This window comes from Actinoplanes flavus (assembly GCF_017592555.1).
Lineage (GTDB): Bacteria > Actinomycetota > Actinomycetes > Mycobacteriales > Micromonosporaceae > Actinoplanes > Actinoplanes flavus.
Genome location: NZ_JAGFNS010000025.1, coordinates 57,672 through 114,094 on the forward strand (window position 1 = coordinate 57,672; position 56,423 = coordinate 114,094).

53 protein-coding genes and 2 tRNA genes (2 of these 55 cut by a window edge) are annotated in these 56,423 nt (G+C 70.4%); 30 read left to right on the plus strand and 25 right to left on the minus strand.

The window, feature by feature from the left end; genetic code table 11:
- Positions 1-741, plus strand: the 3' portion of a protein-coding gene (locus J5X75_RS31365) for a glutamate-cysteine ligase family protein (RefSeq protein WP_208471151.1). 732 nt of this gene lie to the left of the window's left edge; 741 of the gene's 1,473 nt are visible here — the last part of the coding sequence; its start codon lies beyond the left edge, outside the window; the stop codon is at positions 739-741.
- A 1-nt stretch (position 742) separates the two neighbouring features.
- On the opposite strand, the gene J5X75_RS31370 is transcribed toward J5X75_RS31365, so the two are convergent.
- The gene (locus J5X75_RS31370; protein ID WP_208471152.1) at positions 743-1,927 is read right to left on the minus strand and encodes an A24 family peptidase; all 1,185 of its coding nucleotides are present in this window, start codon (positions 1,925-1,927) and stop codon (positions 743-745) included.
- 158 nt (positions 1,928-2,085) lie between these two features.
- Between J5X75_RS31370 and J5X75_RS31375 the strand changes: the two genes are divergently transcribed.
- Positions 2,086-2,760: a PASTA domain-containing protein gene (locus J5X75_RS31375; RefSeq protein ID WP_208471153.1), complete on the plus strand. Its 675-nt coding sequence runs from the start codon at positions 2,086-2,088 to the stop codon at positions 2,758-2,760.
- A gap of 1 nt (position 2,761) precedes the next feature.
- Here the strand turns inward: J5X75_RS31375 and J5X75_RS31380 are convergent, their stop codons facing one another.
- Positions 2,762-3,064 (minus strand): hypothetical protein, encoded by a 303-nt coding sequence (locus J5X75_RS31380; protein WP_208471155.1) that lies wholly within the window; start codon positions 3,062-3,064, stop codon positions 2,762-2,764.
- Positions 3,065-3,447: 383 nt separating this feature from the next.
- Here J5X75_RS31380 and J5X75_RS31385 point away from each other — a divergent pair, with 383 nt between their 5' ends.
- From J5X75_RS31385 to J5X75_RS31395, 3 genes are all read left to right on the plus strand, one after another.
- A complete protein-coding gene (locus tag J5X75_RS31385) occupies positions 3,448-4,329 on the plus strand; it encodes a helix-turn-helix domain-containing protein (RefSeq protein WP_208471156.1) in 882 nt (293 codons plus the stop codon).
- Positions 4,299-4,517, plus strand: a complete 219-nt coding sequence (locus J5X75_RS31390) for a DUF397 domain-containing protein (protein WP_372441892.1) — start codon at positions 4,299-4,301, stop codon at positions 4,515-4,517. Before J5X75_RS31385 ends, J5X75_RS31390 begins: the two co-directional genes overlap by 31 nt.
- A 162-nt stretch (positions 4,518-4,679) precedes the next feature.
- Positions 4,680-5,123, plus strand: coding sequence for a hypothetical protein (locus J5X75_RS31395; protein ID WP_208471157.1), 444 nt, complete (start codon positions 4,680-4,682; stop codon positions 5,121-5,123).
- 3 nt (positions 5,124-5,126) lie between these two features.
- Here J5X75_RS31395 and J5X75_RS31400 read toward each other — a convergent pair whose 3' ends face one another.
- The 3 genes from J5X75_RS31400 to J5X75_RS31410 form a co-directional block, all read right to left on the minus strand.
- Complete coding sequence (locus J5X75_RS31400) at positions 5,127-5,750, minus strand: hypothetical protein (RefSeq protein ID WP_208471158.1); 624 nt, start codon at positions 5,748-5,750, stop codon at positions 5,127-5,129.
- 143 nt (positions 5,751-5,893) lie between these two features.
- Complete coding sequence (locus J5X75_RS31405; RefSeq protein WP_208471162.1) at positions 5,894-6,718, minus strand: WecB/TagA/CpsF family glycosyltransferase; 825 nt, start codon at positions 6,716-6,718, stop codon at positions 5,894-5,896.
- Positions 6,719-6,928: 210 nt separating this feature from the next.
- Positions 6,929-7,011: transfer RNA gene (locus J5X75_RS31410), tRNA-Leu, on the minus strand.
- 232 nt (positions 7,012-7,243) lie between these two features.
- Here J5X75_RS31410 and J5X75_RS31415 point away from each other — a divergent pair.
- From J5X75_RS31415 to pknB, 7 genes are all read left to right on the plus strand, one after another.
- Complete coding sequence (locus tag J5X75_RS31415; protein WP_183225796.1) at positions 7,244-8,029, plus strand: FHA domain-containing protein; 786 nt, start codon at positions 7,244-7,246, stop codon at positions 8,027-8,029.
- A 5-nt stretch (positions 8,030-8,034) separates the two neighbouring features.
- Entirely contained in the window at positions 8,035-8,517 is a 483-nt protein-coding gene (locus J5X75_RS31420) for an FHA domain-containing protein FhaB/FipA (protein ID WP_208471163.1), read from the plus strand.
- Positions 8,514-9,869: a PP2C family protein-serine/threonine phosphatase gene (locus tag J5X75_RS31425; RefSeq protein ID WP_208471165.1), complete on the plus strand. Its 1,356-nt coding sequence runs from the start codon at positions 8,514-8,516 to the stop codon at positions 9,867-9,869. Before J5X75_RS31420 ends, J5X75_RS31425 begins: the two co-directional genes overlap by 4 nt.
- 77 nt (positions 9,870-9,946) lie before the next feature.
- Entirely contained in the window at positions 9,947-11,401 is a 1,455-nt protein-coding gene (locus J5X75_RS31430) for an FtsW/RodA/SpoVE family cell cycle protein (RefSeq protein WP_208471166.1), read from the plus strand.
- The gene (locus tag J5X75_RS31435) at positions 11,398-12,900 is read left to right on the plus strand and encodes a peptidoglycan D,D-transpeptidase FtsI family protein (RefSeq protein WP_208471168.1); all 1,503 of its coding nucleotides are present in this window, start codon (positions 11,398-11,400) and stop codon (positions 12,898-12,900) included. Before J5X75_RS31430 ends, J5X75_RS31435 begins: the two co-directional genes overlap by 4 nt.
- 1 nt (position 12,901) lies before the next feature.
- The gene (locus J5X75_RS31440; RefSeq protein ID WP_208471169.1) at positions 12,902-14,236 is read left to right on the plus strand and encodes a serine/threonine-protein kinase; all 1,335 of its coding nucleotides are present in this window, start codon (positions 12,902-12,904) and stop codon (positions 14,234-14,236) included.
- Positions 14,233-15,999 carry a Stk1 family PASTA domain-containing Ser/Thr kinase gene (pknB, locus tag J5X75_RS31445; RefSeq protein ID WP_208471170.1) on the plus strand — a complete coding sequence of 589 codons (1,767 nt, stop codon included), beginning with the start codon at positions 14,233-14,235 and terminating at the stop codon, positions 15,997-15,999. The genes J5X75_RS31440 and pknB overlap by 4 nt, the downstream gene beginning before the upstream one ends.
- A gap of 60 nt (positions 16,000-16,059) precedes the next feature.
- On the opposite strand, the gene J5X75_RS31450 is transcribed toward pknB, so the two are convergent.
- From J5X75_RS31450 to J5X75_RS31465, 4 genes are read right to left on the minus strand one after another with little or no spacing between them, the layout of a single operon-like run.
- Entirely contained in the window at positions 16,060-16,710 is a 651-nt protein-coding gene (locus tag J5X75_RS31450; protein WP_208471171.1) for an aminodeoxychorismate/anthranilate synthase component II, read from the minus strand.
- 4 nt (positions 16,711-16,714) lie between these two features.
- Positions 16,715-16,966, minus strand: a complete 252-nt coding sequence (locus tag J5X75_RS31455) for a hypothetical protein (protein ID WP_208471173.1) — start codon at positions 16,964-16,966, stop codon at positions 16,715-16,717.
- Between the two features lie 3 nt (positions 16,967-16,969).
- Positions 16,970-18,460, minus strand: coding sequence for a class E sortase (locus J5X75_RS31460; protein WP_208471174.1), 1,491 nt, complete (start codon positions 18,458-18,460; stop codon positions 16,970-16,972).
- The gene (locus tag J5X75_RS31465) at positions 18,460-19,257 is read right to left on the minus strand and encodes a DUF881 domain-containing protein (protein WP_208471175.1); all 798 of its coding nucleotides are present in this window, start codon (positions 19,255-19,257) and stop codon (positions 18,460-18,462) included. Before J5X75_RS31465 ends, J5X75_RS31460 begins: the two co-directional genes overlap by 1 nt.
- Positions 19,258-19,455: 198 nt before the next feature.
- Between J5X75_RS31465 and J5X75_RS31470 the strand changes: the two genes are divergently transcribed.
- From J5X75_RS31470 to J5X75_RS31490, 5 genes are all read left to right on the plus strand, one after another.
- Positions 19,456-19,719 carry a cell division protein CrgA gene (locus J5X75_RS31470; RefSeq protein ID WP_208471177.1) on the plus strand — a complete coding sequence of 88 codons (264 nt, stop codon included), beginning with the start codon at positions 19,456-19,458 and terminating at the stop codon, positions 19,717-19,719.
- 174 nt (positions 19,720-19,893) lie between these two features.
- Positions 19,894-22,041, plus strand: a complete 2,148-nt coding sequence (locus J5X75_RS31475; protein ID WP_208471179.1) for a (Fe-S)-binding protein — start codon at positions 19,894-19,896, stop codon at positions 22,039-22,041.
- Positions 22,042-22,170: 129 nt separating this feature from the next.
- Complete coding sequence (locus tag J5X75_RS31480) at positions 22,171-23,505, plus strand: hemolysin family protein (protein WP_208471180.1); 1,335 nt, start codon at positions 22,171-22,173, stop codon at positions 23,503-23,505.
- A gap of 69 nt (positions 23,506-23,574) precedes the next feature.
- Positions 23,575-24,615, plus strand: coding sequence for a hemolysin family protein (locus J5X75_RS31485; protein WP_208471182.1), 1,041 nt, complete (start codon positions 23,575-23,577; stop codon positions 24,613-24,615).
- A gap of 123 nt (positions 24,616-24,738) precedes the next feature.
- Positions 24,739-25,617: a LamG domain-containing protein gene (locus tag J5X75_RS31490; protein ID WP_208471183.1), complete on the plus strand. Its 879-nt coding sequence runs from the start codon at positions 24,739-24,741 to the stop codon at positions 25,615-25,617.
- 57 nt (positions 25,618-25,674) lie between these two features.
- Here the strand turns inward: J5X75_RS31490 and J5X75_RS31495 are convergent.
- Both J5X75_RS31495 and J5X75_RS31500 read right to left on the minus strand, forming a co-directional pair.
- Positions 25,675-25,748, minus strand: a tRNA-Gly gene (locus J5X75_RS31495).
- Between the two features lie 53 nt (positions 25,749-25,801).
- The gene (locus tag J5X75_RS31500; protein WP_208471185.1) at positions 25,802-26,308 is read right to left on the minus strand and encodes a pyridoxamine 5'-phosphate oxidase family protein; all 507 of its coding nucleotides are present in this window, start codon (positions 26,306-26,308) and stop codon (positions 25,802-25,804) included.
- A 75-nt stretch (positions 26,309-26,383) separates the two neighbouring features.
- Here J5X75_RS31500 and dcd point away from each other — a divergent pair, with 75 nt between their 5' ends.
- A complete protein-coding gene (gene dcd, locus J5X75_RS31505) occupies positions 26,384-26,962 on the plus strand; it encodes a dCTP deaminase (protein ID WP_208471187.1) in 579 nt (192 codons plus the stop codon).
- Between the two features lie 69 nt (positions 26,963-27,031).
- Positions 27,032-27,316, plus strand: a complete 285-nt coding sequence (locus J5X75_RS31510) for a YciI family protein (protein ID WP_208471283.1) — start codon at positions 27,032-27,034, stop codon at positions 27,314-27,316.
- A gap of 19 nt (positions 27,317-27,335) precedes the next feature.
- Here J5X75_RS31510 and J5X75_RS31515 read toward each other — a convergent pair whose 3' ends face one another.
- Positions 27,336-27,878: a phosphoribosyltransferase gene (locus J5X75_RS31515; protein ID WP_208471189.1), complete on the minus strand. Its 543-nt coding sequence runs from the start codon at positions 27,876-27,878 to the stop codon at positions 27,336-27,338.
- Positions 27,879-28,001: 123 nt separating this feature from the next.
- Here J5X75_RS31515 and J5X75_RS31520 point away from each other — a divergent pair, with 123 nt between their 5' ends.
- Positions 28,002-29,135, plus strand: a complete 1,134-nt coding sequence (locus J5X75_RS31520; protein WP_208471190.1) for a PP2C family protein-serine/threonine phosphatase — start codon at positions 28,002-28,004, stop codon at positions 29,133-29,135.
- A gap of 1 nt (position 29,136) precedes the next feature.
- Here J5X75_RS31520 and J5X75_RS31525 read toward each other — a convergent pair whose 3' ends face one another.
- Positions 29,137-29,292, minus strand: coding sequence for a hypothetical protein (locus J5X75_RS31525; RefSeq protein ID WP_204296618.1), 156 nt, complete (start codon positions 29,290-29,292; stop codon positions 29,137-29,139).
- A 267-nt stretch (positions 29,293-29,559) separates the two neighbouring features.
- Between J5X75_RS31525 and J5X75_RS31530 the strand changes: the two genes are divergently transcribed.
- The gene (locus J5X75_RS31530; protein ID WP_208471192.1) at positions 29,560-31,416 is read left to right on the plus strand and encodes an acyl-CoA dehydrogenase; all 1,857 of its coding nucleotides are present in this window, start codon (positions 29,560-29,562) and stop codon (positions 31,414-31,416) included.
- Positions 31,417-31,582: 166 nt separating this feature from the next.
- A complete protein-coding gene (locus J5X75_RS31535; protein ID WP_208471193.1) occupies positions 31,583-32,080 on the plus strand; it encodes an Ig-like domain-containing protein in 498 nt (165 codons plus the stop codon).
- 4 nt (positions 32,081-32,084) lie between these two features.
- Here the strand turns inward: J5X75_RS31535 and J5X75_RS31540 are convergent, their stop codons facing one another.
- Positions 32,085-32,603 carry a SixA phosphatase family protein gene (locus tag J5X75_RS31540; RefSeq protein ID WP_208471194.1) on the minus strand — a complete coding sequence of 173 codons (519 nt, stop codon included), beginning with the start codon at positions 32,601-32,603 and terminating at the stop codon, positions 32,085-32,087.
- A gap of 114 nt (positions 32,604-32,717) precedes the next feature.
- Here J5X75_RS31540 and J5X75_RS31545 point away from each other — a divergent pair, with 114 nt between their 5' ends.
- Entirely contained in the window at positions 32,718-32,993 is a 276-nt protein-coding gene (locus J5X75_RS31545) for a DUF6458 family protein (protein WP_208471195.1), read from the plus strand.
- A gap of 36 nt (positions 32,994-33,029) precedes the next feature.
- Here J5X75_RS31545 and trhA read toward each other — a convergent pair whose 3' ends face one another.
- A complete protein-coding gene (gene trhA, locus J5X75_RS31550) occupies positions 33,030-33,707 on the minus strand; it encodes a PAQR family membrane homeostasis protein TrhA (protein WP_208471197.1) in 678 nt (225 codons plus the stop codon).
- A 78-nt stretch (positions 33,708-33,785) separates the two neighbouring features.
- On the opposite strand from trhA, the gene J5X75_RS31555 reads away from it, so the two are divergent.
- From J5X75_RS31555 to J5X75_RS31565, 3 genes are read left to right on the plus strand one after another with little or no spacing between them, the layout of a single operon-like run.
- Positions 33,786-34,391, plus strand: a complete 606-nt coding sequence (locus tag J5X75_RS31555) for a 5-oxoprolinase subunit B family protein (RefSeq protein ID WP_208471199.1) — start codon at positions 33,786-33,788, stop codon at positions 34,389-34,391.
- Positions 34,388-35,227 (plus strand): 5-oxoprolinase subunit C family protein, encoded by an 840-nt coding sequence (locus J5X75_RS31560; RefSeq protein WP_208471200.1) that lies wholly within the window; start codon positions 34,388-34,390, stop codon positions 35,225-35,227. The genes J5X75_RS31555 and J5X75_RS31560 overlap by 4 nt, the downstream gene beginning before the upstream one ends.
- On the plus strand, positions 35,223-35,972 hold the full coding sequence (locus J5X75_RS31565) for a LamB/YcsF family protein (RefSeq protein WP_208471284.1): 750 nt from the start codon (positions 35,223-35,225) through the stop codon (positions 35,970-35,972). The genes J5X75_RS31560 and J5X75_RS31565 overlap by 5 nt, the downstream gene beginning before the upstream one ends.
- A 3-nt stretch (positions 35,973-35,975) precedes the next feature.
- Here J5X75_RS31565 and J5X75_RS31570 read toward each other — a convergent pair whose 3' ends face one another.
- The 7 genes from J5X75_RS31570 to pdhA form a co-directional block, all read right to left on the minus strand.
- Positions 35,976-37,769: an NHL domain-containing thioredoxin family protein gene (locus tag J5X75_RS31570; protein WP_208471202.1), complete on the minus strand. Its 1,794-nt coding sequence runs from the start codon at positions 37,767-37,769 to the stop codon at positions 35,976-35,978.
- Between the two features lie 533 nt (positions 37,770-38,302).
- Entirely contained in the window at positions 38,303-38,428 is a 126-nt protein-coding gene (locus tag J5X75_RS45660; protein ID WP_274383718.1) for a hypothetical protein, read from the minus strand.
- Between the two features lie 866 nt (positions 38,429-39,294).
- Positions 39,295-42,795, minus strand: coding sequence for an LppU/SCO3897 family protein (locus J5X75_RS45665; protein WP_208471203.1), 3,501 nt, complete (start codon positions 42,793-42,795; stop codon positions 39,295-39,297).
- 332 nt (positions 42,796-43,127) lie between these two features.
- Entirely contained in the window at positions 43,128-43,268 is a 141-nt protein-coding gene (locus tag J5X75_RS31585) for a hypothetical protein (RefSeq protein ID WP_208471204.1), read from the minus strand.
- Between the two features lie 198 nt (positions 43,269-43,466).
- Positions 43,467-44,906, minus strand: coding sequence for a dihydrolipoamide acetyltransferase family protein (locus J5X75_RS31590; RefSeq protein ID WP_208471205.1), 1,440 nt, complete (start codon positions 44,904-44,906; stop codon positions 43,467-43,469).
- Positions 44,907-44,911: 5 nt separating this feature from the next.
- The gene (locus J5X75_RS31595; protein WP_208471206.1) at positions 44,912-45,889 is read right to left on the minus strand and encodes an alpha-ketoacid dehydrogenase subunit beta; all 978 of its coding nucleotides are present in this window, start codon (positions 45,887-45,889) and stop codon (positions 44,912-44,914) included.
- Positions 45,889-47,028 (minus strand): pyruvate dehydrogenase (acetyl-transferring) E1 component subunit alpha, encoded by a 1,140-nt coding sequence (pdhA, locus tag J5X75_RS31600; protein WP_208471207.1) that lies wholly within the window; start codon positions 47,026-47,028, stop codon positions 45,889-45,891. The genes J5X75_RS31595 and pdhA overlap by 1 nt, the downstream gene beginning before the upstream one ends.
- Before the next feature lie 1,571 nt (positions 47,029-48,599).
- Here pdhA and J5X75_RS31605 point away from each other — a divergent pair.
- A complete protein-coding gene (locus J5X75_RS31605; RefSeq protein ID WP_208471208.1) occupies positions 48,600-48,848 on the plus strand; it encodes a hypothetical protein in 249 nt (82 codons plus the stop codon).
- Positions 48,849-48,858: 10 nt separating this feature from the next.
- On the opposite strand, the gene J5X75_RS31610 is transcribed toward J5X75_RS31605, so the two are convergent.
- From J5X75_RS31610 to J5X75_RS31620, 3 genes are read right to left on the minus strand one after another with little or no spacing between them, the layout of a single operon-like run.
- A complete protein-coding gene (locus J5X75_RS31610; RefSeq protein WP_208471209.1) occupies positions 48,859-50,061 on the minus strand; it encodes a hypothetical protein in 1,203 nt (400 codons plus the stop codon).
- A 32-nt stretch (positions 50,062-50,093) separates the two neighbouring features.
- Positions 50,094-51,755 (minus strand): GTPase, encoded by a 1,662-nt coding sequence (locus tag J5X75_RS31615; RefSeq protein WP_208471214.1) that lies wholly within the window; start codon positions 51,753-51,755, stop codon positions 50,094-50,096.
- The gene (locus tag J5X75_RS31620; RefSeq protein WP_372450989.1) at positions 51,752-53,614 is read right to left on the minus strand and encodes an ABC transporter; all 1,863 of its coding nucleotides are present in this window, start codon (positions 53,612-53,614) and stop codon (positions 51,752-51,754) included. Before J5X75_RS31620 ends, J5X75_RS31615 begins: the two co-directional genes overlap by 4 nt.
- 200 nt (positions 53,615-53,814) lie before the next feature.
- Between J5X75_RS31620 and dnaK the strand changes: the two genes are divergently transcribed.
- The 3 genes from dnaK to dnaJ form a co-directional block, all read left to right on the plus strand.
- The gene (dnaK, locus tag J5X75_RS31625) at positions 53,815-55,656 is read left to right on the plus strand and encodes a molecular chaperone DnaK (protein ID WP_208471223.1); all 1,842 of its coding nucleotides are present in this window, start codon (positions 53,815-53,817) and stop codon (positions 55,654-55,656) included.
- Positions 55,653-56,267 (plus strand): nucleotide exchange factor GrpE, encoded by a 615-nt coding sequence (gene grpE / locus J5X75_RS31630; RefSeq protein ID WP_208471224.1) that lies wholly within the window; start codon positions 55,653-55,655, stop codon positions 56,265-56,267. Before dnaK ends, grpE begins: the two co-directional genes overlap by 4 nt.
- A gap of 72 nt (positions 56,268-56,339) precedes the next feature.
- Positions 56,340-56,423: the start of a molecular chaperone DnaJ gene (gene dnaJ, locus J5X75_RS31635; RefSeq protein WP_208471226.1), read on the plus strand. The gene runs 1,104 nt beyond the window's last position; 84 of the gene's 1,188 nt are visible here — the first part of the coding sequence; the start codon lies at positions 56,340-56,342; its stop codon lies off the right edge, out of view.

Sequence of the window (56,423 nt, forward strand, 5' to 3'; positions counted from 1 at the left end):
GCGCGCCCGGACGAGTTCGCGGCACAGGGCGTACGACCGAGGGTCTGGTTCGGCGACCGCTGGATCGATTCGATCCTGGACCTGTACGAGGAGAACGTCCGGTACTTCCCACCGTTGCTGCCGGAGCTCGGTGACGAGGACCCGGCCGCCGTCCTGGCCGCCGGCGGCATCCCCGAACTGGCCGAACTACGCCTGCACAACGGCACTGTCTACCGCTGGAACCGGCCGGTCTACGACGTCACCGGCGGCCGCCCGCACCTGCGGGTGGAGAACCGGGTCCTGCCGTCCGGCCCCACCGTGGCGGACATGCTCGCCAACGCGGCGTTCTACTTCGGGCTCGTCCGGCAGCTCGCCGAGGAGGATCCGCCACTCTGGGCGTGCCTGGACTTCGCGGCGGCCGAGGCCGGCTTCCGGACCGGAGCGCGCGACGGGATCGAGGCCCGGCTGTTCTGGCCCGGTCGCGGCGAGGTGCCGGTCACCGATCTGGTGCGCGACGTGCTGCTTCCCCGCGCCCATTCCGGTCTGGACCGGTACGGGGTGCACCCGGCGCATCGGGACCGGTTTCTCGGCATCATCGAGGACCGCTGCCGGACCCGGCGCAACGGCGCCGTCTGGCAGAGCGAGACGGTCCGCACCGTGCAGGAGCGCGGGCTGGACCGGGTGGTGGCGCTACGCGAGATGACGCAGCGCTACCTCGAATTCCAGCGCACCAACGAGCCGGTGCACACCTGGCCGATCTGAGCTATTTGCCGGACTTCTTGGGATCGTCCGGGTTGATCCGGGCCACCGTCGGGCTGGCCGGCGGCGGGGTGATCGTGGACCGCGGAGCGGTGTCGCCGTTGCCGTTGCGGCGCTTGGCCGGGGTGCGGCCGCTCGGGCGGGACGCCTCGGCGACCTCCGGGTCGACCGGATCCGGCTTGGTGGGAGTCGCCGCCTTCGCCGGCGCGGACGCGGTCACCCGGCCGGTCGCCTTGGCCGGCTTCGCCGGGGTGCTCTCCGTCTTCGGGACGGAAACGGAGACGGGGGCGGGGGCGGGGGCGGGGACGGGGACGGGAGTCAGCCGACCGCGCCGGCCCGCCACCAGGGCCACGGTGAGCGCGGATCCGCCCAGGCCGGCGAGGACGGCGTACGGCGCGATCAGGTACGCCGACTCCAGCGGCCCCATCGCCTCGGTCAACAGTGGCGCCAGGGTGAGGAACGAGAAGGCGACCAGCAGCGGCCCGACCGCGCCGGAGATCGCCGTGCCCAGCCCCAGCTCGCCCCTCAGCGCCGCCGGACCGGCCGCCACCAGCCCGATGACGAACGCCGCGACCAGGGTCAGCAGGGCGCTCGGCCAGTAGATCCCGCCGTAGCGGACCGGGCTCACCGACTCGGCGAACTGCCAGCTGGTCAGGTAGGTGGCGAAGTCGCGCCCGGTGAGCAGTTCGGCCACCACGCCGGCGATGGCCAGTGTCCACAGCCACAGCGCGGTGCCGATCAGGTTGGCCGCGACCGGGGTGGACGACACCGCCCAGAACGCGACCACCAGGCCGGCCAGCAGGCCGGCGAGCGCGTACCCGCTGGCGACCAGCTGGGGTGACAGGGTGTCGGCGCGGACCGCGGACCGGGCCGGTAGCGCGACCAGGACGACCGACACCAGCGCGCCCACCGCCGAGGCGGTCGCCAGCGCGAAGCGCCAGAGCGCCCGCCACCGGCCGGGGCGTTCGGCTCGCAGCCGGCCGGCGATGACCGCCCCGAGCACCGTGGCGCTCGCGGTGATCCAGGTCGCCCAGCCGAGGCTGCCCAGCCAGACGCTGTCGGCGTCGGCGAGGGTGACCGGCCAGGTGATGACACCCAGGCCGTAGCCCAGACCCAGTTGAGCGGCCCCGGTCCCGGCCGCGATGCCGGCCGCGGTGGCAGCCTGTGTTGTCCAGCCATTCTCGGCCATGCCGGGCACTGTACTGGTCCTCGCCGATGTCTGGGAAATGGTCACCGAGGGTCGGCATTCGACCGCTTTCCGGCTGGTGGAAACCACAACCAGGCCGCAAGATTCGATACCTTGACGCTGCGACTAGCGCGGATGTACGGAGCGGAAGGGGCGCGGTGATGCCCGAGGAGCGCGAACCCGAGCGGGATGACGAGACCCGCCCGCTGTCGTCAGTGGACGAGCAGCCGTCCCCGCAACCGGAGGACCCTGGCGCGGACGTGTGGACCGGCCGGGCCGGTGTCCGGCCCTACGGGGCCTATCGCCGCGAGCAGTTCGACGAGGACGGCGACTGGGCCGACCGCGGGCCCGCCGAGCCGTCCGGCCGCTGGTGGGCGCCGATCGCCATCGGCACCGTCTCGCTGATCCTGCTCGGGTTGCTCGGCTTCGGCATCGTGGTGATCGTGCAGAACGCGGACGGGGAGGTCGAGACGCCGGGCGCCACACCCACCGTGCGCGCCACCACGACCGAGCCGGCCGACCCCGGCATCACGACCCCGCCCACGGTGACCGAGACGATCACCACACCCGCGACGACCGACGCGGCGGAACGCGAGGTGACCGTGCCGGCGCTACGCGGGATGCCGCTGGCCGACGCACAGGCGGCACTGACCCGCTCCCGACTCGGATACCGGGTGATCCGCCGGGAGAGCGACGCCGAGCCGGGAACGGTGATCAACTGCGACCCCCCGGAGGGCCTGCAGGTGCCGTCGGACACACGGGTGACCCTGATCGTGGCCATCGCGCGGACGGACGACCCGTCTCCGGCGACACCGGCGGCCTCCGCCGGAGGCTGAATCAGCGCGGGGTCCGGACCGTCCGCGCGGGCGCCACCCCGGGGCGGGTGGCCGGCTGGCGACTGTTGCGCAGCCGCGGATCGGGCGCCTTCCCCGCCGGGCGAAGACCATTGACCTGTACGAAGATCGAGCGGCGTTCGACCGCGTCACCGGCCGAGTTCAGTTCGTAGCCGTCCAGCCAGACCCACCCCTCGTAGGTCGGCCAGTCGTGGACCCGGATGACCCGGAAGAGCATCGGTGATGCGAATTGGACGCTCGCCGCTCTCGTCACGTGGATGACATCACCGGACCGAGGTAGAACCACGTCATCTCCTGCCCTGAGACCCGTGTAGATGGACTTTGGTGACCTAGGCGCACCAGTTTGCCGGTTTGGTACGCCCTTGCAAGCCTCCGACGGGTTTGACCATCGAAGGAGGTTGCGGAACGTCACTATCGCCGATCACACCTACCCGGTTTCGGGAGAAGGTCCACCATGGACCAGAAGTGGCTCGGCGCCCCGTATCGGACGTCGTCTTGCTGGCATTTGTCGGACTTGCTCGCGTCTTTCAAGAACGTTAAGTGATGCAAGCCATACGGAAAGATTGCACCACCAGTCTCGTCGATGCAAGTTGCATGTCACGCTTCCGTGATTCTCCGTGATCATCCAATGTGCTTGAACGATCATGAGCGGCTCGGGAGACTGGTCCGGTGAATCGACGCCGCAGTCCCACCGTCCGTCGACGCCGCCTCGGGGTGGAGCTGCGCAGGTATCGCGAGGCGGCCGGCGTGACGATTGATGTGGTGGCCGAGCGGCTGGGCTGCTCGACATCCAAGATATCCCGGATCGAAACCGGGCATACCACCGCCAGCCCGCATGACGTGAGCGCCATGTTAGCTATTTATGGTGTCGATCCGGACATTTCAGGAGAGTTAGTTGAAATCTCGCGAGATGCCCGGAAGAAAGGTTGGTGGCACCCCTTCTCCACCGTCCTGAACAGCACGTATGTCGGCTTCGAGGCCGAAGCTAGATCAATTCAGGCGTACGAGCAGCAGGTCATTCCGGGCCTTCTGCAGAGCGAGCAGTACGCAATGGCTCTCATTCGATCCGCCCGATGGGATGACACCGATCAGGAAATCGCGCAACGGGTCCGCGTCCGTATGGAACGGCAGTCGTTACTGATTCAGGACGATCCAATCGATCTCTGGGTGGTGCTCGATGAAGCGGTGGTGAGTCGCCCGGTCGGTGGCGACGCGGTCATGCGCGATCAGTTGCGACATCTGGTCGAGACCGCCGGTCTGCCGAACGTGACCCTCCAGATCCTGCCGTTCGCGGTCGGCGCGCATGCCGCCATGGACGGTGCGTTCGCGATCCTCGACTTCCCCTCGGACGGTGACCCCGCCGTGGTGTTCGCCGAGAACGCGGCCGGCGGGCTCTTTCTGGAGAAGGACGACGAACTCCGCAAGTTCCGCGAGGTGTTCGGCACCATCCGGGCCGCCGCCCTGGATCCGGAGGCGTCCATCGAGATGATCGAGAAGCTGGCAGAGGAGCCATTGTGGAAATCGAGGCGAAGGGCCTCCGAGTCGATCTGAACCAGGCACGCTGGTTCAAGAGCACGCGGAGCGGGCCGAACTGCGACAACTGTGTCGAGGTCGCGTTCGTCGGCGAGGCTATCGCGGTGCGCGACTCGAAGAACCCGTCGGGACCGGCGCTGATCTTCACGACCGCGGAGTGGGACGCGTTCGTGGGTGGAGCCAAGGACGGCGAGTTCGACCTCTGAGGATGCCTGAGCGGCCGGTCCGGTGATCCGTTCACCGGGCCGACCGTTGCTATTTGCCCGATTCGCGTCGCTGTGCGCGACTCGCCTCGTTGAAAGCTCCAGGCGCGGACCGGACCGCGCTGACGGGCCGGGACACACCACCGACGAGGCAAGGCAGTAGAGATGACTATTGGTTCCGAGAACCTCAGCAGCGGTTCGTCGACGGCGCAGGACCGCTTCAGCGGAGGCGTGAGCGCCTACCGGCAGGGCCGGCGGGAAGCTCTCACGGGCGATCACAGCGACGGTGAGCTGGTGTCCCGTACCAGCTCCGGCCTGCCGACCCGGTCGCCCGGGCGTTCCCACAGCATCGAGCCGACCAGCTCGCTCGACCGGGCCGCGAGGCTGCCCTCCCTGGATCTGCAGAACCTGAACGAGCCGGTCTTCCCGTCCGGAACCTGGAGCGACTCGTCGAGCCAGTCGATGGCCGACCACCCGCTGCTCCGTGGACTGCTGCTGGAGCTGCCGGCTCGTGGCACGCTGCCGCCGTCGGAGTGGCTGGACCGCTGGTTCGAGGCGACCCGCTCGATCCTGGAGCTGCTCTACGTCCAGGAAGCCAAGCAGCACTGACGATCAGCGGGCGCCGGCCGGCGCCCGCTCCCGGTCCCGGCGGCCGATCGGGGCCAGCACCAGCGGGGCCAGGCGGCTGTGCCGCAGCGCCGCCCGGATCCCGATGCCGGCGACGGTCACCATGACGACGGTGACGGCGATGCCCAGCATGCCGGTCGCCACGCCGCCGGGCACGTCCACCAGGCCGGCCGCGATCGGGAGGCCCACCAGCGCGGCCACGCCGGTGATCTGCAACGGCGCGGACAGCAGCGGGTGGGCGGCCGCGGCGCGCAGGGCCGGCGGAACCGGCGTCAGCGGCGCGGTGGCGAACGCCCCCGCGCCGCGGCGCACCCAGCCGAGCCGGCGCAGGGTCGCGGTCAGCACGATCAGTGCCGGTACGCCCGGCAGCAGGGCGGCGGCCGGCGCCGCCGAGACGCCCGGCATCAGGGCGGCGACCAGGGGGACCGCGGCGAACACCGCGACGCCCGCGCCGACCAGCGCGGAGAGCAGACCGGCACGGCGGCGCAGCTGACGCGCGGTCACGGCGGCGGGCATCCCGTCGACCAGGAGCCCGGCGGTGAGCCAGACGGCGGCGAGGGTGCCGATCAGGATGACGTCCACGACGGTGTTCACATCGACAGCGTTCACCGTTCGCGTTCGTACCGAAACCGGGATATGCCCGGACCGGGCACCCGTAGGGGTCCCGCGCCACTAGGCGTAGGCGCCCCGGGACGCTCCGTCGAGAACGGACAGTGATCTACAACGCACTGTCCGAGACAGGATCCGGTCGGTCAGACGGCGAACTCGTGGACCCGCTCGGTGGCGGGCGCCGGCGGGGTCGCCTTCCACAGGCCCAGCCGCTGTGCGGCGAGACGGCTCAGGTACGCCGGGTTGAGCAGTACATACCGCTTCCACAGCCGCTTCGGCTCCAGGCCCAGGCGCCACAACCACTCCAGCGCGTACCGCTGCATCCAGGCGGGCGGGTTCTTCAGCAGGCCGGCGTGGTAGTCGAAGGCGGCGCCGACGGCGAGCAGCGGCATGTCCAGCAGCGGGCGCATGGCGTAGGTGAAGATCTCCTGCCGCGGGCAGCCCAGGCCGACCAGCACCACGCGGGCGCCGGACGCCTTGATGCGTTCCGCGATCGCCTCCGCCTCACCGGGCTCGGACTTCCGGAACTTGGACGCCTCGACACCGGCGATCCGCAGCGACGGGAACATCCCCATCAGGGCCGGGACCAGCCGCTCCAGGGTGGGCTCGGTCGACCCGTACAGGTAGACGGGCAGGCCCTCGGCGGCCGCCTGCTCGACGACCCGGAGCGTCAGCTCGGGCCCGTACACCCGGTCGGTCAGTCCGGCCCGGTGCAGCACGTTCAGCGCCCAGCGGACCGGCTGGCCGTCCGGTGTGACCAGATCGAACGAGTTCAGCCGGGCGTTGTGGGCGGGGTCCTCGACGCCGGTCATCACGCCGTGCACCGCGAGCGCCGTCACGGCGAACCCGCGCCGCTCCCTGGCGGCCTCGATGATCTGCGCGGTCGCGGTCGCGTAATCGGTCGCATCCACGAGCACACCGAGCACGTTGCGCTTGCCCTGCCCGACACCCGCACTAGTCGCTGTCACGACCGTCACTCCACCCTGAGAACCGATGAGGCGGCGAGCATAGCGCCCCGTACACCTTCACCCGAAAGTTGACGTGAAATTCCGGCGCTCACCCGTACTCCAAAGGGGTTGATCTTGTAGCCCACCCGAAAGCGCGACTGAATCGCCGAAGCCCGGAAACGACGAAGCGCTCCCGTCCGCAAAGCGGAACGAGAGCGCTTCAACGACTCGTGGGGATGGGGGGAGTTGAACCCCCACGTCCTTTCGGACACACGGACCTGAACCGTGCGCGTCTGCCATTCCGCCACATCCCCATGTGACTTGCCTCGAAGATCATACATCCGACCTTCTCGGCCGAAGCGGGCTGGTCGAACCTGCTTCGTTGTTACTGGTTGCGACAGACTACGCTGTCGCACGTCACCAAGCGAGTAGATACCGCCTCGCGACGCTGGAAACACTAGCACGGCGTCGTAGGCGGTCATACGAGGGTCAGAAGTGCCGGCTGCTCTTGGGCTAAGGATGCGCAAGCGGCCGCCGGATACCATCATGTCCTCGGAACCCGAGGAGGAGCCGGTGAGCGTGCTGCAGCGCTTTGAGAAGCGATTGGAAGGCCTGGTCGAAGGGGCCTTCGCGAAGGTGTTCAAGGGTGTCGTGCACCCTGTGGAGATTCTGAATGCCATGCAGCGGGAGGCCGAGGCGCACAAGGCCATCCTCGCCGGTGGCCGCACCCTCGTGCCCAACCGCTACGTGATCGACCTGTCGCCATACGACCACAGTCGGCTGGCGCCCTATGCCGCCGCGCTGGCCCAGGAGCTGGCGCAGTCCCAGGCCGAGTTCATCGGTGAGCAGGCCTGGACGGTCTACGGCGACGTGATCGTCGAGATCGAGCGTGGCGACGGACTGGACACGGGCATGTTCCGGGTCACCGCGGAGGTGTACACCGGCGGCGAGGTCGCCCCGGTGCAGCAGCCCGCGTACGACGCCGGCCCGCAGTACTCGCCCTACGACCAGCACCAGCAGGGTGGCTACCAGCAGCACCACGGTGGCCCCCGCAGCGTCGGCCTGGTCTCCGGCGACGGCCGGACCTACCCGCTGCAGATGGGCTCGACCGTGATCGGCCGCGGCGACCAGGCGAACCTTCGCCTGCCCGACGTCGGCATCTCGCGGCGCCACGCCCGGCTGGACTACGACGGCAACCAGGTCGTGCTGACCGATCTGGGCTCGACGAACGGCACCATGGTCAACGGCCAGCGGGTGTCCGCCGTCGCGCTCAACCCGGGCGACATGATCCAGCTCGGCACCACCACGCTCACCTTCCGAGTGGACGGCTAGCGACCTTGCCCGAATTCGTCCTCACCGTCGCCCGATTCGGTTTCCTCATCCTTCTGTGGATCTTCGTGTTCACGGTGGTCGGGGTCATCCGGCGGGATCTCTTCGCCGGTGGCCGGTCCAAGAGCATCGTCGCCAGCCCTCGGGGGGTGGGTGGCGCGGTGCTCCAGGGCCGGCCGGCGAAGGCGAAACGCGGTAAGGCGGCGCGGCAGCTCGTCGTGACCGCCGGTCAGCTGGCCGGCACCCGGATCACGCTCGGTGAAGCCCCGATCACGATCGGCCGCGCCGAGGACTCGACGCTCGTCATCACCGATGACTTCGCGTCGGCCCGGCACGCCCGGTTGGTGCCCCGTGACGGCCAATGGTTCGTGGAGGACCTCGGCTCGACCAACGGCACGTACCTTGATCGCGGTAAGGTCTCCGGACCCACTCCAGTCCCCCTTGGCGTTCCGATCCGGATCGGGCGCACTTCTCTCGAGTTACGGCCATGACCCTGACCCTGCGCTATGCCGCTCAGAGCGACCGCGGTCTGATCCGAGACCTGAACCAGGACTCCGTCTACGCCGGGCCGCGACTTCTCGCTGTCGCGGACGGCATGGGCGGCATGGCCGCCGGTGACGTCGCGTCCAACATCGTTATCGCCGCCATGGCGCCACTCGACGACGACGTCCCCGGGGACGCCATGGTCGACGCGCTCCGCCACGCCGTCGGGACCGCCAACCAGCAGTTGCGGGACACCGTCGACGCCAACCCCCAGCTGGAGGGGATGGGGACCACGCTGACCGCGGTCCTCTTCTCCGGCAGCAAGTTCGGCATGGTGCACATCGGGGACTCCCGCGCGTACCTGCTGCGCAAGGGCGAGTTCTCGCAGATCACCAAGGACGACACCTACGTCCAGATGCTGGTCGACGAGGGCCGGGTCAGCCCCGAGGAGGCGAGCAGCCACCCACAGCGGTCGCTGCTCACCCGGGCGCTGGACGGCCGGGACATCGACCCCGAGTACTCCGTCCGCCAGGTGCTCAAGGGCGACCGCTACCTGATCTGCAGCGACGGGCTCTCCGGCGTGGTCAGTGGCGAGACGATCGCGCAGACCATGCGCGAGCTCACCGACCCGAAGGCGTGCGTGGAACGGCTGGTGCAACTGGCCCTCCGCGGTGGCGGGCCGGACAACATCACCGTGATCATCGCCGACGCCATCGACGACATCGTCGAGCAGGCGCCGATCGTGGGCGGCGCGGCCTCCCTCGACCGGGGCAACACCACGGTCGCCGACAGCTCCACCTCGGCCGCCCGGGCCGCGGCGCTCAAGCCGCAGCCGCGCCCGGCGCAACCGGAGCCGGCCACCAACGGCTACGACCGGGACCCGGAGCCCTCCGGCCACCCGGTCCGGACCGCGCTCATGGTGCTGGTGCTGCTCGGGGTGCTCGGCGGTGGCCTGTGGCTGGGCTGGAAGTACACCCAGGACCAGTACTACGTCGGCGCTACCGACGCGGGTCAGCTCGCCATCTTCCAGGGCGTGCCGGGTCAGATCGCCGGGGTCGACCTGTCGACCGTGAGTGAGACCAGCCAGGTCAGCCTGGAAGACCTCACGCCGGTCGCCCAGGAACGCGTCAAGCAGGGCATCCACGCCGACAGTCAGACCGCCGCCCGTTCCACGCTGGCCGGTCTGACCAGCGAGGAGCCGTCGAACCCGAACCTCAAGCCGATCTGCAACGCCGCCGGTGTCGCGCCGTCGGCCTCCGCCTCGGCAACGCCGGCGAAGACCACGCCGGCCCCGTCCGCCGCCGCCTCGGAGAGTGCTCCGCCGAGCGTCGACCCGGTCGGGTGCCGGACCGTCGACTGAACACACGGCCTACACGTCTGGGGAAATTCTTGACCGCGCCCGCCGTACCGGCTCCGACACCCGCCTCCACGGGCGAGATGTCGCGTATCCGGCAATGGAAGACGCGCCGCAACGCCGAGCTCGGACTGCTCGCCTTCGCCATGCTTCTCGTCGCCGCGTTCGGCGCGACGGTGGAGGCGAACCAGTTCGACGAGATCCGGCCGAACTTCTGGGTGCCGGCCGCGCTGATCGGCATCCTGTTCCTCGGCCTGCACGTGGTCGTCCGGTTCACGGCGCCGTTCGCCGACCCGGTGCTGCTGCCGGCGGTGGCGCTGATCAACGGCATCGGGGTGGCGTTCCTGCGCCGCCTCGACATCGCCCGGGCGATCGCCAACGACGAGCCCGTACCCGGGTTCTTCGCCGAGACCGGCGGCCGCCAGCTGGCCTGGACACTGCTGTCGCTGATCCTGGCGGCGGTGCTGCTCCTGCTGCTGCGCGACCACAAGGTGATCTCGCGGTACGCCTACACCCTGGGTCTGGTCGGCATCGTGCTGATGATGATCCCGGCGGTGCTGCCCGGCAGCATCTCCGAGGTCAACGGCGCGAAGCTGTGGATCCGGTTCGGGTCGTTCTCGATCCAGCCGGGTGAGTTCGCCAAGCTCGCCCTGGTCTCCTTCTTCGCGTACTACCTGGTGCGCAAGCGGGAGGTCCTGTCGCTGGCCAGCCACCGGTTCCTCGGCATCGACTTCCCGCGTGGCCGGGACCTGGGCCCGGTCGTCACGGTGTGGCTGTTCAGCCTCCTCGTCCTCGTCTTCGAGAAGGACCTCGGCACCGCGCTGCTGTACTTCGGGCTCTTCGTCGTCACGTTGTACGTGGCCACCGAGCGGTCCAGCTGGCTGATCATCGGCCTGGTCCTGTTCTTCGGCGGCGTCTACGTGGCGTACCTGCTGGGCTCCACGATCGGCGGCCCGTTCGCGAACTTCTACGACCGCGCCGAACTGTGGCTCGACCCGTTCTCCCAGGAGAACTACACCCGCGAGAGCGGCAACAGCTACCAGCTGGTCCAGGGCCTGCTCGGGCTCGGCACCGGCGGCCTGTTCGGCACCGGGCCGGGCGCCGGCTCGCCGGGCAAGGTGCCCGAGGTCCGGACCGACTTCATCTTCGCCGGGCTCGGCGAGGAGGTCGGCCTGTTCGGGCTCTCCGCACTGCTGGTCGTCTACCTGCTGATCGTGGAACGCGGCCTGCACGCGGCGCTGGCGGTCCGTGACTCGTTCGGCAAGCTGGTCGCCGGCGGTCTGGCCTTCACCCTCGGCCTCCAGGTCTTCGTCATCCTCGGCGGCATCACCGGCCTGATCCCGCTGACCGGCCAGACCACCCCGTTCCTCTCCGCCGGTGGCTCGTCGCTGATGGCGAACTGGTTGCTCATCGCGATGCTGTTGCGGATCTCCGATGCCGCGCGCCGGCCGGCGAACAGCCTCGCCGAGCGGACCAGCGGACCGAAGAAGGCACCCACCCAGTTGCACGGCGCCATGACGGAGGTGATCAAGCCGTGAACGCCCCCCTCCGACGCTCCGGCGTCGTCATCCTCGTCCTGTTCGGCCTGATCTTCGCCAACCTCAACTGGATCCAGGCGTACCGGGCCGACGACTACCGCACCGATCCGCGCAACCAGCGGGTCCAGGTCGCGGAGTACGACCGGCCCCGCGGTTCGATCGAGGCGGCCGGCGGTGTCGCCCTCGCCCAGAACACCGAGACCGAGGGCGAGCTGAAGTACCAGCGGGTCTACCCGAAGAAGGAGATCTACGCGCCGATCCTCGGCTACAAGCCGGTGGAGGGCGCCGCGGTCGGCATCGAGGCGGCCGAGAACGACATCCTCTCCGGCGCCAGCGACAAGCTCTTCGCGGACCGGCTCAGTGACATGTTCACCGGTGACAGCACCAGCGGCGGCAACATCGTCCTGTCGATCAACCCGCGTGCGCAGGAGGTCGCCTGGAAGCAGATGACCGACAACGAGCGCGGCGTCACCAAGGGCGCGGCGGTCGCGATCGACCCGGCCACCGGCGCCGTCCAGGCCATGGTGTCGATGCCGAGCTACAACCCGAACCCGCTGGTCAGCCACGACGCGGCGGCGGCCCGGCAGGCCTACGACAAGCTCGAGGCCGACAAGGGCCAGCCGCTGCTGAACCGTGCGGTGGCGAACACCCTGCCGCCCGGCTCCGTGTTCAAGGTGATCGTCTCGGCGGCCGCGCTGGAGCACGACTACAACATCGGCAGCGAGCTTCAGGCGGGCAGCGTCTACCAGGAGGGCGGCGCGACGATCCGCAACTCCGAGGACGAGGTCTGCCCCGGCAGCACGATCACGCTCAAGGAGGCGCTGACCACGAGCTGTAACACCGCGTACTCGCGGCTCGGCGTGAAGCTCGGCCGCGATGTGGTGATCGACACAGCGAAGAAGTGGGGCTTCGAGAACGAGGACCTCGTCGTCGGCGACCTGGAGAGCAAGAAGGGTCTCTCGGTGGCGGCCAGCCGGACCGGCGCCATCGCGAACGAGGACGGCTCCGTGGACAAGGCGGCGCTGGCCCAGTCCTCGCTCGGCCAGCGGGACGTCCGGATGACCCCGCTGCAAGGTGCCATGATCGCCGCGACGGTCGCCAACAACGGCAGTCAGATGCAGCCCTACCTGGTGCAACAGCAGCTCGACTCGGACCGCCGGACCATCTACACGGCCAAGCCGAAGGAGCTGCGCCAGCCGATCGACTCGTCGGTCGCGAAGGACCTCCAGGAGATGATGCAGAGCGTCGTCGAGAACGGCACCGGCAAGAACGCGCGGATCTCCGGGCTCACCGTCGGCGGCAAGACCGGCACCGCCCAGAACGCCGCGGGCGCCGACCCGCACGGGTGGTTCGTCGGCTACGCCCTCGATGAGGACGGCAAACCGGTCTCCGCGGTGTGCGTCATGCTGGAGAACGTGCCCGGCGGGCACGCCAGTGCCGAGGCTGCCCGGATCGCCGGGCTCATCATGAAGGCCGCCGCGGGCCAGGGAGGGAACTGACATGATCCGCCCGGGGGTCACGCTCGGGGGGCGATACCGCTTGGAGGAGCGGATCGCCGGGGGCGGCATGGGCGACGTCTGGCGCGGCACGGATGACGTGCTCGGCCGTACCGTCGCGGTCAAGATCCTGCTGCCCGCCCTGCTCGACGAGCCGGGCTTCGCCGAGCGGTTCCGCGGTGAGGCCCGGACCATGGCGACCATCAACCACCCGGGCGTCGTGGACGTCTACGACTACGGCAGCGACCAGCAGATCGCGTTCCTGGTCATGGAGTACGTCGAGGGTGACGCCCTCTCCCGGACGCTGAGCCGGGTGGGCCGTCTGACGCCGGCCCGGACCATGGCGCTCGTCGCGCAGGCCGCCGACGCGCTCCAGGCCGCACACGGCAACGGCATCGTGCATCGCGACGTCAAACCCGGAAACCTTCTGGTACGCCCGAACGGCACCCTGGTCCTGACCGACTTCGGTATCGCCCGCTCCGCACTCGTGGGCCAGCTCACGGTGGCCGGCGCGGTGCTGGGCACGGCGTCGTACATTTCCCCGGAGCAGGCCGCCGGCGACGTCGCCACCCCGGCCTCCGATGTGTACGCCCTCGGTGTCGTCGCCTACCAGTGCCTCTCCGGCCACCGCCCGTTCGACGGCGCCACCCCGATCGAGATCGCCATGAAGCACGTCCGGGAGACCCCGCGGCCGCTGCCCGGCGACATCCCGCCCGCGGTCCGCGCCATCGTGGAACGCGCCATGGCCAAGGACCCGGCGGCCCGCTGGCCCAGCGCCTCGGCGATGGCCGCGGTGGCCCGGCAGGCGGCGTCCTCGCTGACCACGAACGTGCAGCAGCCGGTCGTTCAGCCGGCCCCGCCGGTCAGCCCGGCGCCGCCGATGAACCGTCCGCAGTCCGGCGGCCCCACCGCGGGAGCGGCCCGGGCCGCGGTGCCCCGGCCGGTCTCCGGCGCCCGGGGAGCGGCGTCGGTGCCGGTCCCGCCGGTGGCGCCACCGATGTCGCCGGCTCCCTACCGGCAGCAGTCGGCTCCGCCGGTCAACGCCTACCATCCTCCGGCCGCCAAGCCGGAGAGCTCCTTCGGACGCCAGGTGCTGGTTGTCCTCGCCGTCGTACTGGCGCTCCTGGTGCTGCTCTGCGCCGGGGTCATCTCTTTCCTGTTACGACATGGCAACGGCACCACCGCCGGGAGCAACACGCTGGGCTATCACAGCAGCTCCCCGGCTATCCTCCGCTCGGGCGTGGTCGCTGACCCTGTGTCGGTGACGTCGTACCGTCTTACGAAAGCCGATGCCCAGCTCGGCTGGATCCGACCGAACGAAGGACGACAGACGTTATGACGGCGCAGGCCCGCCTGCTCGGCGGCAGGTATCAGGTCGGCGAGCTGCTCGGCTACGGCGGCATGGCCGAGGTGCACCGTGGCCGTGACCTCCGGCTCGGGCGCGACGTCGCGATCAAGATGCTGCGTACCGACCTGGCTCGCGACGCCACGTTCCAGGAGAGGTTCCGCCGCGAGGCGCAGAACTCCGCGGCGCTGAACCACCCCGCCATCGTCGCCGTCTACGACACCGGTGAAGAGGTGTCGGCCACCGGCGAGAAGCTCCCGTTCATCGTGATGGAGTTCGTCAACGGACGGACCCTCAAGGAGGTACTCGCCCAGGAGCAGCGCCTCCAGCCACGCCGGGCCCTCGAGATCATCGCCGACATCGACGCCGCCCTGGAGTTCAGCCACCGGCACGGGATCATCCACCGGGACATCAAGCCCGGCAACGTGATGATCACGCAGAACGGCCAGGTCAAGGTGATGGACTTCGGCATCGCCCGGGCGCTGGCCAGCGGCGCCACCACGATGACGCAGACCAGCGCGGTCATCGGCACGGCACAGTACCTCTCCCCGGAGCAGGCGCGCGGCGAGTCCGTCGACGCCCGGTCCGATGTGTACGCCGCCGGTTGCGTCCTCTTCGAGCTGGTCATCGGCCACCCGCCGTTCGTCGGTGACAGCCCGGTGAGCGTGGCGTACCAGCACGTCCGGGAGGACCCGCGGACGCCCAGCTCGATCAACCGGGAGATTCCGCCGGAGATCGACGCGATCGTCCTGAAGGCGCTGGCCAAGAACCCGCTCAACCGCTACCAGAGCGCCCAGGAGATGCGCGCCGACGCGCTGCGTGCCGTCTCCGGCCGCCCGGTGATGGCCACCCCGGTGATGAGCCAGGCCGAGACCGTGGCGATGACCGGCGGCCCGCGCCAGCAGTGGCAGCCGCAGGCCGCCACCACCATGCAGCGGCCGGTCTCGCCGGCGATGGGCCCGCCCCAAAAGCCGGAGAGCCGGTCGTCGTGGGTGATGGCCGCGGTGGCCGGCGTGGCCGTACTGGTCGTGGTGGTTCTCGGTGTGGCCCTGGCGATGGACCGCGACAAGACGCCCACCAACAACGAGCCGCAGTCGGTCCCCATGCCGACGTTGGTGGATCTGACCGTGGACCAGGCGAACGCGGAACTCACCCGGGTGGGGCTGACCAACGTCGTTCCCAAGAAGCCGACGACGCGTGAGGACTGCGACGGCAAGATCGTCGACCAGAACCCGCAGCCCGGCACCACCACGGAGCTCACCCAGCAGGTGAGTTATCAGGTGTGCAACAAGCCTAACGAGGTGCCCGTGCCGACGGGCCTGGTCGGTGGCACCAGCGCCGCGGCCAAGGCGGCCATTGAGGGTGCCGGTCTCGAGGTGGACTTCCGCAGTATCGACAACGTGGCCGAAAAGGGTCAGGTTCTCGATGTCGAGAGCGAGGGCGAGAAGGTTCCGCCCGGCACCACGATCACGGTCAAGGTGTCGAACAACAACCTGGTGATCGTGCCGGACGTGGAGAAGCGGACCCAGGAGGCCGCCGAGGCCCTGCTGGAGGCGAACTTCCTGACCTTCGACGTGGTCTTCGTCCAGGTCGACGGCGAGCCGGGCACCGTGCTCAGCCAGACTCCCGCCGCCGGGAAGAAGGTCAAGAAGAACACGCAGGTCAAGCTGCAGGTGATCGTCGCAGCCGACCCGAACCCGAGCGGCTCCCCGTCGCCCGACCCGACCGGCGCGGGCGCCGGTGAGGAAGTCGACTGAGGCGTAGGACGACGAGAAAGGCCGGGGGAGGAGATCCCCCGGCCTTTTCGTTTCGCCGGATCAGGCGGTGGCGAAGGCGGCGCGGCGGCGGGTCTCCACCTCGGCGGCCAGCGCCGGGGCCTTCTCCAGGGCGGACGGCAGGCCGCAGGAGGCCAGCCAGTTCGCCAGCATGGTGTGACCGCCTTCGGTCAGCACCGACTCCGGGTGGAACTGCACACCCTCGATCGGCAGGTCGCGGTGCCGCATCGCCATCACCACGCCGGACTCGGTCGTGCCGGTCACCTCGATCTCCGCGGGCAGGGTCTCCGGCACGACGGCGAGCGAGTGGTAGCGGGTGGCGGTGAACGGGTCGGGCAGCCCGGCGAGCACACCCACGCCCCGGTGGTGCACATCGGAGGTCTTGCCGTGCAGCAGCTCGGGGGCGCGGGCCACGGTCGCCCCGAACGCGGCACCGATCGCCTGGTGGCCCAGGCAGACACCGAACATCGGGATCTTCCCGGCGTACTCCCGGATGACGTCCATCATGATCCCGGCGCGGGTCGGCTCGCCGGGGCCGGGCGACAGCAGGATGCCGGCCGCGCCGAAGCCGCCCACGTCGGCCACCGAGATCTCGTCGTTGCGCCGCACCTCGCAGTCGGCGCCGAGCTGGCCAAGGTACTGCACCAGGTTGAAGACGAACGAGTCGTAGTTGTCGATCACCAGAATGCGCACGTCATCACCTGCTGGGAGTGGGCTGCGGCTGATTGGAGGTGGTGCTGTACGGAAGCTCGTCGTCCGGAAGTGTCGCGCCACCGGCGTCCTCCCCGGTGCCGGCCTCCACCTGGACGTCGTCGAACGGCAGCAGCGGGGTGGCCCACGGGAACACCACGTACCAGAGCAGCAGCCCGACCACCGACATCAGCGCCAGCGACATGGCCAGCTTGCTCCAGCCGCCGCCGGGCAGCTTGCGCCAGATCCATGCGTACATCCGTCATGCCTTCATCTCGGCCGGCATGCCGGCGTCGGGCAGTGCCTGGTCGCGGGGGACGGTCTGCACCAGTTCGGCGTGGATGACCAGGCGCTGGTAGTTGTTGAACTTCGGGTTGCAGGTGGTCAGCGTGAGCAGCGCCTTGGTGGGTTTCGCCTTGGGCTTGCCCGGGACCGCGGCGACCACCTCGACCTGGTTCGGCTTCACGATCTCCTGGTCGTAGACGCGGTAGACGAACCAGCTCTCCCGGGTCTCGACGCCGATCACGTCGCCGGACTGGAGCTCGTCGAGGCGCCAGAAGATCTTCTTGATCCGGTGGCCGGCGACCGAGAAGTTGCCGATCTTTCCGGGTTTCGCGGTCTCCGGGTAGTGGCCCGGCGCGTACCGGATGTCGTCGGGCTGCACGCCGTCGACGACCACCCACTTCTTGTCGAACTTCGGGATGTAGAGGCGGCCGACCAGGTTGGCGCCGGGCGCCTTGGGGCCCTTGACCGCGGTGCTCGCGGTCGGCGCCACGGTCGGGTCGGCCCAGGCCTGGTCCAGTTCCTCGCCGAGGTTGTCCTGTTCGGCCTGCACCGCCGCGGAGTTGCCGAAGACCTGGTAGCCGGCGAAGAGCAGCACCACCAGACCGAAAGTGATCATTACTTCGCCGGCGGTGCGGATGCCGGTCCGGATGCGGGAGCCGACGGTGGGGCGGGTCAGCTCCGAATAGACGCTCTTGTAACCCTCGTCGGTCTGCTCCGGCCGCAGCCTGACCACCCGCTCGCCCCGCTTCGCCTTGACCGGCTCCGCGGTGTCCGGGTCCGGTGTGCCGGTGCCGGCCGGGTCGCCACCGGCGCCCGTCCCGGTTGCGGCGGTCACCGGTGCGGCTCCGAGCGCGGCGTCCGGCCCGGCCGCCTCCCGGGCGGCATCCGCCGCGCTCTTCGCGGGTTTCGCCGGGACCGTCGGAAGGATGCCGGTCGGAGCATCCACCGTACGGATGACCGTGGTGACGCTCGGATCCCGTGTCGGCCCGGCCGTCCAGGGCTGCGCCGGTGTGCCCGTCGTGGGCAGCCATGCGGTGGTCCCGCCGGGAGTGCCGGGCGCCTCCGGCGGGGGCCAGGCCGGCTCGGTGCGCGACCAGCGGTCACTGGGCTGCCGGCCGGCGGAGGGTACGCCGATGGCCGTCATCGGGTCGGTGGGCGGGCTCAGCGGCTCGCTGGGCGGCGGTATCGCCGGGGCGGGGGTCCAGGTGGGGATGGGCACCCTCGGGTCGCCCAGCTCGTTTGCGGGGGCCTTCGCGGGGAAGGTGCTCTCGCCGGCCCGCGACGCCGTGGGCTCGGGACGCGGGTCGACGTTGCCGCCCGGCCCGATCGGCGGCGCGAGTGGCCCGCCGGGCACCCCGTCGGGCGCCGCATCGGTGATCCGGGGGATGTAGGCGGTCTGCGCGTCGCTGTCCGGTGCGCGGTGGCGGCCCGATCCGGACGGACGTGCCGGGTACTCGGGGGGAACCATCACCGGGCAGCCTGCGCCGATCGGAGGTCGGTCGATCCGTCGTACGCCTGCAAAGTCACGTTCTTCTCCACCTTTTCCTGGTAGCCGAGCCCGAAGTCGGCGACGGCCTCCCGGAACTGCCTGACTCCCTCTGACGACTCCAACGCGCGACTCAGCGCTGTGGGTTCGCCGATCGCCGTGATCTTGAACGGAGGTGAGAAGACCTGGCCGTGAAGGAGCAGCGTGTTGCCGACACAGCGTACCGCGCTCGTGGAGATCACCCGGACGTCCATGATCGTCATAGCCTCGGCCCCACCAGCCCAGAGAGCGTTCACGACGGCCTGCACGTCGCCCTGGTGGACGACCAGAGCGTCGTTGTCCGGAGCGTTGTCGCCGAAGTCGGAATCACGCCTGGGGGAGTCGTCGAGAGTGATGCTCAGGCCCGGGCCGCGCATCTTCGAGAAGCCGGCCGACTGACGCAGGGCGCCGGCCTGATGGAGAGCCGGCCGGCCCAGCTCGGCCAGCCGGGCGGTCTCGGCGTCGACCGACTTCCGCAACTCGGCCGCGCGCTTCTCGCCGGCCGCCAGGCGAGCCCGCTTCTCGGCGATCAGTTGGGTCAGCTGTGGGCGCCGGTCGTCGCGCAGCGCCGTACCGTCGGCGGTGTTGGCGGAGGTGGTGAAGAGCAGACCCGCCGCCAGCGCGATCAGCGGAACCCCCACCGACCAGAGGGAACGGCGCTGGTCGCGCCGTGGCCGGAGGCCGCGGGCGACGCGCCGGAGAACGAGTTTCCAGGAGGCCCCGGCGACGCCGTCGTCCACGTCGCCTCCCACTCGAAAGCCCACCCCGCCCCCCTCAAGAACAGACGCCGAGGTATTTTCCTGCCCCGGCGGGTGCCTCTCGGCACAACGCCTTGACTACGCTAGCTGTCGAACAGTATTCGCCACGGGCAGCATTCGGGACTCCCGGAGCCGCTCAGCGGTGGGTTGTTCACCACTTGTTGCCCTCAGGAGAGCACCGTGCCCAAGTCGCAGGTTCGCAAGAAGAAGGTCTACACCCCGCCGTCGGACATCAGCCCGGCAGTCAAGGGTGCGTCCAACAAGCCGAGTCCGGTGTGGGTTCCGGCCACCGCGGTCGCCCTGATCGTCATCGGCATCGCGTGGCTCGTCGTCTACTACCTGTCCTCCCAGCAGTGGCCGGTGGAGAGCTGGGGCTACTGGAACCTCGCGGTCGGCTTCGGCTGCATGGTGGCCTCCCTGGGCCTGCTCTCGCGCTGGCGCTGAATCTCACACTCCGCCATCGCGCGGTCCCGTGAAAAACTGCAGAAGCAAGCGCACCCCCGCTCGTCGTGGGGTGCGCTTTCGGCGTGGGGGTGCATCGCCTTGACCTGCGGCGCGCGCCCGTCTATTACTCGTGGGTAACATAGGCTGGCGCACCGCCGACCGAGGAGGCACCAGATGGGCATCGCGCAGATAATCGCCACCGTCTTAGCGGGGGCAATCACGGTGGTGGCCGTCTATCTGGCGGTTCGCGCCGTCATGACCATCACCGCGGTGATCCGGCAGGGCCAGCCCGATCCGGCCCGATTCGCCGAGCCGAAGGTCCGGACGAAGACCATGCTGGTGGAGACCGTCGGTCACACCAGGATGCTGAAGTGGTCCGCCATCGGCGCGGCCCACTGGTTCGTGATGGTCTCGTTCGTCATCCTGTCGTCGCTGGTCCTCGAGGCCTACTTCGAGGTCGTCGACCCGCACCTGGGCCTGCCGATCATCGGGCACTGGGTCGTCTTCGGCCTGGTCACCGAGTGGATCGGTATCCTCGGCACGGTCGGCATCCTCTACCTGGTGCTCGTCCGCCAGCGCCAGAAGCCGGGCGCGGTGAAGCGGAGCCGGTTCCTGGGTTCGACCATGTGGCAGGCGTACTTCGTCGAGGCCGTCATCGTCGGGGTGCTGATCTTCGGCTTCCTGATCCGGGGCTTCAAGGTCGCGACCGACCACTTCGAGTACCCGCTGTGGGCCACTCCGCTGAGCCACGCCATCGGCTCGGTGCTCCCGGCCTGGGAGGCCGGCGCCACCTGGGCCGCGCTCGTCAAGATCCTGATCTCGATGACCTGGCTGATCACCATCTCGCTGAACCCGACGATGGGCGTCGCCTGGCACCGCTTCCTGGCGTTCTTCAACATCTACTTCAAGCGCAGCCCGGAGAAGCCGGCCGGTTCCGGCCTGGGCGCCCTGAAGCCGATGATGAGCGAGGGCAAGCCGCTCGACTTCGAGGAGGCCGACCCGGAGAAGGACCTCTTCGGCGTCAACCAGGTCGAGCAGTTCACCTGGAAGGGCCTGCTCGACTTCTCCACCTGCACCGAGTGCGGCCGCTGCCAGTCGCAGTGCCCGGCGTGGAACACGGCCAAGCCGCTGTCGCCGAAGCTGCTCGTGCTCTCGCTGCGCGATCACGCCTACGCCAAGGCGCCCTACCTGCTCGCCGGTGGCGGCAAGGACCTGATGGGCGAGGAGAAGGCCACCGAGGCGCAGCTCGCCCACATGGACGTCCTCGCTCTCGCCGAGGGCAACCGCCCGCTGATCGGCACCGCCGAGGAGCAGGGTGTCATCGACCCGGACGTGCTCTGGTCCTGCACCACCTGCGGCGCCTGCGTCGAGCAGTGCCCGGTCGACATCGAGCACATCGACCACATCGTCGACATGCGCCGCTACCAGGTGCTGATCGAGTCGAGCTTCCCCTCCGAGGCCGGCGTCATGCTGCGCAACCTGGAGAACAAGGGCAACCCGTGGGGCGCCCCGCAGAACACCCGCGAGGACTGGACCAAGGGCCTGGACTTCGAGGTGCCGCGGGTCGGCGAGGTCGAGGACTTCGACTACCTGTTCTGGGTCGGCTGCGCCGGCGCCTTCGAGGACCGGGCCAAGAAGACCACCCGCGCGGTGGCCACGCTGCTCAACGAGGCCGGTGTCAAGTACGCCATCCTCGGCGAGGGCGAGACCTGCACCGGCGACCCGGCCCGCCGGATCGGCAACGAGTTCATCTTCCAGATGCTCGCCCAGCAGAACGTCGAGGTGCTGAACGAGGCGCTCGGCGAGAACACCACCAAGAAGATCGTCGCGACCTGCCCGCACTGCTTCAACACCCTCGGCAACGAGTACGAGCAGCTCGGTCTCAAGGTCGAGGTGGTCCACCACACCCAGCTGCTGGCGCACCTGGTCAAGGAGGGCAAGCTCACCCCGGTCCAGCCGATCGAGGGTGACGTCACCTACCACGACCCCTGCTACCTGGGCCGCCACAACCGGGTCTTCGACGCCCCGCGTGAGGTGCTCGGCGAGACGGCCAACCTGGTCGAGATGCCGCGTAACCAGGAACGCTCCTTCTGCTGCGGCGCCGGCGGCGCCCGGATGTGGATGGAGGAGCGGATCGGCAAGCGGATCAACGTCGAGCGTACCGAGGAGGCCCTGGCCACCGGCGCCAAGACGATCGCCGTGGGCTGCCCGTTCTGCTACACGATGATCGGCGACGGGGTCACCGGCAAGGGCAAGCAGGAAGAGGTCGAGGTGGTCGACGTGGCCACCGTCCTGCTCCGCTCGCTCAAGAAGGACGCCTGACCCGGATGTCTCCTGATGGCCGGTCGCCTCGGCGGCCGGCCATCGGCGTGCAAGGACGGGATGTCACACCCGGCACGGTTAGTGCCGGACGTCCCGGTCCGGCACAATGAGTCCCGAGGTGAAGCGATCATGGACGGCCTGCTCCTGACCGCGGTGCTCCCGCTGGTCGCGTTCGCGCTGCTGACGGGTGGCAACGCGTTCTTCGTGGCAGCCGAGTTCGGGCTGGTGACCGTCGACCGTGCCGAGATCGACGCGCGTGCCCAGGCCGGCGACCGGCGGGCCGCCAAAGTCCGTACCGCCCTGCAGGAACTCTCCTTCCAGCTCTCCGGAGCGCAACTGGGCATCACGCTGACCGCGCTGCTCACCGGTTACCTGGCCGAGCCGGCGCTCTCGGAGATCTTCACCCCCGTGGTGGAACCGTTGGCCGGCCCGTCGACCGAGACCGTCACCCACGTGATCGCCCTGGTCGTGGCCACCCTGATCTCGATGCTCTTCGGCGAGCTGGTGCCGAAGAACGCGGCGCTGGCCCGTCCGATGGGGATCGCGCTGCGCACCACCACCCCGCTGCGCGGCTTCTCGACCCTCTTCAAGTGGCTGATCGCCGCGCTCAACGGCACCGCCAACTGGCTGGTCCGCAGGCTCGGCATCGAGCCGCAGGAGGAGCTGGCCAGCGCCCGCTCGCCGGAGGAACTCGGCCTGCTCGCCGCGATCAGCGCCTCGGCCGGCGCGCTGCCGGCCGAGACCGCCACCCTGATGCGCCGGACCATCCGGTTCGGCGAGAAACGGGCGGCCAAGGCGATGACGCCACGCGTCGACGTGGTCGGTCTCAAGACCACCGCGAGCGCCGCGGATCTGATCACGGTGGCGCGGGAGACCGGCCACACCCGCTTTCCGGTGTACGAGAACACGCTCGACGCCGTGACCGGGGTGGTCGGCGTGAACGAGGCCCTCGGTGTGCCACCCGAGCGCCGGGCCGCCACTCGCGTCTCCACCCTGGCCAGGGAGCCGGTCTACGTACCGGAGAGTCTGAGCCTCGACAAGGTGCTGGAGGCGCTGCGGGCGGCGGGCGCCGACCTGGCCATCGTGGTCGACGAGTACGGCGGCACCGACGGCGTGGTCACCACCGAGGACCTGGTCGAGGAGCTGGTCGGGGAGATCGCCGACGAGTACGACACCGACCTCGCCGAGACCGGAACCCAGGAGCTGACCGCCCCGGGTGGGGAGAAGACGTTCCTGGTCGACGGCCTCCTGCGCGAGGACGAGGTGCATGAGCAGACCGGCTTCCGGTTGCCCGAGGGGCCGTACGAGACGCTGGCCGGCTTCCTGCTCGCCCGGCTCGGCCACATCCCGGTCGCCGGGGAATCGCTGGAGGAAGACGGGTGGGAGTTCACCGTGATGGAGGTCGACCGGCACCGGATCGAGCAGGTCCGGGTGGTCGCGCCGGCGGAGAGCACCGATGAGTGAGCTTGCGAACGAATCAACAGGCGCAGTTTCCCAGTCATGCCGACGCTGGAGCGCAGCGGAGGCGGCGGCATGACCGAGCTTCTGTTCGTGGCGGTCCTGCTGGTCGGTAACGGGTTGTTCGTGGGCGGTGAGTTCGCGCTGATCGCCTCCCGGCGTACCGCGCTGGAACCGCTCGCCGAGACGTCCAAGGCCGCCCGGTGGGCGTTGTCGGCGATGAACCAGATCCCGCTGATGATCGCCGGCGCGCAGCTGGGCATCACGATCTGCACGCTGGTCCTCGGCGCGATCGCCGAACCCACCGTGGCGCATCTGCTGGAGGGCCCGTTCTCCCGGGTGGGTCTGCCGGACAACGCGGTGCACCCGATCGCCTTCGTGCTGGCGCTGATGATCGTGACGTTCCTGCACACGGTGGTCGGCGAGATGGTGCCGAAGAACATCACCCTGGCCGGCCCGGAGCGCTCGGCGCTCATCCTGGGCCCGTTCATGCTCGCCTTCTGCACCGCCACCAAGCCCCTGCTCAACGCGATGCGCTGGGCGGCCAAGGTGATCCTGAGGATCTGGAAGATCGAGACCACCGACGCGGTGAAGACCGTCTTCACCGCCGAGGAGCTGGCCGGCATGGTCACCCAGGCGCGCAGCGAGGGCCTGCTCGGCTCGGAACAGTACGCCCGGATCCACGCCGCCCTGGGTCTCAACAACCGCACCGCCGGCGACACGCTGCTGCCCTGGTCCCGGGTCACCACGGTGGCGGCCGACGTGTCACCGGCCACCCTGGAGTCGGTGGCCACCCGCAGCGGCCGGTCGCGCTTTCCGGTGGTCCAGCGTGAGACCCGGCGGGTGCTGGGCTTCGTTCATGTCAAAGACGTTCTCGGGTACGCCGCCACGCAACGCCGGCTACCCATCCCGCCCGAGGTGATCCGCCCGCTGGCCGTGGTTCCGCCGGACCGGGGCCTGGCCGACCTGCTGCTCACCATGCGCCGGGACCGGCTGCACATCGTCCTGGTCAGTGACGGGCGGCGCCCCCTCGGCGTGATCACGCTGGACGACGTGCTGCACGCCGTGATCGGAGAACCGGCCGGCGCCGCGCACCCGGCGGCCCGGGCGCGATGACCCGCGTCAGCCAAGATCGGTGTCGGCGGTTCGGTTGACCACGTTCGAGGGAACTTCCGCGGAACCGCTTGCGTCACGGAGTTTCGGTTAGCGATAGAAGCAGCAATCCGGACAATAGCCCTCATGCTTCACTCCTGTCGGCGTGCCCTGCCGATCGGCACCCTGTCCGTGGCCCTGGTCCTGGCCTGGGTACTTTCCCTCTCGCAGTGCACGGCCTCCGAAGCCGGCGTGGCCGACACGACACCGACGCCCTCGGGCCCGGCCGCTTCGACCGCCGTCCGGCCGGCGCCGGGCTACCTCGACAACGTCGGCGCCTTCTCGGCGCCCGTGGTGCCCGGCCGGATCCGTACCGCCGGTGGACCGCTCATCGTCCACTACGACTTCGACGACGGCGTCGACCACCCGATCGCCGACGCCACCGGTGGTCACGAGCTACGGCCGCTGGGCCAGAACGGCGGGGTGCTGCGCCTCGTACCCCAGGGGTCCGGTCTTGCCGTCGCCTACCCGGACCGATGCACCCTGCTGAGGGAACGCGACTGCCCCCGGGCGATCCTGGAGGGCGCGCGCGACGACAGCCTCAACCCCGGACAACGTCTGCTGCGCTACGGGGCGTCCATCCTGATGACCCACGCCGACCTCGCCGACGGCGCCAACGTCCTCCAGAAGGGCTACTCGGTCGGCGGCGTCAGCCAGTACAAGCTCCAGGTCGACCACCGGCAGGGCCACCCCAGTTGCGTCATCGCCGGCCAGCGGGCCCGGATCTACCGCGCCGAACCGTGGATCGACGTGGCCGACGGCGCCTGGCACGACCTCGAATGCCGCCGCACCGTCGACCGGCTCATCATGTTCGTCGACGGCGCGCCCCGCGCCTCCGTCCCCGTCCCCCCGCAGGTGTCGATCGCCAACGCCGAACCGCTGCGCGTCGGCGGCAAGGGCCCGGGCCAGGGCAACGACCAGTTCGCCGGCGAGATCGACGACGTCTTCGTCCACATCGGCACCTGAGCCGGAGAACACGGAAGCCCTGGCGGACCAGTAGGTCCTGACCAGGGCTTCCGTTTGTGGAGCGGGTGACGGGAATCGAACCCGCACTGTCAGCTTGGGAAGCTGATGTTCTGCCATTGAACTACACCCGCAAGCTGCCCCACTGTACCTGATTATCCGAGTCGGTGGCGGCACCGCCCCGCGATCAGCTGGCGACAGCGAGCGGGCGCCGTAAGCCGCGCGGCGCTCGCCAGGTCCGGGCGTAAGCGGGCAGGAACGGGGTGGCGGCCAGCGGAAGCGCGCCGGCCGGGCCGTGGCGGCGCAGCATGGCGGTGTCGACGGTCAGCTCGAAGATGCGCCAGTCGACGTCGGGCGAGGCGTGCAGGGCGCCGGCCAGTCGGGCGACCGTGAGCGGATCGTGCACCGGGACGGCGAGGCCGGTCAGGCAGGCCTCGTCGTCGTTGTCCTCCGGTGGATAGGCGTGGAGGGCGTAGCGGCTGTCACGCTCGAGGTCGCGGCGTTTCGGTGAGTCGACGATGAAGCAGAACAGCCCGTCGTCGGTGAAGACCGGCGAGACCGGATGCAGGCGCGGGCCGCCGTCAGGGCGGACGGTCGCCAGATAGCCCATGCCGGGACCGTACTGCTCGAGCAGCGCACGGATGCCGTTGGCGAGCGTCGGCTCGGCGGCGGCGAAAGCGGACCAGGAAGCCATGCGGGCATTCTATCGAACATGTGTTCGAGACGGCCACCGAACACGCCGATCCGGGCTGGTCGGTATGGTGGCGCAATGCTCCTTTCCGACCGTGACCTGGTCGCCGAGATCAAGAGTGGTGGCCTCTCGCTGGAGCCGTTCGAGCCGACGCTCATGCAGCCATCCAGCATCGACGTCCGGCTGGACCGCTTCTTCCGGGTTTTCAACAACCACCTGTACACGCACATCGACCCGGCCGAGCAGCAGGACGAGCTCACCGCCGCGGTCGAGGTGGAGGACGGTCAGCCGTTCGTGCTGCACCCGGGTGAGTTTGTCCTGGCGTCGACGCTCGAGGTGATCACCCTCGGACACGACCTGGCCGCCCGGCTCGAGGGCAAGAGCAGCCTGGGTCGCCTCGGCCTGCTCACTCACTCCACGGCCGGCTTCATCGACCCGGGGTTCTCCGGGCACGTCACGCTGGAGCTCTCCAATGTGGCGAACCTGCCGATCAAGCTCTGGCCGGGGATGAAGATCGGCCAGCTCTGCATCTTCCGGCTGTCCAGCCCCGCCGAGCACCCGTACGGGTCGGACGTCTATGGCTCCCGCTACCAGGGGCAGCGCGGGCCCACCGCGAGCCGGTCCGCGCAGAACTTCCGGACCTGGCCCACCCGTTAGAGGGAAATCACGCCGGCGCCACCATCGAGGGGCGGGCTCGAGCCGCCCTAGGATGGCGGCGTGTATCTCATGATTTCGACGTACCTGAAGCCGCTCGCCGAGGTGGACGAGGCCCGCGCCGATCACCTGGCCTTCGTCGCCGAGCTGGAGGAGGCCGGCTACTCGGTCACCGCGGGCCGGATCGACCCGCCGACCGGCGGCATCATCCTGCTGGACGTGGACACCGAGGCCGAGGCGCGGGAGCTGATCGCCAAGGACCCGTACGTGCGGCGCGGCCTGGCGTCCTACACCGCCACCGGCTGGCACCCGGCCCGCGGCGCCCTCGCCGGTTACCAGCGGGTGCGCAAGGACTGACGTCCATCGTGGTGGGCGCCTACGGGTCGAGATCCGTTCCGGTCAGGAGACTGCGGATGGTCAGCTCCGCGCTGACCTCGGGCGGGCACTCGGCGACGATCACCGCGGTTCCCACGTAGGCGGCGCCGAGCAGGTTTCGCAGGCCACGGGCCTGGGCGCCGGTGGCCGCCCAGTCGTCGACGACCAGCGCGCGGTCGGAGTCGCCGACCAGGTTCCGGCGGATGCCGAGGTGCTGTGTCTCGCCGCGGTGGTCGGCCGGGACGTCGGCCCAGATCATCGGCTCGGCGATGGCCCGGCGCGCGCCGGCCCGGTAGGCCTCGACGAATCCCACCCCCAGCGCCCGCGCCACCAGCGGGCCGACCATGAATCCGGTGACCTCCGGTGACACCACGACCGTGGGGCGTTCCGGTTGGAAGAGGTCGGCGAGCGCCGGTCCGAGCCCGCTCAGGATCCGCGGGTCACGCCACCACCCGGAGCGATCGCTGACCATGTAGTCGGTGCCGGGGCCGAGGTCGGTCCAGCGGAACGTGGAGCGCAGGAGATCACGGAGATCATCGGTCACCCGGACATCCTGTCACCGGCTGTCGCCCTTCTTGGACCGACCGAACGACGCCGAACCCGACGGTGGGCCAGAACCTGTTCAGCCTACGGGTCAAGTTGATGCCCGACGTGTGGTCGATCGGGCATGCTGTTCCGCGGAACCATGCATACTTTTCTGCCGGGCCGCCGCCCGCTGAGCCCAGGGAACCGCGCCGGACTCGGCGCGGCCCTCGTGCTGCTCGCCGTCGTGTCCGCCGTGGAACTGGCCGACGGCCCGCAGGAGGTGCACTACGTCGGTCTGCTGGCCGCGGTTCCGTTCGTGGCCGCGGTCTTCGCCGTCTGGCAGGTGGTGCTCGGCGCCGGGCTGCTGGCCACCGTGGTCGGCGCGGTGTTCGTGGGCGTGGGCGGCGGGCAGATCGGGATGGTCGGGCTCGTCAATCTGATGGGCATCATGCTGGCGACCGGTGTGGCGGCCGCCGGGGCCACCATCCGGCAGCGGCAGTCCGAGCAGATCAGCGAGCTGTTGCGGCTCGCCGCGGTGGCCCAGCAGGCGGTGCTGCGGCCGATCGGGCCGCAGGTGGGCGCCCTGGCGGTGGCCGGCCGGTACATTTCGGCGACCGCGGCGGCGGACATCGGTGGAGACCTCTACGAGGCCCTCAACACGCCGTACGGGGTCCGGATCATCATCGGTGACGTGCGCGGCAAGGGCCTGGACGCGGTGCGGCTGGCGAGCATCGTGCTGGGGTCGTACCGGCACGTGGCGTACGAGCGGGCCGATCTGAAGTTGATCGTGGAGGACCTGGACCGTGCGGTGGCCCGCAGCGTCGGTGACGAGGACTTCGTGACCGCCGCCCTGGTCGAGGAGCGCGGCGGCACGCTGACCATCGTCAACTGTGGACATCCCGCGCCGCTGCTGCTGCGCCGGGGTCAGGTCATCCCGTTGGAGCCGCCGGCGCCGGCCCCGCCGCTCGGTTTCATGCCCGAGGTCAAGCCCCGGGTGGAGCGGCTGGAGCCGGGTGACCGGCTGCTGCTGTTCACCGACGGTCTCGGCGAGGCGCGCCGGGAGGGCGAGTTCTTCCCGACCGCCGACCGTGCCTGGCGCCTGCTCGGCCACGGCACGGTCGGCGACGGGCTGGCGTCGCTCGAAACCGCACTGGTGGATTGGGTCTACGGCCGTCTCGAGGACGACATCGCCCTGGTTCTGCTGGAGTACGCCGGCCCGGACGGCGGCACTGCCGTCTCGGTGCCGAGCTGGGAAGTCGGAGCCGCGGGCAGTTGACTCAGGCCGCGTCTTCCTCGGGTTCGGCCGGTGCGGCCGGTGAGGTCGGGGCCGGAGCGGGCGGGAGCTGGTCGGGCTGACGATGCCGGCCGATGTAGTTGCGCGGTTGGTTCGCTTGGCGCGGCTCCGGAATCAGGCTCTTGATCGTGGCGAACATGGCGTCCCCCTGTTCGTGGCTGTCTATCCGGTGAAACGAACCATCCGGGTCCTCGATACGTGATCCGAGCGTCGAAGTAGGCAAATGGCCGAACGGCTGTCCTGTTATCCACCCGATCGGAGACGTTTGCCCCGCGAACCGACGGACAACGGCCTCTTACCGGTCGGCACATCCCATGAACGCTCCCGGGTTGTCGCAAGCTACCGATCAGTAATACAGTGTGGTTACTGACGGGTAACTCGCGTCCGGAGAGCGGGGCCAAGCACCATGACGCACTACAAGAGCAACCTTCGTGACCTCCAGTTCAACCTGTTCGAGGTCTTCGGAGCGGAGAAGTCGCTCGGCCAGGCGCCGTTCGACGAGTTCGACCTGGAGAGCGCTCGCGACGTGCTCGCCGAGGTCGACCGGCTGGCCCGGGAGGATCTCGCCGCCAGCTACACCGACGCGGACCGCAACCCACCGGTCTTCGACCCGGCGACGAACACCGCGCCGCTGCCCGAGTCGTTCAAGAAGTCCTTCGAGACCTTCATGGCGTCCGAGTTCTGGCGGCTCGACCTGCCGTCCGGCCTGGGTGGCACCCCGGCGCCGCGGAGCCTCGTCTGGGCCGTCGCCGAGCAGATCCTGGGCGCCAACGCCCCGATCTGGATGTACTCGTCGGGTCCCTCCTTCGCCAACGTCATCTGGCACGAGGGCACCGAGGAGCAGCGGCAGTGGGCCAAGCTCTTCGTCGAGAAGCAGTGGGGCTCGACCATGGTCCTCACCGAGCCGGACGCCGGCTCGGACGTCGGCGCCGGCCGTGCCCGCGCCATCCCGCAGCCGGACGGCTCGTGGCACATCGAGGGCGTCAAGCGCTTCATCACCTCGGGTGAGCACGACCTGACCGACAACATCATCCACTACGTCCTGGCCCGCCCGGTGGGCGTCGAGGGCGTCGGTGGACCCGGCACCAAGGGCCTCTCGCTCTTCATCGTGCCGAAGTACCACTTCGACCCGGCCACCGGTGAGCTCGGTGAGCGCAACGGCGTCTACGCCACCAACGTCGAGCACAAGATGGGCCTCAAGGTCTCCAACACGTGCGAGATGACCTTCGGTGAGCACGGCACCCCGGCCAAGGGCTGGCTGCTCGGCGAGGTGCACCAGGGCATCCGGCAGATGTTCCTGATCATCGAGAACGCCCGGATGATGGTCGGCACCAAGGCGATCGCCACCCTGTCGACGGGTTACCTGAACGCTCTCGAGTACGCGAAGAACCGCGTCCAGGGTGCCGATCTGCTGCAGAGCGGTGACAAGGACGCCCCGCGGGTCACCATCACCCAGCACCCGGACGTACGCCGGTCGCTGATGACCCAGAAGGCCTACGCCGAGGCGCTGCGCGCCCTGGTCATCTACACGGCGACCTGGCAGGACAAGGTCGCCATCGCGGAGGCCGCCGGCGACGAGAAGGCCGCCAAGCAGGCCGCCAAGATCAACGACTTCCTGCTTCCGCTGGTCAAGGGCGTGGGCTCGGAGCGGGCGTACGAGCTGCTCGGCGCCGAGTCGCTGCAGACCTTCGGTGGTTCCGGCTTCCTCCAGGACTACCCGCTGGAGCAGTACGTCCGGGACGCGAAGATCGACACCCTGTACGAGGGCACGACCGCGATCCAGAGCCTCGACCTGATCTTCCGCAAGATCGTCAAGGACAACGGTCAGGCGCTCGGCGCGGTGGCCGCCGAGATCCAGGGCTTCGTCGAGAGCGAGGCCGGCAACGGTCAGCTCAAGGACGAGCGGCTCGGCCTCGGCAAGGCGCTCGCCGAGATGCAGAACATCCTCGGCATCACGCTGGGCTGGCTGCAGGCCGTCGGCAACGGCGAGGCCCGCGAGCTCTACAAGATCGGCCTGAGCTCCCGCCGGATCCTGCTCGCCCTCGGCGACGTGGTCCTCGCGTGGCTGCTGCTGCGCCAGGCCGAGGTGGCCCTGATCGCCCTGAACGGCGAGGTCTCCGAGGCGGACAAGAAGTTCTACACCGGCAAGGTGGCCGCGGCCCGGTTCTTCGTACGGGAGATCCTGCCGCGGATCGGCGCCGACCGCCGGATCATCGAGAACACCACCCTCGACCTGATGGACCTGGACGAGGACGCGTTCTGATCAAGCTTTTCCCACTCTCCTGAAAAAGACGAGGGCCCGGCGGACAACGACGTCCACCGGGCCCTCGTTTTTCGGTCGGGCGCTACGCAACCGTATCGACGTCCGCTACGATGATCATCAATTTCCTGCGTGGATCGTCGAACGCAATGATCATCGGTGCGCCCGGGTGCGAGGCACCTTCACCAGCACGTTGCAGGGTGTCCAGGACGTGATCGGTGTCGCCAGGGCTGAGCTGTGGGCGAACGGAAGGTATGTCGGAAGCGACAACGTCGCGCCGTACTCGATGGCGGTGAATTCCGGTGCCGCCAACGGTTCCGTCGTCCTCACCTGGCGGCTCACCGACCGGTTCGGCAACACTCGGACCTATACGCGGACGGTCGTCGCGGACAACGCGGGACCGGCGGTGTCGATCAGCAAGGCGCCGAGGAACAAGGCGAAGATCAAGGGCACGACCAAGGTGTACGTGAAAGCGTCCGACGCCAGTGGGATCGCGCGCGTCGAGCTGATCGTGAACGGGAAGGTCGTGGCCCGGGACTACACCGCGGGCTACCTGCTCGGCTTCAACGCGAGCAAGCAGAGGAAGACGATGAAGGTGCAGGTCCGGGCGTACGACAAGCTCGGCAACGTGAAGTACACGAGCACCCGGACCTGGTACCGGAAGTAGAGGTTCAGCCGCGGGCGGTGTGCGAGCGGGTCAGGCGCATCGCCCCCGGTTCGGTCCGGGACCACGGCTGCTCGCCGGTGTGTACGGCGAGGCCGGACGTGCGCATCTCGACGACGGTGCCGGTGTACTGTTCGTCCGGCAGCAACACAGCGGACACTTCGGACATAGTCGGATTGTGGCCGACGACGAGGACCGTACGAATGGTGTCTGAAACGGCCCGGAGCAGGTCGAAGACCTCGCCGCCGCGACCCAGATAGAGCGACTCCTCGTAATGCACCTCGGGCGCCGACCGGGGGTTGGCGCCGCTGCTCAGCGCGATGGCCGCGTTCTGCCAGGTCTGCCGGGTGCGCTTGGCCGGGGAGCAGATGACCAGGTCGGGGTGCAGTCGCTCGTCGGCCAGCCAGGCGCCGGCCGCCTCCGCGTCGGCCACTCCACGGGGCGCCAGGGCGCGGTCGTAATCGTCGAAGTCGCCGGGGGTCTCGGCTTTGGAGTGGCGCAGCAGGATGAGCGTCCGCGTGGTCATCGGTACAGCTTGCCTGATTGGAATGTCACGCGTGCGGGTAAACGCTCGATCGACGCATTCACCACGGTCGAGCGGCGTCGCCCGGCCGGGCGGACACCAATCGAGGAGGGTCCGATGGGCATCGGCGCAAGCATTTTCCTGCTGGCTCTGGGGGCGATCCTGGCGTTCGCCGTGGAGGCGGACATCAGCGGTCTCGACATCGGCGTGATCGGCTGGATCCTGATGCTGGCCGGGTTGGCCGGCCTGGTCATCACGCTGGCGTTCTGGGGCAACCGCCGCCGGACCGTGGTGACCCGTACGCAGGCGCCGGTCGCCGGAGCGCCGTACACCGAATACCGCGAGGTCCGCCGGGACGACGTCCCGCCGCCGCCTCCCCCGGCGTACTCCTGAGAGACGCGAAGGCCCAGGCCGATGCCTGGGCCTTCGCTACGAGTACAGAGCGAAGTAGACCGCGATGTGGTGGCAGATGGCGGCCACCAGCGTGCAGGCGTGGAAGAACTCGTGGTGCCCGAAGACGGTGGGCCAGGGGTTGGGCCGGCGCAACGCGTAGAAGACGGCGCCGACCGTGTAGATCGCGCCGCCCACGATGAGCAGGACCAGGCAGGTCACCCCGCCGACGTGCAGCACCTCCGGGATGATCGCGACGGCCACCCAGCCGAGTGCCACGTAGAGCGGGGCGCCCGCCCAGCGGGGCAGATGCGGCCAGATCATCTTCAGCGCGACACCGCCGACGGCGCCGCCCCAGACCAGGCTGAGCAGGACGACCTGCTGCGTGCCCTCCAGGAGCAGGACGCAGAACGGCGTGTAGCTGCCGGCGATGAAGATGAAGATCATCGAATGGTCGGCGCGCCGCATGATCTGGTAGCCGCGCTCGCTCCAGACCCGGCGGTGGTAGAGCGCGCTGGTCCCGAAGAGCCCGCACACGGTGATGCTGTAGAGCAGGCAACTCACGAACGGGGCGATGCCGGGGCGGCTCAGCGCGATCGAACTGAGCACGATGCCGCAGACCGCGGCGACGAAGAACGCGTACTGATGCAACCGGCCGCGTAGTCGCGGCTTGCCGAGGTCGGTCGGCGACATCCGGAACGGGGCTGAGGTCGTCACGCCCCCTAGGTTACGGCACCGTAGGTTACTAATGGGTAGTGATGCCGGATACGGTTGACGCTGCCGGATGATTTCCCCATGAAGATACGACGGGTGGGGACCGCCGGCCTGCTGATCGAGTGCGCGGACGCGCAACGGGTCGAGGATTGGCGGGCTGAGCTGTGGCGACGTCGTTCAGCCGGTGAGCTGCGGGTGGTGGAGATCGTGCCCGGCGCCCGTACCGTGCTGCTCGACGGCGTGGCTCCCGGCACCGCGGAGGCCCTACCCGGATGGGAGCCGGCGCCCGGCGGAATTCAGTCCGAAGGGCCCCTCGTGGAGATCCACACGGTCTTCGACGGCGAGGACCTGGCATCGGTCGCCGACCTGTGGGGCGTCACCGTGGACACGGCCGTGCGGCGCCTGGTCGAGACGCCGCTGACCGTCGCGTTCTCCGGCTTCGCGCCCGGATTCGCCTATCTGCGCGGGCTCGCCGACGAGTGGGCGGTTCCCCGGCTCGCCGCTCCGCGGCCTCGCGTGCCGGCCGGATCGGTCGCCCTCGCGGGTGGCTACGCGGGCATCTATCCCACGGCCTCGCCGGGCGGGTGGCGGCTGGTCGGCCGGACGGATCAAAACCTCTTCGACGTACGACGTGAGCACCCGGCCCTGCTCACCCCCGGCACCCGGGTACGACTGGTGGCGATGTGATCACCGTGCTGCGGGCCGGTCCGCTGACCACCGTGCAGGACCTGGGCCGGCCGGGGTGGGCGCATCTGGGCGTACCGCGTTCGGGCGCCCTCGACGCCCCCGCGCTGCGTCTCGCCAACCGTTTCGTCGGCAACCCCGACGACGCCGCCGGGCTGGAGACCACGATGCTCGGCTGCACCCTGCGTTTCGAGCGGCCCACGCTGGTCGCTGTCACCGGTGCGGTCGCCGACATCGACGTCGACTTCCGGCCGGTCGAGCGGCTCCGCGGCTGCCAGCTCTTCGCAGTGCCGGCCGGTGGGGTGGTCGACGTGAAGCGGGCCACCCGGGGGGTGCGTTCCTACCTCGCGGTGGCCGGTGGGATCGCGGTCGAACCGGTGCTGGGCAGCCGCTCGACGGACACGCTCTCCGGACTGGGCCCGCCCCGCCTGGCCGACGGCGACACGCTGCCGATCGGCGTCCCCACGGCGGCGCCCACGCTGGTCGGGGAACCGGCACGGCCGTACGGGGAACTGGTTCTCGGGATCCGCCTCGGGCCGCGCGACGACTGGTTCGACACGGCAGGGCTGTTCGGGTCCCCGTACCGGATCAGCCCGTTGAGCAACCGGGTCGGAAGCCGGCTGGCCGGCACCGCCGTGACCCGCACCCGGGCCGGCGAATTGCCCTCCGAGGGTGTGGTGCTCGGCGCCGTGCAGGTCCCGGCGGACGGGCAGCCGATCATCTTCCTGGCCGACCATCCCACCACCGGCGGATATCCGGTGGTCGGGGTGATCGACGACGTCGCGCCGCTGGCCCAGGCGCAACCGGGGACTACCGTGAGGTTCCGTGAGCTGGATTGATCTGAACGCGGATCTCGGCGAGGGCTTCGGCGCCTGGCGGCTGGGTGACGACGACGCCCTGCTGGACGTGGTGACCTCGGCGAACGTGGCCTGCGGCTTCCACGCCGGCGATCCGTCCACGATGCACCGGGTGTGCCGGACGGCCGTCGCGAAGAACGTCGCGATCGGTGCCCAGGTCGGCTACCGGGACCTGGCCGGATTCGGGCGCCGGCGGATCGATTACGACCACGACGAACTGCGGGACGACATCCTGTACCAGATCGGCGCGTTGGAGGCGTTCTGCCGGGTCGCCGGGGATCGGGTCCGTTATGTGAAACCGCACGGCGCCCTCTACAACACCGCGGCGGTCGATCCCGGGCAGGCGTCGGCCGTGGTGGCCGCCGTGCTGGCCTACGACCCCGCGCTGCCCCTGCTCTGCCAGCCCGGCTCGGAACTGGCACGGCAAGCCCTGGACCGGAAGCTGACCGTCGTCGGCGAGGGATTCGCGGACCGCGGCTACCTGCCGGACGGGCGTCTCGTGCCGCGTTCCCGGCCGGACGCGCTGGTGCACGAGCCCGGTCAGGTGGTCCAGCGGGCGGTGCGGATGGCCGCCGACGGCTCGGTGACGGCCGTCGACGGCTCCGCGGTGCCCTGCCCGGTCCGGTCGATCTGCCTGCACGGCGACACGCCGGGTGCGGTCGACCTGGCCCGGGCGGTACGGGACGGACTCCGCGCCGGAGGGCTGGAGGTCCGTCCCTTCACCTAGGGTTCACGCATCCATGCCGCGGAGGATCAGCGGCAGCCGGTCGGGACCGTCCGGGTCGATCACGATCGGCACACCCCAGTCCTGGCGGGTCAGGTGGCAGGCGCCGAACTCGGCGTCCACATCGCACGTCGCGGCCTGGGCGACGACCTGCAGCACACCCTTCGGCACGTCCGGGTTGAGCACGATTTTTCGTGACAAGTCGGTGGTGGTGCCCTCGCCGTCCAGCAGCAGTTCAGCCGGCGACGCCGACACCACCAACCGCAGCGGCGACCCGAACTGGAAGTCCAGCTTCTGGCCCGGCGCGGGCGTGAAGATCACGTCGAGGGTGACCTCACCCGGAGCCAGGTGCGACGGCGGGCGTTCGGTCCTGTGCCGCTCCCCGCTGACCGTCTGCACCACGCCCGGGGCCAGGCGGGTCAGCCGGTGCGCGGCCGACTCCACCACGATCACCTGCCCGTCCCTCGTCACCAGGACGTCGCTGGGCTCGGCGACATTCGCGTCCACCGTGGACACCTCCGCCTTTGACGGGTCGAAACGGCGCACCGCACCGTTGTAGGTGTCCGCCACCAGCACCGAACCGTCGGCCAGCGCCGCCACACCGAGCGGGTGCTGGAACAGCGCCTCACCCGCCGGGCCGTCCACGTGACCGAAATCGAACAGACCCTGGCCGACCGCGGTGTGCATCACGCCGTCCTCGACATACCGCAGCGCCGACGTCTCACTGTCGGCGATCCACAGCCGCTTCCCGTCCGCGCTGACCGACAGGCCACTCGGCTGGGCCATCCACACATCCGGCAGCGGGCCGTCCCGCAGCGCCTCGACCGTGGTGCCCGCGTAGACACCGACCGTGCGCTTGATCGGATCGAACCACCACAACTGGTGGATGCCGGCCATGGCGATGATCACGCGGTCGTCGTACCAGGCCAGGTCCCACGGCGACGACAGGTCGGCGGCGAGGGAGTCGTGGGCGTGATCGTCGACCGCCGACCGCCACGGACGACCGGAACCGGCCACCAGCGTGACCTCCCCGGTGTCCAGGTTCAGGCCACGCAACTGGTGGTTCACCGTGTCGGCGACCACCACGTCGTAGCCCGCCACTCCGGCCACCGCCCCGGGCAGCAGAACCAGACCCTGCGGCTCGCTGAACGGCTCACCCCGGACCTCGCTGCCGAACCGGCGGACCAGCGTCTCACCGTCCGCGGACAGTTCGGCCAGCGAATGCCGCGCCGAGTCGGAGACCAGCAGATTCCCGTTCGGCAGCTCGATCGCCTTACCCGGGAAACGGAGCAGACCCTCCGGGGCGGGCGGAGGAACGTACGGGCCGTCGCCGCGGTGCAGGGTGCCGTCCGCCTCGTGCTTCACGATCAGCTCGTCGATCAGCCGGGACAGACCCTCGGCGTGCCCCTCGCCGGCCATCGAGGCGACCAGGTAGCCGGACGGATCGACCACGGACAGCGTCGGCCAGGCCTTCGCGGCGTACTGCTGCCAGATATGCATGTCCCCGTCGTCGACGACCGGGTGATGCACGCCATACCGCTCGACGGCGGCGGCCAGCGCCACCGGGTCACGCTCGTGCTCGAACTTCGGTGAGTGCACGCCGATCACCACGAGCGCGTCGCCGTACTTCTCCTCCAGCGGCCGCAGCTCATCCAGGACGTGCAGGCAGTTGATGCAGCAGAACGTCCAGAAATCCAAAACCAGGATCTTGCCCCGCAAATCGGCCAGGGTGAGGGCCTTTCCGCCGGTGTTGAGCCAACCGCGACCCTTGAGTTCGGGCGCACGCACGCGAAATTCCATCCGCCCATCGTGCCTCACCGGCCCGGCCCCCTCCCCACCCCGGCGCCCCCACCACTTCCCACCGCCACACCCCCTACCGGTACGACCACAGCCGCACCCTTACTGCCCACTCCCGCCACCCTCCCGACCCCGGGCCTCGCCTTCCCGACCCGGGCCTCGCCTTCCCGACCCGGGCCTCGCCTTCGCGACCTGGGCCTCGCCTTCGCGACCTGGGCCTCGCCTTCGCGACCTGGGCCTCGCCTTCGCGACCTGGGCCTCGCCTTCGCGACCTGGGCCTCGCCTTCGCGACCCGGGCCTCGCCCTCCCGGCCTCGGCCTCACCCCGCCGCCCGGCAACCACCTCCGAGCCGGCCCGCGAACCGAACCTCCGAACCTCGAAGACGATCGCAAGCGCCTGCCTCGCACTTTCCGGCCCCAACCAAAGATCCAGCTGGCTCTCCGAGCGCGGTAAGGGAGATAGGTCTGTTTCCGGATCAGAGCGAATATTTCCGGCTTGTCCTCGGTGGCGAGTCTGCGAGTGACCAGGCGTTTCAGCTATGCGCGGGCGCCTTCGACGTGCTTCGGGAGCGGCTCGATGCCGAGGGCGAGGCAGACGTCTTTGGCGCGCATGCCGGCGGTCGCCGCGCCGAGGACGGCGAGGAACTTGCTGGTAGGCGGCACTGACGACGGTCGGGTCGTCGGCGGTGAACTCGGCCGCGGCCGGCTCGCGCAGCATGGTGCGGGCGGTGGCCAGGTCGGCCAGTTCACGATCGATGCGGGTCAACTCAGTGGTCAGCAGGCTGATCTGCTCGCGGAGTCATCCGGCGGTCGCGGCCGCGGTGGTCTCGCGTTCGCCGATCCGGCCAATCTCCCTTACCGCCCTCTGAGGGCCGCCACAAGCACTTCGAAACCGCTCAGAGCCAGCCGTGAAGATCGAAGTTATTCTGGAGCTGTTTCGGCGGCATCGAGACAGTGCGATGCGACCGGTCGGAAGATCCAGCTGGCTCCCAGAGCTTTCCCAAGCCCCTCTGAAACAGCGTGATGCGACCGGTCGGGACATCCACTTGGCTCTCAGAGCTGTCTCAAGCCCCTTTGAAGCAGCGCGATGCGACCGGTCGGGACATCCAGCTGGCTCTCAGAGCTGTCTCAAGCCCCTCCGAAACAGCTTGAGACAGCCAGCCGTGAAGATCTGGCTGGCTGTGAGAGCTGTTCAAGGCCTTCGAGCCAGCGCTGGGAGCCAGCTGGATAGATCCATCCCTACGGAACTCGTCCTGGCTGCGGAACGGTCACGTTGAGCGGCGTGGCGGTGTGACGGGCACAACCGCAAAACGCCGCCGGTGACGAGGCAAGTGATTTGCCGACGCCAGCGGGGTTTGCTGGCGGCGGGAAATCACCTGCCTCGTCACCGGTTACAAGGCGTTTTGCCGCGGAGCGAAGCGGAGCAAAGCAAGCTCAGCGGAGCAAAGCAAGCTCAGCGGAGCAAAGCAAGCTCAGCGGAGCAAAGCAAGCTCAGCGGAGCAAAGCAAGCTCAGCGGAGCAAAGCAAGCTCAGTTGGCCTTCAGGCAGAGGACCTGGTCGCCGTTGTCCTTGGGGACGACGATGTAGGGCTGGGTGGCGTCGGCGCACTGGCCCTTGGCGTTGACGATCGAGACGACTTCGAACGTGCCGGCCTCCGAGCAGGGGGCCACCACGGGGCTGCTGCCTTCGCGTTTGACGCATTCGCCCTTGGAGACCTTGAACTCTTCGTCGCCCATGCCCGAGATCAGGTAGACCAGGCCGAACACGACCGCGAGCAGGATGGCGGCGCCGAGTACGACGGCTAGGGCCACCGGCACGGTCTTGACGTTCGGCTTGGCGGGCGGGGGTGCGGTCTCGGTGGCCTTGAACTGGTCGAATCGGCCTTGTTCTTCGGCGGGGCCGGGCCAGCTGGTGGTGTCCTCCGGGCCGGGCGGTGTCACCGTGGCGCGGGCTGCCGGGCTGTTCGGGTAGGCCCCGCCGCCGGGCTGCTCACCGGGGAGTGGCGGGAGCGCGGGCGCCGGAACGTACGGCGAGTTGCCTCGGCCGGACACATCCGTGGTGTGTTCGTTGTACTGGTCCGGCAGGCCGCTCGGAGCGTTGCCCCGGCCGGCGATGTCGGTGGTGAGATCGCTGTACGGCGCACCGAACGCTGACGATCCGGGCATTCCGGGAGCGTTCGTGCCGGGGAACTGGGGGGATCCCGGCATCGTGGGCTCACCCGCGCCCGGGTAGGACGAGCCGGGCATGGTGGTGTCGCCCTGCCCCGGGAACTGCGGCGATCCGGGCGCGCCCGCTCCGGGGAACGGGGAGCCCGGCATGGTGGAGTCGCCCGCTCCGGGGAACGGCGAACCCGGCATGGTGGAGTCGTTCTGGCCAGGACCCTGCGACGACCCCGGCATCGCGGGGCCGCCCGCTCCGGGGAACTGCGGGGAGCCCGGCATCCCGGAAGCACCCTGGCCGGGGAACTGTGGCGAACCCGGCATCGAGTACGGCGAAGCGCTGCCCGCAGCCTCCGGCGGCGCGACCCGTGCGCTGGCCGATGCCCGGGCGGTCGCCCGAGCCGGGGACTGCGGAGCGACGCCGGGGCTGTCACCGGCCGGCGGCGGGAAGCCACCGAAACCGTCACCGGCCGGACCGCCTATACCGTCACGGCCGCTCGGGGGGAATCCGCCCGACGGGGCCTCGCCGTCCGGCCGGGACGGCGGCGGGATCGAGGCGCGCCCGCTCGAACCACGATCGTCGGCGCCGCGCTGCGGCAGCCCGAAGCCGTTGTCGTTCTGCGGTGCGAAACCGCCCGAGGGGCCGTCGTTCGGCTGCGGAAGCCCGAAACCGCCGTCGTTCGGCTGCGGAAGTCCGAAACCGCCGTCGCCCGGCTGGGGCTGGCCGTATCCGTTGTCGTTCTGCGGGGTGTAACCGCCCGAGGACCCGTCGCCCGGCTGCGGCTGGCCGAAGCCGCCGTCGTTGTGCGGTGCGAAACCGCCCGAGGGGCCGTCGTTCGGCTGCGGAAGCCCGAAACCGCCGTCGCTCTGCGGGGTGTAGCCGCCGGAGAGACCGTCGCCGGGCTTGGGCTGGCCGTATCCGTTGTCGCTCTGCGGGGCGTAGCCGCCGGAGAGACCGTCGCCCGGTTGGGGCTGGCCGAAGCTGTCGCCCTGCGGGGCCGAGCCGTAACCACCCGAGGCGCCGTCGCTCTGCTGGGGCCGGCCGAAGCCGTCAGACGAGTCGCCCGGTTGGGACAGGCCGTAGCCGCCGGAGGGGCTTTCGCTCTGTGGCGGCAGGCCGTAACCGCCGGAGGGGCTTTCGCTCTGTGGCGGCAGGCCGTAACCGCTGGACGAGCCTTCGTCCTGCTGGGACGGTCCGAAGTCGTTCTGCGGCTTGGTCACGCCGAATCCGCCGGAGGGGCCCTCCGACTGCTGACCGGAGGTGAAGCCGCCGAAGGAACCCTCCGGGGCGTCACCGCCATACGGCGAAGCGGCGGGCGAAGAGAACGGAGCCGCGCCGTAACCGCCGGACTGCGCCTCGTCCGAACCGGTTTCCGGCTCGTCGGCCGAGGCCGGGGCGGCGCGACCGTAGACCCGGGCCTGCGGGGCCGGACTGGGCGGCGGGAGCTCGCCGGCGGCCGGCGGGGTGACCCGGACACCGGGCACCGAGGCGCTGGCCGTGACCGGCCGGGCCGAGCCGACCGCGGGCTTGGGACCCGGGTCGCGCGGCTGCGGAACCGTGGACGACGCGCTCTGCGAATCACTTTGCGGCAGTGAGGCGTCGGCCCCCGCTGAGGCGTCAGCCCCGGGGAAGGAGGTGTCGGCACCCGGGTACGCGGCGCGGGTGTCGGCCCCGGGGAAGGAACCGCGCGGGTCGGCGCCCGGCGAGCCGTGAAGACCGGGCTCCGGGAACGGGACACGGGACTCCGGCCCGGATCCGGGGAACGAACCGCGCTGGTCCGGCCCGGCGAGCGAGCTGAGCGGGTCCGCCGCGGGCGGTGCGCTGTGCGTGCCGGCCGCCGGAACGGTGCCGCCGGAGGAGAGCGCCGCGCCGGGGACGCGCTGCGGGAAGCCGGAACCGCCGGCCGGGTCGCCGGCGGGCGTCTCGGGCTGGGCGCCGCCGAACGGTTGCTGGCTGCGGATCGGCAGGTCGAGGCTGGGCGCGGAGCCGTTGTCAGACTCCACCTGCGGACCGGCGGGGGCGCGCAGCGGGAAGCCGCCGCCGTCGCCACGCCGGGACGGGAAGGTGTCGGCGGCCGGGCGGGCCGAGGCCGCATCGGCCGGGGTCTCCGCGGGCCGGGCGCTCTGCATCCAGCTGTTCTGTGCCGGTCCGGCGGTGAAGGACCCGGGCGCGGAGCCGGCGGAACCGGCCGGGCCGGACCCGGAACCGTCGGGAAGGTCGCCGAGGCTGGCGCCGGGCACGCGGACCGGCTGGTCACCGAAGGCGGAGAACGGGGTGTGGCCGAGGCCGCCGTCCTCGGGCGCGGTCGCACCGGGGGTCCGGGTGGGCAGTCCGCTGGCGCTGAGTTTCAGCGGTGCGCCGCCGGCCGGATTGTCGGCGGCGGGCGGCGGCACCGACGCGGAGGCTTGCGCGGGCCGGCCGGCGGGCGGGAACGCGGCTGCCGCGGGCTCGGCACCGGACGGCGCCCACGGCGAACCGTCGGGCCGGGCGGTGCCGGAGGTGCCGTAGGCGCCGGAGGCAGGACCGTACGGTGATTCGGGCGACACCGATCCGTACGGCGAGGCGCTCCCACGCTGGGGCTGCTCGTCACCGTCGGGCTGCGGCACGCGGGCCGAACCGTAGGAGGTGCCGCCCTGGCCGGCGCCGGCGCCGAAGGTGGACACCGCGGGCACGACGAACGGCGAACCGCCACCGGGGGTGCTGGCCGGCGGAGGACCGTACGAATTGGGGAAGCCCTCAGCGGGCGACGGGGCCGCCGAGGCCCGGCCGGCGATCCGCTGACCGTCGGAATCGTGCGGGAACCCGCCCGACGTGGGTCCGCCCGACGTGGCCTCGGCCGGCTGACCGGCGTTCTGCCCCTCGGACGTCATACGCGCCTCCTCATCGATGCGGCCGTGCCAGCTTTGCACGGACGCGGCCCCACCGGCGACCTTCCGCCAAAGGGCCGTGCCAGCTTTCCGGCCTGGCCGTGCTGGGACCGTCGCGGACGGACAACCGCCGGTGGCCCCGGTCTCCGCGCCGACCGGCCGTGCCGGGTTGGGGACCGTGCCCACGGTACCGGGCGGCCGCGGCGGGAGGAATCCCGGTGTACGCCCGGAGGTGACGAGTGCCCGATCTTCAAGAAGTGTGATGGGACACGAAACGGCCCGCCCGGGTGATCCGGACGGGCCGTTCGACGTGGTAGTTGCCCCGATCGGTGAGATCAGTAGGGGCGGCGCTGCGCGAGTATCGCGAGTTCGTCACGCATCGCCTGCGTGGGCGCCGACTGGAGAGCGCGGTCGATGGCGCGGTTCTCGCGGCTGATCCTGCGACGCTGGCGGAAACGGTCGATCATGGTGTCCATGGCGGTGCTCACTTCCCCGGCGGTGGCCGGCTGTCGGTCTGACGCCGCCGCCTGCCCGCTTGTGGCGGACCCCCCGGCGCACGTCCCGGTGTTGACTCAATTATGCGTCTCCACCGGGCACGTGGCCATCGATTCAAGGGGTGATCCCGGTCATGAGCCTAAGGATCGAAAGTCAACCGCCAAACAGGCCGAAAGACTCTAGGTCCAACTGAGCAGTGTCCCCTCCGGGTCCTCGAGGAAGGAGCCGATGTCGCGCAGGAACCGGGAGCCCAGCTCGCCGTCGATGATCCGGTGGTCGAAGGAGAGCCCCAGCGTGGTCACCTCGCGGATCCGGATCTTGCCCTTGTGCACCCACGGCGTCGGCCGGATCGCGCCGAACGCCAGGATCGCCGACTCGCCGGGCGGCAGGATCGGGGTCCCGGTGTCGATGCCGAACACCCCCACGTTGGTGATCGAGAGGGTGCCGCCGGACATGTCGGCCGGGGGCGTCTTCCCCGACTTCGCGGTCCGGACCAGTTCGTTCAGCGCCTCGGCCAGCTCCCGCAGGGTGAGCCGGCCGGCGTCCTTGACGTTCGGGACGATCAGCCCGCGCTCGGTCGCCGCCGCGATGCCGAGGTTCACGTAGTCCTTGACCACGATCTCGCCGGTCGCCCCGGACCAGGACGAGTTGACCATCGGGTGCCGCTTGACCGCGAGCAGCACGGCCTTCGCCACCAGCAGCAGCGGCGAGATCCGGACGCCCTCGAACTCCCGGCGCTTCCGCAGCTTCTCCAGCGTCTTCATCGTGCGGGTCACGTCGACCGTCAGGAACTCCGTGACGTGCGGCGCGGTGAACGCGGACGCGACCATGTTCTCCGCGGTCAGCTTCCGCACCCCCTTGATCGGGATGCGCTGCTCCCGGGAGGCGTCGAAGACCGCGGTGGCCGGGCTCGCCGCCACCGGCGCCGGCTTCTGTGCCGGAGCAGCGACAGCCAGGTGTACGTCCTCCCGCGTCACCGACCCCGACGGACCGGTGCCCTTGACCGCGGCCAGGTCGACGCCGAGATCCCGGGCGAGTTTCCGCACCGGCGGCTTGGCCAGCACCGGACCGGTACGGACGGCCCCGTTGGCCGGGCCTACGGGTTCGGCCGGACGGACCTCGGTAGCCGCCGGAGGCGGGGTCGGTGCCGTTGCCGCGGTTGTGGGAGCGGTGGGCGTACCGATGCGGGGTCGTCTTGTGGCGCTGGTGGTCCGCGGGCCGTAACCGACGAGAACGGCCGTGCGCCCGCCAGGTGCCGGTCCGCCGATGAGGCCGGCCTCGGCCTCGTCGGCGGCAGGAGCCGCAGCCGGAGCCGGAGCTGAAACCGGGGCCGCAGCCGGAGCCGGCGCGGGTGAATCGGGAAGGGGCGAGCCCGGTTCGGTGTCGATGGCGATGATCGGATGGCCGACCTCCACGACCGTCCCGGCCTCGTGGAAGATCCGGGTCACCACGCCGCCCCACTTGGCGGGGATCTCGACGGCCGCCTTGGCGGTCTCGACCTCGACGATCGGCTGGTTCAGCTCGATCGTGTCGCCGACCTTGACCAGCCAGGCCAGGATCTCGCCCTCGGTCAGCCCCTCGCCGAGGTCGGGCAGGTTGAACTTCTTGATCCGCGACATCGGCGTCACCAGCCGAAGGAACGGTCGACGGCGTCCAGCACCCGGTCCAGGTCGGGGAGATACTCCTCCTCGACGCGGGCCGCCGGGTACGGAATGTCGTAACCGGTCACCCGCAGCACCGGCGCCTCCAGGGAGTAGAAGCACTCCTCGGTGATCCGGGCCGCGATCTCCGCGCCGAGACCCACGTTGCCGGGCGCCTCGTGGACGACGACCGCCCGGCCGGTCCGCCGGACCGACTCGAAGATCACCGGGTAGTCGATCGGGGAGAGCGTGCGCAGGTCGATGACCTCCAGCTCCCGCCCGTCCTCGGCGGCGGCCGTGGCGGCGTCGAGCGCCACCCGGACCATCGGGCCGTACGCGAGCACCGTCGCGTCCGAACCGGGCCGGGCCACCCGCGCCGAGTGCAGCGGGAACGCCCCGCTCAGCGGCGCGTCGAGGTCGACCTCGCCCTTCTCCCAGTACCGGCGCTTCGGCTCGAAGAAGACCACCGGGTCGTCGGTGGCGATCGCCTGCTGGATCATCGTGTACGCGTCCGCCGGGTTGGCGCAGGTCACCACCTTGAGGCCGGGGGTGTGCGCGAAGTACGCCTCGGGCGACTCGGAGTGGTGCTCGACCGCGCCGATGCCGCCGCCGTACGGGATCCGGATGACGATCGGCAGCCGGACCTTGCCCTTGGAGCGGTAGTGCATCTTCGCCACCTGGGCGACGATCTGGTTGTACGCCGGGAACACGAATCCGTCGAACTGGATCTCGCAGACCGGCCGGTAGCCACGGATGGCCAGGCCGACCGCGGTCCCGATGATGCCGGCCTCGGCCAGCGGGGTGTCGATGACCCGGTCCTCGCCGAAGTCCTTCTGGAGGGCGTCGGTGATCCGGAAGACGCCGCCGAGCTTGCCGACGTCCTCGCCCATGATGACGACCTTGGGGTCGTCCTCGAGCGCGCGGCGGAGTCCGTGGTTGAGCGCTTTACCCAGGGTGATCATCAGTGCGCGCTCCCCTCGAACGAGGCCTGGTACTCGGTGAAGGCGGTCCGCTGGGCGTCGATCTCCGGCGAGCCGTTCGGGTAGACGTTGTCGAAGAGGGTCACGGGTTGTGGATCAGGCATCGCCAGCACCCGTTCCCGTAGGTCGAGGGCCTGCTTGTTGGCCTCCGCGTCGACCTCGGCGAAGAAGTCCTTCTTGGCGATCTTCTGCTTGGACAGGAAGGCCTTGAGCCGGCTGATCGGGTCCTTCGCCTTCCACGCCTCGACCTCGCTGGCGATCCGGTAGCGGGTGGGGTCGTCGGAGCTGGTGTGCGCCCCCATCCGGTACGTGTACGCCTCGATCAGCGTCGGGCCCTGGCCGTTGCGCGCGTTGTCGAGCGCGGCCCGGGTCACCGCGTAGGTGGCGAGCACGTCGTTGCCGTCCACCCGGATGCCGGGGAAGCCGTAGCCGCCGGCCCGCCGGTACAGCGGGACCCGGGTCTGGCGCTCCAGGGGCTCGGAGATGGCGTACTGGTTGTTCTGGCAGAAGAAGACGATCGGCGCGTTGAAGACGCCGGACCACACGAACGACTCGTTGACCTCGCCCTGGCTGGTCGCGCCGTCGCCGAAGTAGGCGATCACCGCCTCGCCGTCGGCCGAACCGGTCTTGCCGTCCATGGTGACGCCCATGGCGTAGCCGGTCGCGTGCAGCGTCTGCGAGCCGATCACGATCGTGTAGGTGTTGAACTTGAACTCGTTCGGATCCCAACCGCCCTGGTCCACGCCCCGGAACAGGCCGAACGGCATGATCGGGTCGATGCCGCGGCAGTAGAGGACACCGTGCTCGCGGTAGGTCGGGAAGGCCATGTCCTGCGGGCGCAGCGCCCGCCCGGAGCCGACCTGTGCCGCCTCCTGCCCGAGCAGACTGGCCCAGATGCCCAGCTCACCCTGCCGTTGCAGGGCGACCGCCTCGCTGTCGAGACGCCGGACCGTGACCAGGTCCCGGTAGAGACCGCGGTACTCCTCGTCGGTGAAGTCGACGGAGTACGTCGTCCCGTCAGCCGTGGTGACGGTGTCGACGCGCTCCCCGTCGGGGGTCAGCAGTTGGACGAAGCCGCCGGCTGGAATGTCGCTGCCGGCCACGCTCTCGCCTTTCGCCATCCGTGTCTCCTGTTTCCTCAACTAAGCCCGCGGCGGGTGTCTCCCGGCCACGCGGCTGACCACTGGGGGCCGCGCCTGGCCCGGGTGGGGTTGACGCGCGGCGGTCTCCGGCAGGTCGCCGGGACGGCACGCTGTCACCCCGCTTGGTCGGCGGAGGGCGACAGCGGCGATGCCGTCGCCCCCATCCTGACAGAGAGAGTGAGCCGCATTACAGGCTGCGTAGATCACGAAAAGAGATCCTGTCGACGCATCGTCGGCAGTATTTGCCCGCTTTAGTAACTTTTGTACCCTCACTTTGGTACGAATGGCCCTACTGCGCCGCAGCGGAATTCGCCAACCGTCGTTCATCCCCAGTGACCGGAACTGATCCGAGTCGATCTTTTCCAGTGGGGGGATACTCGCGTGCCGCACCTGCCCGACGACGACGGCTACCAGCCGCGGCTCAAGGTGCTGCGCAAGCGCCTGAACGGGGTGTACCGCGAGGATCTCGGCTTCTCCGGGCCGACCCGGCGCTACGTGCTGATGGTCGCGCTCCTGGTCGGGCTGGCCTCGGTGCCCACCCTCGCCGTCCTCACCGCCGGCCGCAGCGAGATCACCGGCACGGATCGGCCCGGCGCGATGGACATGCCATTCCTGCCGCCTCCGGCGAGCGGTCCGGTGCGGCCTTTCCCGCCACCCTCGGTCGCGGCTCCCACCGATCAGGGGTACGGCCACCGCCCCCGCCCCGGGAAATCCGGCACACCGTCCGGTCCGGCCGCGTCCCGTCACCCGTCCTCGCCCTCGTCGCCCACCACCCCGAACGCGGACATCCCGTCCCCGGGCCGGGTGTTCCCTCCGTCCCCCGTCCAGGGCCGGACGTCTCCGCGGCCCCCGGATCGGAAGCCGGCGCGAGTCTTGCCGCCGACAGTGCCGTCCGCACCTCCGGCCGGCGTCGTGCCGTCGCGGCCGGCGGTCCCGGCCCGACCGGCCCGACCGAAGCGGGTCCAACCTCAGCGGATGGCCCGTTCCGCACCCGGCGGTATCCCCACCGTTCCGGAACTGCCGGCTGTTCCAGCAGAGGACGAGGTCCCGAAGTGGTCCCGCTCGTCCCCTTTCCCGTCCGTTGCCGGCCTGCCACCCGTTCCCGGAGAGCCGTCCCGTTCATCCGAAGACCGTTCTGACCGGGACCGTCAGCACTCCGACCGGGACCGTCCTGACCGGGACCGTCCTGACCGGGACCGTCCTCATCGGGACCGTCCTCACCGGGATAGCTATCGCCCGGACGACTCCTCGGACGGCTGGTCCCAGGACCGTCCGTCCCGGGACCAGCGTTCCCCGGATCGGGATGGCGGGCCGGACCGGCCGTCCAAACCGTCCCGGAATCAGCACTCCGCGGGCGACCTCCCGGTCGTGCCCGACACATCGAACCGGGGCCGAAGGGCCACACCAGGCCCGCGCGCCGTACCCGACGAACCCGACCGGGGTTCCTCGGACCACGACGAATCGCCCTGCCCCGACCACGGGTCACTCCCCGCTTCACCGTCCATGGCAGCCGGTCGCCGGACCGGCCCCGACACCGTCGGAGGTCAGCGATGACCGATCACAACCACAACATCCGCTCGTCCCGGATCCTCGAGCAGAGCTACTCGGGCGGGAACGCGGTCCGTCGCCTACTCAGCGACTCCAACTCCGAGGAGAACCGCCTCGCCAACCGCCCGTATCGGGGTCAGCACCGGGCCGAGCACACCAACTACCCGGAGGACCGCCGCAGTGACCGCAGCTCCCGGGTAGGCCGCCATCACGCCGACCGGGCCCCCGACCACTACATCAATCGCCGCTGACGCCAGCCGGTCATTCCTCGCGGTTGGCTTCCAGCCAGGCGTCGATGGCGGCGGTGTCGTTCGGGTCCACGCCCTCGGCGATGAGCTGAGCCACCGCCGCCGTGGCCGGGCTGCGTCGTTCGCCCGTCGTGTAGAGGCGGGCGAACTCCGGGATCAGCTCCTCCATCGCCGCCTCGGCCTGCTCGGCCGCGGCCGTGGGCAGCCCCCGGCGGCGCATCGCGAACGCCGACCAGGCCCGAACCACCCGCGGCAGCATGGCCGCGTCGTCCAGGTCCAGCACGGCCCGCCGGTGCACCCAGTCGAGCAGGAACAACCCGGCCACGGCCGGGCTCCAGCGCAGCGGGTCGGCGCCGGGCAGAGTGGCGCCGTGATCCAGGAGGAGGCTGAGACAGAACTCCAGCGACGCGCTCTCCGGTGTCGTGGCCGCCCCGGTGGGCAGGTCGAACCGGGCCGCCTCCGGGGAGGTCAGGAAGTCCCGGATCAGGCCGGTGTCGTCGGGTCCGGACGGCTCGCTGAGCGGCGGCGTGGTCGCCGCCGGCAGCAGGGCCAGCCGGGCCCCGGCCAGTGTCCGGTCGGTGGCGAGCGACCCGTCCGACGGCAGTTCGCTCAGACCGTCGGTGACCTCCAGGTGCCGGCTGACCTCGTCGCGCAGCCGACCCGGATCCTCACTGCGGAACCAGGTCAGCTCGTCGGCCGCGCAGATCTGCCGCACCTGGTCGAGCAGCGCCTCCGCCGAGGTGGCCACGAAGACGTCCTTGGTGATGCCGATGTTGTGGTCGACGAGGGCCACCACGGCGTGCTCGGGACCACCGGCGACGGCGTCCTCGTACGCGAAGGTGACCAGGTAGGACGTCTGGTCCCCGTACACGTCGCCATAGGCCCAGCAACCGGTGGCCCGGACCCGGCCGAGCTGGCCGGCCCACGACGGTGATCGCCGGTCGTGGCCGACCCGGCCGGCGCCGTCGGCCTCCGGGACCAGGGTGGCGAAGACGTCCCGGATGGTCACCGCGGCGGGTGTGCCGGAATGGACCGTGGCGGTCAGGAAACGGCCCACGAAGTCGCGCACGGCCTCGGCGCGGTCCTCCGCGGCCATCGCGTAGACACTGCCGAGCAGCGCGGCGCCGAGCATCTCGGCATCGAGCGCGCAGCCCAGTTTCGTGACGTCGCGGGCCGCGTGCAACACGGCGTCGTACGCGGTCCGGGGTGCGGGCATGCCGCGAGCCTACGCCCGCGGCGTGGCCCGAACTACTCCGCGCGCACCACCGCGAGCGCTTCCCTCGCCTGGGCGTACGCGTTCAGCACCTCGCGGACCGGCGCCACCACGTACCCCCGGCCGACGTCGGTGACCGCGGCCCGCAGCCGCTTCTCGGCCCGGCGTCGCGCCCGGCGTGCGCCGGCCTCGATGACCGGGCGCAGCAGCAGCCAGAGCAGCAGACCGCCGAGGATGCCGCCGAGCAGCAGCAGGGTGGGCAGCGGAACCGCGCCGACTTGGGGATCGTCGAACTCCGGCAGCCCGAGGGCGGTCAGGACGTAGCCGAGGACGAGCCAGGCGAGCCCGGCGGTCGCGGTGGCCAGCAGCACCCATTGCAGGATCCCGGCGACCCGCCACCAGAACGGCGACCGCTCCATGCCGAGGTCGGTCTGCGCGACGGCCCGGTCCAGCGCGTCCGGCAGGTCGGCCGCCCGGGAGCGGGCCGCGGTGTTCAGCGCGGGCGCCCACACCTCCGGCAGCGGTGCGGCGGCCCGGGCCGCGACGGCCCGGACCGAGAGGCCGACCGCCGACTTCTGCGCGGCATCGGCCTCCGGCACCGAGGTACGCGGAACGACATCCGTGGACACCGCATCGGTCTTGACCGGCTCCAGATGCAGCCGGCGCAGCGGGTCGGGCCGTAGCCGGCGCAGCCCCCGGACCAGCGGCCAGCCGGTCGCCGCCGCGGCCCGGTGCCGGTAGGCGCCCGCGGTCGCGTCCGCCACCCCGGGCACTCCGGCCGACTCGGCCAGCGCGTCGCACAACTGCCGGACGGTCGCCCGGTCCACCTCGTCCTCGGCGGCCGGCGGCCCGATCGTGCCGCCCAGCTGTTCGGCGACCGCGTCCAGGTCGGCGCTCAGCCGGCGCAGCGCGGCCTGCCGGTTGGCCACCGTGCTCTCCAGCGCGGACCGGAGCTCCCGGAGCATGCCGGGCTGCTTGGCCGAGGAGGCGATCACCGGAGTGCCGGTGAGCCCGTCCTCCTCGAGGAGCCGGGTCAGGTCGCCGAGCACCACCTCGGTGTCGCCGGGGGTGAGCCGGTCGGCCTGGTTGAGCACCACGATGGTGACGCCGGAGTGAGCGCTGAACTGGGACAGGTACGCCCGGTGCAGGACCCGGTCGCCGTACTTCTGCGGGTCGACCACCCAGACGATCTGGTCGACCAGGCCGAGCAGGCGGTCCACCTCGAGCTGGTGGCTGCGCTCGACCGAGTCGAAGTCGGGCAGGTCGAGCAGGACCAGCCCGCGCAGGGCCGCCTCGTCGTCGCCGTCCAGCGCGCTCTCCCGGACGAACCGCTGCCGGGGCAGCACACCGACCCAGTCGAGCAGACGGTTCGCCGGCTCCAGCGGCCCCCACACGCAGGCGTGCGCCGTGCCGGTGGTCGGCCGCCGCACCCCGACCTGGGAGAGCTTGAACCGGGCCAGCGCGTTGAACAGGCTCGACTTGCCGCTGCCGGTGCTGCCGGCGAGCGCCACCACGGTGTGGTCGAGCGACAGCGAGAGCCGGTTGCCGGCCCGTTCCACCAGCGTGTGCGCGGCGACCAGGTCACTGTCCGGAAGGTACGGGTCGGCCACCCGCAGGAACCGGGACAGCGCCTCCAGCCGGCGGGCCAGCTCGTCGCCGTCGACCCGCTTGCCGGGCACCCTCTGTGCCACGTTCATGACCCGGACCCGGTCAACGCTAGTTCCTTCCTGGCTTTCTCCACCTCGGCGGCGATCTGGCGCAGCAGGGCGCCGCTCGACGTCTCGTGGCGTGCCGCCGCGGTCCGCTCGGTGAACCGGGCGGCCTCGACGGCGAGCAGCTCCTCGAACCGGGTGATCAACTCGGTGCGGGCGCGTGTCGCGAGCGTACGGATGGCCTGGTCGCCGAAGACCGCTTCGAGCACCTTCTGCCCGGCGACCGCGCTGCCGGCGCCGGCCGCCACCTCCAGCCCGGTCGGGATGAAGGCGGTCGACGTGAACACCGCGATCATGACGGCCAGCCCGGCGCCGTTCACCGCGTACGCCGCGCCGCGGGCCACCGCCCGCTTGTCCGACGCCTCCCGGCGGACCAGCTCGAGGACCCACTGCTGCCAGTCCCGGACCATGCGGTCGGCGCGCAGCGGCAGGTCGTCCGAGGCCTTCTGCAACTCGGGCGCGAGCAGGGCGGCGCCGGCCGGGTGCGCGTGCCAGGCGGCGTACGCCTGCTCGGCCGCGTCGGCGGCCACCCCGCGCAGCAGGGTCACCAGCTGGGACTCCATGGCCACCCGCAGGTTGCGCCCGGGTGCCGGCCGTCCGGTGAGGGCCGCGGCGAGCCGGTCGCGCAGGTGCCCGACCCGCGACTCGAGGCTGCGCAGGAAGTCGCCGGTGCCGACGAACTCCTGCCAGCGGGCCAGCACCTCGCCGCGGAGCATCCGGCCGTCGCGCAGCCCCTCCTCGGCGGAGCGCAGCGCGTTGCGGTAGGCGGACTCCACCCGTTCGTCCAGCGCGTTCGACGCCCGGGCCTGGTCGTCGGCCGCCTCGCCGAGCCCGCCGAGCGCCGGGGCGAGGGCGCCGAGCGCGCCGTCGAGGGTCTGCCGGACCACCGTGCCGCGGGCGTTGGCGTCCCCCGCCAGCTGGGAGAACCAGACGCGCATCGGGCCGATCGCCGAGTCCGGCAGCAGGCCGCGCCCGTCCAGCTCGGTCTCCGGCAGCACGAACAGCGGTGCGGAGCCCAGGTCGTTGGCGGTGAGCATCTCGCCCAGGTGGGCGGCGATCTCGGCGGCCGCGCCGACCGGAACCCGGTCCAGGACCAGGGCGATCACCGTGCCGCGGAGCCGGGCGGTGGTGAGCAGCTCCCACGGGACGGCGTCGGCGTACCGGGCCGCGGTGGTGACGAAGAGCCACAGATCCGCGGCGGCCAGCAGCTGCGCGGCGAGGTGGCGGTTGTGGTCGACCACCGAGTCGATGTCCGGCGCGTCCAGCAGGGCCAGGCCGGGCCCGATCGTCGGGGCGGTCACCACCTGAAGGGCGTCGGATGCCGTGCTCGACGCGGCGGTCCGCGTCAGGCCGGGCAGCAGCCCACCATGGCCGAACCAGCCCACATCGTCCGGATGGCACACCAGAACCGGTGAGCGGGTGGTCGGCCGCAGCACCCCGGCGGTGCTCACCGGGGTCTGGACCAGGCTGTTCACCAGGGTCGACTTGCCCGCCCCGGTGGAGCCGCCGACGACCACCAGCAGGGGCGCGTCGAGCCGGGCGAGCCGGGGCAGCAGGTAGTCGTCGAGCTGGTCGATCAGGGCTGAGCCGACCCGCCGGGCCTCGTCCGCGGAGGGCAGCGCCAGGGGGTACGAGACCGAGCCGAGTGCTGCCCGCAATCGGGTGAGCGCGGTCGCGAGCCGTTTCACCGTGGGCGGCAGCTTTTCCAGGTTCGGCTGCCGGACCTGGCCACCCCCCGTACGATCAAGTGGTTCTATGGCCGCTTTGACCTGCTGTTTCTCATCCGATGCGGCGGGGACGGCGGAAAGGGCCGACGGACCGACCGCGTCTCCGTGCGTCGTCACGGGTAAAGCGTGCACGATCTATGCATCCAGGACAACGGGTCCCGGTATGCCGTGACCTGACAGGTATGTCGCACGCGTTGACTTGCGCCCCTCGGACTCAACTTCGATTTGACGGTGTGCGGACCCGTGGCATCATTGAGTCGGTTCCACTCAACCCTGTCGGTAGCTAGACCCTGTCGGGTAGCAAAGCGAGGAACACCATGGCACGTGCGGTCGGCATCGACCTCGGCACCACGAACTCCTGCGTCAGCGTTCTGGAAGGAGGCGAGCCCACCGTCATCGCCAACGCGGAGGGCTCCCGGACGACTCCGTCGATCGTCGCCTTCGCCCGCAACGGTGAGGTGCTCGTCGGTGAGGTCGCCAAGCGCCAGGCGGTGACGAACCCCGACCGGACGATTCGCTCGGTCAAGCGGGAGATCGGCACGAACTGGTCGATCGACATCGACGGCAAGCAGTACACCCCGCAGGAGATCTCGGCCCGTGTGCTGATGAAGCTCAAGCGGGACGCCGAGGCCTACCTCGGTGAGACCATCACCGACGCGGTCATCACCGTCCCGGCGTATTTCAACGACGCTCAGCGTCAGGCCACCAAGGAGGCCGGCGAGATCGCGGGGCTCAACGTCCTGCGGATCGTCAACGAGCCCACCGCCGCCGCTCTGGCGTACGGGCTGGACAAGGGCTCCAAGGAGCAGACCGTCCTGGTCTTCGACCTCGGCGGCGGCACCTTCGACGTCTCGCTGCTCGAGCTCGGTGACGGCGTCATCGAGGTGAAGTCGACCTCCGGTGACAACCACCTCGGCGGCGACGACTGGGACCAGCGGATCATCGACCACCTGGTCAAGACCTTCCGCGGCGAGCACGGCATCGACCTCTCCCAGGACAAGATGGCCCTGCAGCGTCTGCGTGAGGCGGCCGAGAAGGCGAAGATCGAGCTGTCCGCCGCCACCACCACCAGTATCAACCTGCCCTACATCACCGCGGGGGCGAACGGCCCGCTGCACCTGGACACGTCGCTGAGCCGCGCCGAGTTCCAGCGGATGACGCAGGACCTGCTGGACCGCTGCAAGGGCCCGTTCGAGGCGGCCATCAAGGACGCCGATGTCAAGCTCTCCGACATCGACCACGTCATCCTGGTCGGCGGCTCGACGCGTATGCCGGCGGTCACCGAGCTGGTGCAGAGCCTGATCGGCCGCGAGCCGAACAAGGGCGTCAACCCGGACGAGGTCGTCGCCGTCGGCGCCGCGCTCCAGGCCGGTGTGCTCAAGGGTGAGGTCAAGGACGTCCTGCTCCTCGACGTGACCCCGCTGTCCCTCGGCATCGAGACCAAGGGCGGCATCATGCACAAGCTGGTGGAGCGCAACACCACCATCCCGGCGCACCGCTCCGAGGTCTACACCACGGCCGACGACAACCAGCCCTCCGTGCTGATCCAGGTCTACCAGGGTGAGCGCGAGATGGCGGCGAACAACAAGAAGCTCGGCACCTTCGAGCTGAGCGGCATCGCCCCGGCCCCGCGCGGCGTCCCGCAGATCGAGGTCTCCTTCGACATCGACGCGAACGGCATCGTGCACGTGTCCGCCAAGGACCTGGGCACGGGCAAGGAGCAGAAGATGACGATCACCGGCGGCTCCGCGCTGCCGAAGGAAGACATCGAGCGCATGATGCGCGACGCTCAGGACCACGCGGACGACGACAAGAAGCGCCGCGAGGACGCCGAGGCCCGCAACCTGGCCGAGCAGCTCCAGTGGCAGACCGAGAAGTTCCTGGCGGAGAGCGGCGACAAGCTCCCCGAGGAGAGCAAGAGCAAGATCAACGAGGCGCTCGGCGAGCTGCGTGGTGCGCTCGGCGGCACCGACATCGAGAAGATCAAGTCGGCCCACGAGCGGCTGTCCCAGGTCTCCCAGGAGGCCGGTTCGCTGCTCTACTCGCAGGGTGAGACCCCGCAGGCCGCCGCGGGCGGTGCGCCGGGTGGCGCGACCGGCCCGGCTGCCGGTGGCGACGACGTGGTCGACGCCGAGATCGTGGAGGACGACAAGAAGTGACTGCCAGGGACGACGAGAACGACGGTCCGGCGGCCGAGCGGGAAGTCATCCAGGGCGAGATCGAGGAGACGGCCGAGGAGACTCCCGCCGAGGAGCCGGTGCAGAAGCCGGTCGGCGCGCACCGCGCCCCCGAGGAGGAGCCGGCCCCGGCGGCCGACGAGGTCAAGCCCGGCTTCGGTGCCGAGCTGGAGGCGCTGCGGGGCGAGCTCGACGAGCGGACCCACGACCTCCAGCGGGTGACGGCCGAGTACGCCAACTACCGCAAGCGGGTCGACCGTGACCGCGGCGCGGCCGCCGAACAGACCACCGGCAAGGTCCTCACCGACCTGCTCCCGGTGCTGGACGACATCGACCGGGCCCGCGAGCACGGCGACCTGGTCGGCCCGTTCGCCTCGGTGGCCGAGCAGCTCACCGCGGTGACCGGCAAGCTGGGCCTGGTGGCCTTCGGGGAGAAGGGCGACCCCTTCGACCCGAACCGCCACGAGGCGGTCGCGCACCAGACGTCCGCGGACGTCTCCGAGCCGACCTGCGTCGAGGTGATGCGTCGTGGCTATTCGCTGGGCGAGCGCCTGCTCCGCCCCGCGATGGTCGCAGTCGCCGACCCGGAGTGAGATCAATGATCATGTCCCGTCCGCCGGTGCGCCGGCGGGCGGGACGTCGCCGACTCGAGGAGGTGGACTGACATGAGCTCGAAGGACTGGCTCGAGAAGGATTTCTACGCCGTGCTCGGCGTGAACAGGTCCGCCTCCCCTGACGAGATCAAGAAG

What these genes read in the sequence shown, in the direction of transcription:
- J5X75_RS31370 (WP_208471152.1), bottom strand. Translation starts at nt 1,927, where the DNA reads ATGGCCGAGAATGGCTGGACAACACAGGCTGCCACCGCGGCCGGCATC.
- J5X75_RS31375 (WP_208471153.1), top strand. Translation starts at nt 2,086, where the DNA reads ATGCCCGAGGAGCGCGAACCCGAGCGGGATGACGAGACCCGCCCGCTG.
- J5X75_RS31395 (WP_208471157.1), top strand. Translation starts at nt 4,680, where the DNA reads ATGACTATTGGTTCCGAGAACCTCAGCAGCGGTTCGTCGACGGCGCAG.
- J5X75_RS31415 (WP_183225796.1), top strand. Translation starts at nt 7,244, where the DNA reads ATGTCCTCGGAACCCGAGGAGGAGCCGGTGAGCGTGCTGCAGCGCTTT.
- J5X75_RS31425 (WP_208471165.1), top strand. Translation starts at nt 8,514, where the DNA reads ATGACCCTGACCCTGCGCTATGCCGCTCAGAGCGACCGCGGTCTGATC.
- J5X75_RS31430 (WP_208471166.1), top strand. Translation starts at nt 9,947, where the DNA reads ATGTCGCGTATCCGGCAATGGAAGACGCGCCGCAACGCCGAGCTCGGA.
- J5X75_RS31440 (WP_208471169.1), top strand. Translation starts at nt 12,902, where the DNA reads ATGATCCGCCCGGGGGTCACGCTCGGGGGGCGATACCGCTTGGAGGAG.
- pknB (WP_208471170.1), top strand. Translation starts at nt 14,233, where the DNA reads ATGACGGCGCAGGCCCGCCTGCTCGGCGGCAGGTATCAGGTCGGCGAG.
- J5X75_RS31455 (WP_208471173.1), bottom strand. Translation starts at nt 16,966, where the DNA reads ATGTACGCATGGATCTGGCGCAAGCTGCCCGGCGGCGGCTGGAGCAAG.
- J5X75_RS31460 (WP_208471174.1), bottom strand. Translation starts at nt 18,460, where the DNA reads ATGGTTCCCCCCGAGTACCCGGCACGTCCGTCCGGATCGGGCCGCCAC.
- J5X75_RS31475 (WP_208471179.1), top strand. Translation starts at nt 19,894, where the DNA reads ATGGGCATCGCGCAGATAATCGCCACCGTCTTAGCGGGGGCAATCACG.
- J5X75_RS31480 (WP_208471180.1), top strand. Translation starts at nt 22,171, where the DNA reads ATGGACGGCCTGCTCCTGACCGCGGTGCTCCCGCTGGTCGCGTTCGCG.
- J5X75_RS31485 (WP_208471182.1), top strand. Translation starts at nt 23,575, where the DNA reads ATGACCGAGCTTCTGTTCGTGGCGGTCCTGCTGGTCGGTAACGGGTTG.
- J5X75_RS31490 (WP_208471183.1), top strand. Translation starts at nt 24,739, where the DNA reads ATGCTTCACTCCTGTCGGCGTGCCCTGCCGATCGGCACCCTGTCCGTG.
- J5X75_RS31500 (WP_208471185.1), bottom strand. Translation starts at nt 26,308, where the DNA reads ATGGCTTCCTGGTCCGCTTTCGCCGCCGCCGAGCCGACGCTCGCCAAC.
- dcd (WP_208471187.1), top strand. Translation starts at nt 26,384, where the DNA reads ATGCTCCTTTCCGACCGTGACCTGGTCGCCGAGATCAAGAGTGGTGGC.
- J5X75_RS31510 (WP_208471283.1), top strand. Translation starts at nt 27,032, where the DNA reads ATGATTTCGACGTACCTGAAGCCGCTCGCCGAGGTGGACGAGGCCCGC.
- J5X75_RS31520 (WP_208471190.1), top strand. Translation starts at nt 28,002, where the DNA reads ATGCTGTTCCGCGGAACCATGCATACTTTTCTGCCGGGCCGCCGCCCG.
- J5X75_RS31525 (WP_204296618.1), bottom strand. Translation starts at nt 29,292, where the DNA reads ATGTTCGCCACGATCAAGAGCCTGATTCCGGAGCCGCGCCAAGCGAAC.
- J5X75_RS31530 (WP_208471192.1), top strand. Translation starts at nt 29,560, where the DNA reads ATGACGCACTACAAGAGCAACCTTCGTGACCTCCAGTTCAACCTGTTC.
- J5X75_RS31540 (WP_208471194.1), bottom strand. Translation starts at nt 32,603, where the DNA reads ATGACCACGCGGACGCTCATCCTGCTGCGCCACTCCAAAGCCGAGACC.
- J5X75_RS31545 (WP_208471195.1), top strand. Translation starts at nt 32,718, where the DNA reads ATGGGCATCGGCGCAAGCATTTTCCTGCTGGCTCTGGGGGCGATCCTG.
- J5X75_RS31555 (WP_208471199.1), top strand. Translation starts at nt 33,786, where the DNA reads ATGAAGATACGACGGGTGGGGACCGCCGGCCTGCTGATCGAGTGCGCG.
- J5X75_RS31570 (WP_208471202.1), bottom strand. Translation starts at nt 37,769, where the DNA reads ATGGAATTTCGCGTGCGTGCGCCCGAACTCAAGGGTCGCGGTTGGCTC.
- J5X75_RS45665 (WP_208471203.1), bottom strand. Translation starts at nt 42,795, where the DNA reads ATGACGTCCGAGGGGCAGAACGCCGGTCAGCCGGCCGAGGCCACGTCG.
- J5X75_RS31585 (WP_208471204.1), bottom strand. Translation starts at nt 43,268, where the DNA reads ATGGACACCATGATCGACCGTTTCCGCCAGCGTCGCAGGATCAGCCGC.
- J5X75_RS31590 (WP_208471205.1), bottom strand. Translation starts at nt 44,906, where the DNA reads ATGTCGCGGATCAAGAAGTTCAACCTGCCCGACCTCGGCGAGGGGCTG.
- J5X75_RS31595 (WP_208471206.1), bottom strand. Translation starts at nt 45,889, where the DNA reads ATGATCACCCTGGGTAAAGCGCTCAACCACGGACTCCGCCGCGCGCTC.
- pdhA (WP_208471207.1), bottom strand. Translation starts at nt 47,028, where the DNA reads ATGGCGAAAGGCGAGAGCGTGGCCGGCAGCGACATTCCAGCCGGCGGC.
- J5X75_RS31605 (WP_208471208.1), top strand. Translation starts at nt 48,600, where the DNA reads ATGACCGATCACAACCACAACATCCGCTCGTCCCGGATCCTCGAGCAG.
- J5X75_RS31610 (WP_208471209.1), bottom strand. Translation starts at nt 50,061, where the DNA reads ATGCCCGCACCCCGGACCGCGTACGACGCCGTGTTGCACGCGGCCCGC.
- J5X75_RS31615 (WP_208471214.1), bottom strand. Translation starts at nt 51,755, where the DNA reads ATGAACGTGGCACAGAGGGTGCCCGGCAAGCGGGTCGACGGCGACGAG.
- dnaK (WP_208471223.1), top strand. Translation starts at nt 53,815, where the DNA reads ATGGCACGTGCGGTCGGCATCGACCTCGGCACCACGAACTCCTGCGTC.